Below are 57671 nucleotides of genomic sequence, written 5' to 3'. Positions count from 1 at the left end.
CTGTTTATCCAACCGGAGCAGGTTTACCGGGAGGGGCTTACATCCACTACCATAGTTATCGCTATGTCTGGCCGCTGGTCACCTTTGCCCACTATCTGAATTAGACTCACTCCTGCAAAAATTAATTGCCGCTCTTGCTGCAATTGACGATGGTAGAGCCATCCCTGTTTTTTCCCCACAACCGGTGTGTCTTAATTAATTGCCAATATGTACAATGAACCAAGGGGTTCTGTAGGTCCGATGCCTACAGAACCCTAATTATATGCAGAGATTTGAGGATGGTGGCGTTAATAGATGAGTTAATCGATCGATATGTCTGAAATAGTTTTATGTTAGAGTATCAGGCCTGATATTTGACGCGGAGATATTTAAAAATTATGACTCGATTAATTTAGCTATTTAGCTTTTATATTATTTAACCGTCCAGGCGCTGTTCCGGCCTTCTATGTGGGAGAAAACCCTTTTTAAATTAATTAACCTGCCTACAGCCCGGAACGGCAAATAACCAAGGGTAATTTATTACTTCGGGTGCCCCCTACCCAGCGGCAGCATTATTCCCAGACTATCCTCCATTATGCCTGCCGGCGCACCCAATTGTACAGCACCCCGGACCAATTCCTCCCGGCCGCTGCATTCGCCCGGCAACAGCGCTTTTTCATTTTGCTGATAAAATTTAACCAAGCTCTCCCCGGAGTACTCTTCATCATAAATATAATTCTTATAATATCCCATATCATAAGCACCTCCTGTGTTTTTTAACACGACCATCAATGAGCGGCGCCGAAGGTAGCGTGTTTTAGGTTCTATACTAGCACACACAGGCAAATGCCTTATTTTACCATTTTAAGCTGTTTATTTAATCTATCTCGTTAAAACTCTAATTTACTTTAGCTAAATCAATTTGTTGTTAATATTATCCAACCGGACAAACCTGCTGCTAATGATTACATCCGCTGCATGTGCTTAGTCCCAGGCCGTTAATGACATCTTGAAGCCTTTCTCTGTCTACAGCTGGTTCCTGAAAGGGACGTCGCCGCATTCTATGCTGCAGGGCCAAGTTAACTGAATTTAGAACATCATCCGCATTAACTTCTTTCCTGCCATTTAAAGCCGCCATAGTTTTAGCCGTCTTGATCATGGTAATGTCCGCCCTGTGACCGTCAACACCCACTTCAATAGCAATTTTGGCAATGATAAAAAGGAATACGTCGGAAATAGCCACATCGGGCAGGATATTTTTAGCCCCGACAATGTCGCGGCGGATTTTTTCTTCTTCATCTTCCCACTTGCCGGCAAATGCCTGTGGGTCTGCTTCGTACCTTAACCTGCGCTTAATCACTTCAACCCTTAGTCCGGGGTCTGTAATCCCGGTAATACCAACACATAAACCAAACCGGTCTAAAAGTTGGGGCCTTAATTCTCCTTCTTCCGGATTCATGGTTCCAACAAGTATAAAATTTGCCGGATGCTCAAAAGAAACTCCTTCCCTTTCCACAATGTTGTAACCCATGGCGGCGGAGTCCAATAATATGTCAACTATATGGTCATCCAGTAAATTAACCTCATCAATGTAAAGTACGCCTCTGTTGGCGCAGGCCAAAATCCCCGGTTCGAAATGTTTTTCTCCTGTTTTAATGGCCTTTTCCAAGTCTATGGTTCCGACAACCCTGTCCTCCGTTACGGATAACGGCAGCTCCACAACTTTCATTTTCCGGCTTTCCACAGGCAAATGCTCTTTACCGGCCACCCGTTCCCGGCAATTAATACACATAGTTGTTTCGTCTTCCGGGTCGCAGCCGAACGGACAGTCTTGCACTACATTAATTTCCGGTAAAAGTGCTGCCAGGGATCTTACAGCGGTAGATTTAGCAGTCCCCTTTTCTCCTTTGATTAAAATCCCGGACAATCTGGGGTTTATAGCATTTAGCAATAACCCTTTTTTCATTTCCTCCTGGCCTACGATAGCAGTAAAGGGGTAACATCCTTTCGCGGCAGGCATAATTAAGCCCCCTTTTATCTATTTAAGTATTCATCAACTCCGCGCGAACTTTACGGCCCGGACTAATTCCTGAGATTTAAGCTCATCTATTTTAAAATAATACGCGCCCATGATATTCGCCATCACCTGCGCCACTCCGAAAGAAACCCGGTTTACTCTTTCAACATCTATAACCATAGTCTTAATCCTGTTCTCACCGGCAATTAATTGAGCCACGTTGAGCGCTTCTACCAGGGGTTTTTCTTTGTCCATGCTGACATTGCCCTTACCGTCGGTAATAATAATCAACAACGGGGATAAATAAGAGTTTTTTCTTAAACTGGCTTTAGCGACTTCATAGGCTTTCAGCAGGCCTGCCGAAAGGGGTGTCATGCCCCCCACCGGCAGTTCACCAAGAAGCTTTTGTCCCAGCTCCACACTGTTGGTGGGAGGAAGCAAAATATCAGCCGTGTTGTCCCGAAAAGCCACCATGCCAATCTTATCTCTTTTTTGATATGCGTCATGCAGCAGCGATAAAACAGCTGTTTTAGTCTCCACCATGCGCCGCTGCGCCCCCATGGAGCCGCTGGCGTCCACAACAAACAGCAGCAGGTTGTTGACCCGCTTTTCCCTAATTTTTTCACGAATATCAATTGGCTCTATGGCAATAGCCTTTTTTTCCCGTAACCGGTACTTTTGGCAAGGTGCCGCCGCCCTCACGGTAGCATCCAAAGCCAGGTCGTTGTTTCTGCGCTGCATGGTGCTGCGCACATAACGGCCCGACTTGGACAGCGTTATGGTGGTTAACCGCCGCCCTGACCCATTACGCATCATACGGTCACGCACTGGAGTGATTTTTCTTACTGCAAAGGGTTGAATTAAGTTTTGTACCATTCTGTGCAGCCTTGGAGCCCGGGCATTTTCAAGCCCGTTTAACTGTGAGCTCCGGCCGGTAAGGTCACCGGCCGGACAGCTTAAATTTGCCCCCGGGGGAGGGGAAAAGCCAGGCGGCCTGCGGTCTTGCCGACCCTGCGCGGCTGCCTTGTATCCATGTTCCGCGTTTCCCGTACCGCTTTGGGAATTTAAATTCGTTGCTTCCCGGCCACGATGCCTGAGAACTAATTCCGCCGCTTCAAATACATCCTGCCCAATTACTTCCGTTCGCCCGTTCCAGGCCGCCACGGCGCCGGCTGCCGCCGCCATTAAAATATCGGCGCGGTGCCCGGCAGTCATGCTGTTTAGGCTTAACTTGACGATCAAGTCAGTTAACTGAACGGAAATGCTTACTTCGGGCAGCAATTCCCTGGCAATTAAAATACGTTTCCTGATGCTCTCCTCCGCCGCCGCCCAGCTCCGGAGAAAACCCCGGGGATCGGCCTCAAAGCTTTCTCTGCGTTTAATTATTTGCACCCGCAAGGCAGGATCCTTAACTCCCTCAGTTTTTACACACAGGCCAAAACGATCCGTTAATTGCGGGCGCAATTCGCCTTCTTCCTGGTTCATGGTTCCGACAATGACGAGCTGCGCCCAATGGGTGTAGGAGATACCCTCCCGCTCAACGACATTAATCCCCGTTGCCGCCACATCCAATAGAGTATTTACCAGATGGTAATCTAACAGGTTTACTTCATCAATATAAATAATTCCACGGTTGGCCCTGGCCAGAAGACCGGGTTCAAATTTGCGCCTGCCCAGACTGACAGCCTGCTCCAGATCCAGACTTCCCACCAACCGGTCTTCTGTAACCGCTAAAGGCAACTCGACAACCCGCACTTGTCGAAGCATCTTCGGCAGGCGGTCTCCCTTTAAAACAGCTTCCCGGCAATCATGGCAAAGTCTGTTGTGTTCACCCGGATCACAGCTAAAACGGCAGTACCGGACCACCTCTATCCCGGGAAGCAACGCAGCCAGTCCGCGCACTGCAGTGGACTTGGCCGTACCCCTTTCCCCCTGGATTAAAATACCGCCCAGTTTGGGGTTTATTGCAAGCAAAATAAGCCCGGTCATCATTTTTTCCTGCCCGACAATTGCTGAAAAAGGATAAATAACCCGTTCCTTGCATGCCATGAACAACCTCCGGTTAGGCGTCTCGCCAACGCTATCCTTAATTTGGTTATTATTTTACGATAGTTTAAAACTATTATGAAATAATGTCAATTAATTTTACTCCTTACTTTGCGCCCTACGTAGAATTTCTTGCAGCGTTTCTTCAGCCAACCGGTCAAATTGAGTTCTTGTGCTTATCTGACCTTCTTGTGCCAAACGCTTGTTTAACAAATAGTCGTAAATTGCTTGCTGCATTGCCTTGATAGCCAGTAATGAACAATGCTTTTTCCCTTCCGGCAGCCCGCCAAGGTAATCCACAACATCATCATCGTTCAATTGTAACGCCAAATCCATGCTTTTCCCTTTGGCTATTTCGGTAACCACACTGGAGGTTGCTATGGCGCCGGCACACCCGTAAACTCTAAATTTTATATCTTCGATGATGTTATTTTCAATGCGCACGGTGATTTCACATATATCGCCACACCCTGGCTCACCAATCTTACCATACCCGTTTCCATCCTTAACCACCCCGACATTACGAGGGTTTTCAAAATGCTCCATGGTTAACTCGTTATACTCCAATGTGCTCATCAACATCTTCTCCTCTGCAATAATTATTAATTTATCATCATAAATTTTGTAATCTAATCATTATTTATCATTGGTTTAGGTTTTGCAGATAAAATGCAACATTAAACAAGCCGCCGTTTTTATTGGGCGACTTGTTTAATGAATATTGGTTTTTTATAAGCTGCTAAGCCGTATTCATTCCTTACTGTTGACTACCTTCTTCCCCATTGCTTCCAGGCGTTTTTCAATTTCACCCAGCTGTTTTTTTAAAAATTGAGCCTGGGCTTGCAATAATTCATTTTCTGAGGTAATTCCGGCAAATTGCGGTGGATATAAAGTATTTTGCGGCCCCTGGTATTCGCCGGTTGCCCACCAGCGGCGAGGCAGAGATGGATACATACGGCAATTGGGTCCGAAATTACCTCCGGGTCCGCAGCCATAACCATAGCCATAGCTATTGGCATAACCATAGCCATTACTCCACATACCTGCTCCTCTGAAACCATTTCCTCTTGGCATAGGATTCACCTCCCCCCATATTTAACGATTAGCAGTGTCCGTCACAACCATCATGCTGGCCGTCGGGATGAGTACATAGACTTACTCCCGATTCAATCTTGCCCTGCACAAAATCATCGATAACCTGGTTAACCTGCCCGGATACCCCTAAGATAGGCGTGATATTGTTCTCCGCAAACAAGGTCAGGGCTTTTTGACCCATACCGCCTGCAATTATGCAATCCACATTTAAACCCTTTAGGTATGGTGGTAAAAAACCAGGCTTGTGCCCCGGGTTGGCAACATATTTAAGGTTTGCAATCCGTCCTTCTAAAACGTCAAAGATAGCATATTCCTGACATTTACCAAAATGTTGGGCCACAGAGCCTTCATCAACAGCGATGGCAACTTTCATCTTTTATTCCTCCCAATTTCCTCTTTTTCGACCTCTTCGTCCTTTCCCGCCGCACCTGGGACAATTGTACTGATTCCCCGGGTCAAGCCGGCTGTCATTCAGCCAACCAAATCCGCAATCATTACATTCCACTTGGTGTGGGACAAGATGGTAATCTCCGCCTTCAATATGAATAGCCTTACCTTCCAAAATAGCGCGACTTAATTTCCGTCTGGCTGAGGTTAAGATCCTTTGAAATGTACTCTGCGCAACGCCCATTTCTACAGCACAGGCATCCTGGTCCAATCCATCAAGGTCTTTTAGCCGCAAGGCTTCGATTTCATCAAAAGTAATTAACTCTACTTGCGCCTGTTCACCAAGGCCAACCGGCTGAAAATTAGTTACCCTTGGCAATAAGCCTACTCGCCTTCTTTTACGTGGACGTGGCACAGTCCAACTATCCCCCTTCCAATGTTTTAAATATATACCCATAACTTAATTTAACATTATTCTATGGTTATTTTGAACATATGTCAAGTAACTTTAAATAATTTTTTAAATTTATTAGCGTATGGTAAAGAAGACTTGGTTCAGGTGGGGTTTTACACCTGAACCTTAGTCGCACTTATTTCGAGTTTATCGCCGCTTAACTCCCGCCTACAGAGGCGGGAGTCTTAGCGGCGGTTAACGAGATAAAACTTTTTTTGAATTGACAGTAAAAATTTATCGGGTGTACAATGTGGGCAACTGTTCGAAAAAACTTTAGAAATAAATTATCAATACGAAAGGAATTGTAATGGGAAAAGTTCTTGCTATAAATGTAAGTAAGGTTAAAGGAATTGCCAAAACCAGTGTTGAACAAGTTGAAATTGTTGAAGGGTGGGGTCTGAAGGGGGACGCCCATGGTGGCGACTGGGACAGACAGGTGAGCATTTTTCCGGTTGAGTGCCTGGAAAAAGTGCCTCCGGAAAAAAAAGAAGAGGTATTAAGCGGTGGCTATACTGAAAATTTAACTATTGCCGGCGTTGAATTGTCTGAACTGGCCGTTGGGAATTTTGTCAGCATTGGTGAGGCTGTAATTAAAATTTTACATCTGGGCAAGGACGAATTTAAGGAGCACGGGCGCCCTTACATCGTCAGCCGCGAAGGCCGCTTTGGGCGGGTGGTTCAAGGTGGCCTGGTAAATATGGGAGATACTGTTCTGACATATAAATTTAATAAAGAAGATTTTTTGAAGTGCTGCCAGGAAGGGATCAACACCATGGTACAGGTATTTCTAAATGAAAAAATGGACCCCAATGCCACAGACATGTATGGAGCAACGGCCCTAATGCTGGCAGCCAGGAACGGCCATGCGGATGTAGTACGGATGCTGCTGGACAAAGGCGCCGGCTTAAATGCCAGCAGCCATGATGGTATAACGGCGCTGATGATCGCCGCATACATGGGACACGCACTGACTGTCAAGATGCTGCTCGCTGCCGGCAGCGATCCCGATATGCGGAGCGAAAGCGGGCTGACAGCGTTATCCCTGGCCCGGGAAGGAAACCATGAAGCCGTCATACAGATTTTGGAAAAGAAACGCCAAGAAAATAGTTGAGTTAATCGCCTTACCCAAAGTAAGGCCCTGTTTTTATCTAATTCCAAGACTCCCACTTCTATAAGTAGGAGTTCCTATTTTTACTTCAGGCGGGGTAGAATCCCCATCTGAAGCCCCGATGTTTAGCTTTAGCTAAACGAGTTCACTGCTCAAGATTAAACAGCCTAAACCCCTTATAACAAAGGTTTAGGCTGTGGCAATTGATCTAATTGATCACTGGATTAATTTAACAGCATGCGGTCATTGCCAAGTACTTTGCCGCTGGCTTTTTCAAACATAGCCAGCAAATCGGACACTGTGGTCTTTTTCCTCCGGCTTCCGCCCAGATCCAGCAAAATTTTACCGTCATGCAGCATTAACGTCCGGTCACCAAAGGAAAGCGCCTGTTCCATATTGTGGGTTACCATCATCGTTGTGAGCTTGTTTTCTTCCACAATTGTCCTCGAAAGCTGCAGCACTTTTTCAGCTGTTTTGGGGTCCAGGGCGGCTGTATGCTCGTCAAGCAACAGCAGGCGCGGCATGGCAATAGTGGCCATAAGCAGCGTCAGAGCCTGACGCTGTCCTCCTGATAATAATCCCACCTTGGTTGTCAACCTGTCTTCCAGCCCGAGGTCCAATAGTTCCAAACGATCTTTAAAATGCTGACGCTCTTTACGGGTGACCCCCCGCCGCAGTTTTTTGGGTTTTCCCCTGCGCATGGCCAGAGAAAGATTTTCTTCTATGGTCATAGACGCGGCAGTTCCCATCATCGGGTCCTGAAATACACGGCCTATACATCCCGCCCGGATGTGTTCCCTTTGGCAGTGGATCTCTTGGCCGTCCAGGATAATCCGGCCCCGGTCGACAGGCACCACTCCGGCTACAGCGTTAAGCAGTGTAGATTTGCCGGCCCCGTTGCCCCCAATGATGGTTACGACTTCACCGGGCTTCAAATGCAGGGATATCTCCTGTAAAGCTATCCGCTCGTTTACCCCTCCCGGGTTGAATGTTTTACTAATGGATTCAACAACCAGCATTTTTTTCACCTTTTCCCCGTGCGACACCGGTACTGCCGGCAATTAATGATTTCAATACGGGTGACGATAACGCTAACGCCACCAGCACTGCTGTAAAGAGCTTAAGATCTGTCGGGGCCAATCCCAACTGCAGAACTACGGCAATAACCAACCTGTAAACAATGGAACCTATAACCACGGCTGTCAGGCACTTGAGCAAAGTATTGTTCCCAATTAATACTTCACCGATAATTACCGAAGCCAAACCTACAATAATCATTCCTATACCCATACCTACATCTGCAAATCCTTGTTTTTGCGCAATCATGGCCCCGGAAAAGGCAATCAGGGCGTTGCTTAAACTAAGTCCGATAACTTTCATGGTATTGGTGTTCACACCAAGGCTGCGAATCATCTGCTCGTTATCCCCGGTGGCACGCAAGGCCAGTCCCAATTCCGTTTCCAAAAACAGATACAACAAAAAAATTACAACTATCACGGCCGCCAAACCTAAAATCAGCACGCTTAATTGCTTGCTTACCCCCAAATCAACAATATTGGTGAAAATGGTATCCATTCTTAGCAGGGAAATCATGGATTTGCCCATAATCCTCAGATTCACGGAGTACAGGGCAATCATGGAGAGTATTCCCGCCAGCAAAGGTGTAATTTTAAGCTGGGTATGCAAAAAGCCGGTAACTGAGCCTGCTATCGCACCGCATAATATAGCCAGCAGGGTACCCAGCCAGGGATCGTAACCGGTAATGATCATATGAGCAGCCACCGCCGCCCCCAGGGTAAAGCTGCCATCAACGGTCAGATCCGGAAAATCCAGTATGCGAAAGGTCAGGTATACCCCTAAAACCATAACGCCCCACAGCAAGCCTAATTCAAGAGGCCCTACTAAAAATGCCGCCATACTATCCTCCGAATAAAACTTTTATTCTATAACGCGAGAAGCTTTTGCTTTGAAATCTTCTGAAACAGTAACTCCCATTCTTTCAGCAGCCTTTAAATTAATTACTATATTTTTGTCCTTTTGTGATTCCACCGCCATATCCTGAGGTTTTTCACCCTGTAAAACTCTTAAAGCAATTTCTCCGGTTTGTTCGCCCAGCTTGTAGTAATCTATACCAACTGTAGCCAACGCTCCCTCTTCAACTGAATTACTTTCACCGGCGATAACCGGAATTTTATTTTCTTCCGCCACCTGAAGCACAGCGGGTAAAGACGAAATAACCATATTATCTGTGGGCAGGTAAATAGCGTCCACTTTTCCAACCAACGATTGGGCCGCCTGCATCACCTCGTTGCTGGCGGTAACAGTTGCCTCCTGCAAGGCCAGGCCTAATTCAGGCGCCACCTCGCGGGCGATGTTTACCTGCACCTGAGAATTTATTTCACTGGAATTGTAAATAATACCAACATTTTTGGCATCCGGCACTAAATCTTTAACCAGTTCAAGCTGTTTGTCCACCGGATTCATGTCGGTAGTTCCGGTAACATTGGTCTCCGGTTTATCCAGACTGTTTACAAGCTTGGCCTCCACCGGGTCGGTAACGGCCGTAATCAATATGGGTATATCCTTGGTTTCTTGTGCCATGGCCATGGCTGAAGGTGTGGCTATGGCCAGCACCAGATCTTTTTTATCCTGGACAAACTTGCCGGCGATAGATTGCAGGGTAGGCTGATCGCCCTGGGCATTTTGATAATCAACTACAATATTGTTACCTTCCTCATAACCGTTCTTGGCCAGTGTATCCAAAAAACCCTGCCTGGCTGCGTCCAACGCCGGATGCTCAACTATTTGAATAATTCCCAGCTGCACCTGCTTGCTTTCACCCTGACTCTGTTCCGTACTCTCATTGCTTTGCCCGCTTCCGCAGCCCGCAAGGGCTAAAAACATACACAGAATCAACAGGCCGCCCCAAAACTTTTTCAAAAACCGCACCTCCTATAAATTTAAAAATATTTATAGACGGCACAGCACTTTTTATGATGAGTTAATTAAACACCTAATATGGTCAAATATCGTAATTATTGCCAAATCCGTGCCGTTCTGCCGTCCTACTTACTTTATGCTACCTTACTAGCAATAGTATGTCAATTATATTAGGAAACTCCATAACAACACAATTTTAGGTAAAATTTTCGTTACAGCCCCTTTTCGGCAACCACCAGGGTCAAATCCAGTACGCAATTGGAATAACCCCACTCGTTATCATACCAGACACCACTTTAACGGAGTTATTGGGGACATTCCTCCGACCCCAAAGCTATTCCCTAAAGAGGAGGTACAACATTTTCTTGTGACCTGTTACAAAACAGAACAATGTACTAAAATGGACCACCCCGGCTTGAGACCTAGCTGCGAATAAATAAGCGAAAACTTCAGGCAATGGCAGTTCTGTGCCGGAATGAAAGAAGGAGTTTTAATGTCGGGCAAGAATATTGCAAAATATAAATTTCCAAAACGGAAATAGGAAAATTAAACCTATTACAAGGTGGTATATATGATTACAGTTGGGATCGTGGGTGGCGGCAAAGGCGGCGCCTCCATATTGAGAGTGTTTCAGAGTATACAAGATGTCCGGTTGGTGGGAATCGCAGATGTGAATATAAACGCTATGGGTATGCAGTTCGCCAGTGAGATAGGAGTACCTGTTTATACTGATTTCACTGAGTTGCTGAAGCAGCCCGGCCTGGAAGTCATTATCGATGTTACCGGCTCAGAGATAGTCCGGGACAAAATCATCGAAGACAAGCCCAAGGAATGCCTTTTGGTTGAGCCCAAGGTTGCACGATTAATGTGGTTTCTGGCCGAGCAAAAAGACCGGATGTTGAGTGAAATCAACGACCAGGCACAGGAACTGGCCGGCATCGGAAGACAATTAAGTACGGCGGTTGAGCAGGTGCCGGATATTATCAACGAAGTATCGGATTTCATTAAAAGATACGGAGAGACTCTTTATACTTCGGTTACGGAAGTTAAAAAGCATTTAAATGATACCGGTGAAGTATTGGATTTTACGCGCAAGGTGGCGGATCAAACCAAGCTGCTTGGGATTAACGCAGCGATTGAAGCGGCCCGGGCAGGAGAGTTCGGCAGGGGTTTCGGCGTGGTGTCGGAAGAAGTCAGAAAACTGGCGGAGCACAGCGCCACATCCGTGAAGAATATTGCCACCATTATGAAGAACCTGGAGCATTCTGTTGGAAGTATCATTTATAGCATTGAAGAAAACAATAAATTAACGGAAAAACAAGTTTCCGCCGCGCAGCAGGTGGCTTACGCGGTTTCCCAATTAGGCCGGCTGGCAGATGACATGAATGAGTTTTCCAGAAAACTGGCAGCTATGCAGTAACGGGTGAAGAAAACACTTCCGGAGCAAGTTACTAAGGGGAGGCCCCGCGGGGAACCTCCCCTTTAAATCAGTTAGATAAATACCAGGCACAATGACACCACAATGCCGCTAAAAAGGAGTGCCACCATACAATAGCCCATGATGTCCCTGGATCCCAGCCCCGCAATACCCAGGGCGGGCAAGAGCCCAGAATGGCTGAATCATATTCGTCCAGGCGTCGCCCCAGGCCACCGCCATAGCGGTTTTGGCCACCGGCACCCCCAACTGGAGGCTGGCGGGAATCATTACCGGCGCCTGTACCGCCCACTGGCCTCCGCCGGAGGGGACGAAAAGGTGGATAATGCCCCCCGCTCCCTTCACCGCCTCACCCAGAGCATTTAAGAAATTCCTGGGCTTACCGTGGAAAAGGATGGCCAGGAACAGGAAAATAAAGTTGACAATATCCAGATTAAGAGCAAAGCCCTTGGTGGCAAAATACCAGATGATAAACACCAGTCCCATGATACCTGCCAGCAGGGATAGCGCCATGTCTTGGTAATATATCATAATGCTACCTCCCGTTATTGTTCATCCTCATCAGAACCATCCGGGGTAAGTTTCCTTTCCGTTCGTGGAGTTGATTCTACCTTTATATCTTTATATGGAACTTCTGAAATTAATTGTTGAGGAATTGCCCTTGTTATTGCTTTGAACTTATGCCCGTCGGGGGTGTGCCCTTGAAGCATGTAATGCGGAATAACATATTTTTGATTATATCCTAAAGATCTGTTGAGATATATTAACTCTATATTTTCTATCTCACCAGTTGCTTCGGGAACATTTTCCAGGTAGACAGTGGCGTTACCCTTGGTTATTTGCTCCATTGCCTGTTGGGGTGAAATTAAAGGATAATCCTCAAACTCTTCTATATCGCGCCAAACAGAGGCGGCTCCAATAATTTTGCCATTATCACCAAAGTAAACAGACATTTTGGGACCAACGCCAGTCCACGGGATTTCATTTAAGTCTCTAGTAAAAACGGCTTCAACAAGGCATACCTGCTCGGGTTGGTTTGTTTTTCCGATAGTATGACGAAGGGTTTTTCTATAATACGCTCCTTCTTTCATCAACCCTTTTTCTTTAAGGAACTTCTCGGCAATATCTTTATATTCTTCATCAGTAAGAAGGTTGTTTATAGGCTTGATAGCATCAGCGAGTTCTTTAGTATAATAATTAAAAGAGCCTGTTTTTTTATCTAAAGTAAAACTTGTTGTTCCATAAACAGCATCAATTACTGCATATTTTCCATCATTTTCTTTAATATCACCGTTTATACCCAAATTAGACGTATACTTTTTCATATCATCTTTAGATAATTTTGCATCCTTTACTATATACACCTTCATTTCAGAAGGCGTTTGGGGAATGGAGCAATTTATATTTAGCTCTTTGAAACAACCGTTTGAGCCTGTTTTAGGTAAAGGATTCATTTCTAGCTTACCTAAGTTATCTTCAGTATTATTTGCAATGGAAAATGATGTAATTGCGAACACTAGGACAAGACATGTAATTAAAGCGACAAACAGTGTTTTTTTAGTCTTAAGCATTATCAAAACTCCTCTCAGTATATTTTTAATCCCAATTCAGCTTGTAATAATCTCCTGGATTATCTGAGTAAGGGTCTGGGTCAGAAGCAACATCTCCATAACCCCCAAATATAATCATCCGCACGACTATCGCATACCGTATTGCATCTCGTTTTCATCATATCCTTCTTCAGTTGATAAGCCAGTACCTCCCCAAAATTCTCTCGTTCCGGCTGAAGAGACCAAGGGACCAATTATCGCCAGGTAAAATGCTGCCGGGTCGTGAAATTCCAAGACGTACAACCAGGGAATGAACTCTGGCTATACATTTGACAATATTAGAATAGCCGGATCAAGTACACCCGGAACAATGCTCCGGCGGATAATCCCATGGGAGAACTCACAATCGCGCGGCCACCTCCCCGGAAAGCCGGTCTCCTTGGATAGGTTGCCCGAAGATTGGCAATCACCTGGCGCACATGCTACTCCTCACCTATGTTAGCGAGCAGCTTGATATAGTAGCAGACCTTCTGGTACCCGCTGCTCCTGTTATTTAACCTTTGTGCTTGATTGAGGATATGCAGAATGAAGATATGATAGACTTCGTGCCGAACCGGTGGACTCGGAGGTACGAGTTTATGTTCATATAAAAACATAGACCAGTTCAACCGGGTTATACTTATACCAGTTGATTTGGCCTATGTTTTTTAGGTAAATTTAATAAGCTCAAAATAATTCTCCGTTTATTGCATTAACATATACTTCAGTAGTTCCATCAATTTTAAATTCCCAGGCAGGAATCCATTTATTATGAGATTTAACAATAAGAGGAGTATGATAAACTAGTCGCCCTCCTGACAATGTATATATAGTATTACTATTAAGTCTACAAACATTCCCATAAATATTATCTAAAAAAATGTCAATGGCTTTCTCGAAAGATATAGGCTGATGCTCTTCTGTATTATCAACATTTATCGGTTCGCGCCAACCATAGAAATATTCCCTCACACCTTGACTATCAAGGACTACTTCAATTTTTTCCACCCCGGTAACTGGCAATCCATTTATAGGTTTATGCTTGAGAGTAACCACATATAATGGACTAATCCCTTGAGTGCTCGACACTCTGGTTTCGTACTGATCGGGAAGGCCGCCATGATTTTTAATATAGTCGACGGCTTTGTTTAAAGCCTCTTCCTTGGAATATGTTATAGGTGGTTCGGATTCTTCGTCTGGAAGTACGTTTGGTTTTAAACTATACCTTAAAGCCCCACTAGGATAAACCCTAAGCTTAGCTTTGTCATCTTCTATCGATTCATACCTGTTATTTTGGTAATGTACATCGCCAGGTGGGGTTTGAGAAAAAAACATGTTTATAAGTTGTTGTGTATCGATTTTTTTTTCCTCCACATTAACAGGAGTTACTACTTCCGGTATATCATCGGGCTTAGTTGCAATTATTTTAAATTTTAATTTGCCCGACTTGTCTATTGTTATATCATCACTTTGTTCTTGACTGGAACAGCCAGAAATACTTATAGCAAATAATATTAAAGAGAGATAAACAAGCAATCTCCTCATAACCCACACCCGGCCTTTCGTTAATTAATCAATCAATAATCTTACCGGTAAAAGCATCAACGTAAATTTTATATCCTCTGTCGAATTCAATTTCCCAGGCGGGATACAGTGTTGTCTGTTTTTTATTACGATACTGGCTATAGTACACTAATTGCATATTAGTTATATCTACACTTTGATCCAGTTTAACATACTTGTGAACATTTTTCTCAATTTCCTCTAAAATGGTTTCAGGTGGTACAATTGATTGAGATTTTTTTGCTAAACCAATAGGTTCGCTCCAATGTTTAAAAAATGAATCTACTCCATTATTATTTATAGATACCCTTATATAATCTCCTTGTCCCCGTATAGGTAAGTCATAGTCATGCCTGAATACAATACCGTATTCTACTATTCGCTCATTTTCTTGGCCGCCGTCAAAGTTTAGTTCCACCTCTTTTTCTACAAATATTTCTGGTTCTGCCAAGGCATCTGATGGCATTCCTCCAATACTTGAAATAAACTCCCTAGCCTGAGCAATTGCTTCTTCTTTATCAAATGATATTTCCTCATCATCGTAAACTTGGCTACTAACTGATTCATTATCATTACAATTTTCACTAATTGACCCATCATCACCAGCTTCACTAATTTGCTCATCATCAGGATCTTTACTAAGTTCTCCATAAACAGCTTCACTAACTGTGTGATAACGTATCGCGCCGGAATCGTATATTTCAAAGAGCTTTGAACCATCACGGTAAGATCTGGCACCATCGTGTCTAATTTTAAAATCTGCTTTGGCTACATTCATTTTTGCATAATCTTTAGCCAATTGATTATCAGGCAATTTCTCATTTTTAACAAGCAAGGGCTTTAATTCCTCTGGGTACTCGGGTATAGCTGTTTTGACGTTTATTTCGGAATATTGGTTTTTTAATACTTTACTGCTAGTTTGGACAGAAGCAGGATAAACATTATTAAATCCTCCATACCATCGATAATTAATATTTACCTCATCATTTTTATCGGTATCGGGTTCTACATCCCCAAAGCCCCATAAACAATCCCACTTATTAGCAGTATGATAAACACCAGCCCATTCGTACCATTCATTATCAATATTGGCATTCTCCCATGATTTGTAAATAGATTCACCGTCTTGCAAATCAAGCACAAAATCAAGCATAACATCATAATCTTTGCTTCCAGACGGTGCTGTATTAGGATAGCCCCAAATAGAATGCATCCGAGCTTCTCCACACATTGCTAATGCCCAATCCTTATAATTACCATAATCATAACTTAATTGACTGCAAGCAGCTAAAACAGCCCACTCAAGATCTTCAACACTATTCCCATCTTCTTCATCATTCCCCCAACGTGTGTTAGTTTCATAAAGATATCTTTCCCACTCGTCATCGTAAACTATAAAATTATTTTCATTACCGTCATCATGTTCAGCATCATCTTCAAGTACATATAAAGGTTCATCATAATCAAAACCCCAGAAGTTATTTTCGTATATCGGTATTCTACACGGGTCTTTCCAGCCATGGCCTGAGATGTACACAAAATCATTGAAGTCTGCTTCATAAAGATCAGATGCTGTAATATCATCAACATGTGATGTCATATAATCAACGTCCCACCCCCAATAAATATCGAAGTAGTGGTTAACTAATTCGGCATCCTGATCATCATGTTCACCCGTATAATATACCCCAGCTTCATAAGCAGAGGCAAATGAAGCATTTCCGAATAGAGCGCTAGTAAAAAATACAAATGTCAATAAAAAAGTTAAGTATTTATTACGGAACAAAAAACACCCCCCCCTTTTAAATAAAATTTAGTATGTCAGCCTATGTTTTACATATTTTACATTATCCTGTGTCTTAAATAATTCATTGTTTGAAAAGTTGCTTATTGCTAGCATCTGTAATCCTATAAACAGGATATACTCAGAGTAGCTAATTAACTGATATTTTTTTCATATTCACCTCCCACATTTTTTTAACCATCATCAGCACCTCCTTTGTCATTTTTTATTTAAATATTATTTTTAAAAAATATTTAAATATTCTATTCCATTAACAGAAATAAATAGTTGAAATTAAAGAAGGCTAAGATATACTTCTCCGTATATCTTAGCCTCCGTTTAGCGGTCAGCTAAAAGTCTCTCTTTTTTTCTAAAATATCGCACCCGACTATCTTACCTTTTTGAAAAACCAGGCTGATAATGCCGTATTTTTCGTTGTTTAGAAAGTTGACTATTGTTTTTAAGTATTCTGCAGGTATGATGCCTTCAGCGTCGGGATTATCGTTATTTGTATCCGTCATATCCACCTCCCGCATTCTTCCGAGGTTGTCCGATTAAAGCGGGATTTTTTTATGAATATAACTTTCGGCAACCTGATCAATCTTGGTTATAAAACTTTAGGCAGATGGTTTTTTTTCCTTACCTTTCGGCAGGTTTCCCTTTTTCTCGTGACGATTATAACATATGTCAATAAAAAATGATATAAGTATTTCCTTATTTTAGGTAAAAACAATGTCTTATTTTGGTTTTTTTTGTAGTATCGTCCTGTATTATAATCATCCATAAACCTATATGTCCTTAATTACAGCCACTTCCTCGCATTTGGGGAAGTCGTGGCAGTTGATGCATTCCTTACAGACCTTCTGGGGCATGTTTTCCTTAGGTACAATGGTAAAGCCGCACTTTCCAGGGCGTGCTATGGCCTGGTTACTAGTTTTGAGATACTTTTGCATTTGCAGCGCCGCCCAAGTCAGCTGCCCAGCCGGACTCCGGCTCAGCAAAAGGGCCTGAGAGCAGAATAGGAGCAGACCGGTAAGGCCAAGGATGGGCTGTATATTGGGGGAAAAGAATATCCGTTGGGCTCCCTGGCTAATTTGCCGGTAAATGTCCTCCAGAGTCTCGTTGGCCCAAGTGTAGCCAACCACTTCCCCACCGCGCACCATGGGGTGCACACAATTCATTATTTCCCCCCGCACCATGGAGCCCTCGCCCACAATTTCCCTCCCCTGCTGCATGGACTTGCGGCCAATGTGGTCTTCATCAATGGCAACCCCCCCCCTTTCACGCTTTTGTTATCAATACTTCCCCGCCACGGAAACTCTCCTTCCCCATTGCCTCCTTTTGCTTCCTTACTTATTCTACTTTGGAGTGGTAAAAAATTAAAAAGTGCGCAAAATACCCAGTGAACACAAGTGCAACGCATCCGCAGGCGCATCCAAGATTAACCCCGCGCCCCGGGTATGAGTTGGCGCATTATGGCATCCCAATTATACAGATGGAAAGGGGAATCCAAGATGACGAACCTGCGCATCCCGTCATCCACCTACCGTCTCCAGTTTAACAGTGAATTCAGCCTGCATGAGGCCCGGGACCTGGTGCCGTATCTGCACGATCTGGGCGTGACCGACCTTTATGCCTCGCCTCTGCTGCAGGCCAGACAGGGAAGCGGCTACGGATACGATGTGGTGGACCCCACCCGGCTGAACCGGGAGCTGGGCGGGGAGGAAGCCTTCGCCGGGCTGACCGAAGCCCTGCGGCAGCGGGATATGGGACTACTGCTGGACATCGTGCCCAACCATATGGCTGCAAGTGCCGAAAACCGTTGGTGGGCGGATGTGCTCCGGCATGGGCCTGATTCCCCCTATGCCGGCTATTTTGATATCGACTGGCAGCCGGGCCGGCCGGGTCTGGCCGGCAAGGTGCTGCTCCCCATAATTGCTTCACCTTACGGCGAAGCGCTGGAAAACGGGGAACTCGTCCTGGCGCTGGCGGAAGATGGTTTCCGGGTGCATTACCGCGGGAATCCGGTGCCTGTCAGACCCGACTCCTACCGCGACATCCTGGGCCTTGGGCCTGCAGGAACCGGCGGGCAGCCTGATCCGGACCCCGTACCGCAACAGCTTGAAGAACTGCTGGCTGCCCTGGACAAACTGCCGCCCCGCCATGACACCGGTTACCCGGCGGCATTCCGGGAGATTACGGGCCGGCTGTGGCAGCTTTACCAAACCAATTCTGCAACAAGGCTTTTAATTGATAAATCCTTACAGGCAATTAACGGAATAAAGGGGGAACCGGGCAGCTTTACTCGCCTGGACAAGCTGCTGGCCGGGCAGCATTACCTGCTGGCCTTCTGGCGGCCGGCGAACCGGGAGATCAATTATCGGCGGTTCTTCAGCATCAGCGAGCTGGTGTCGGTGCATGCAGAGGATCAGCATGTCTTTGAGGCAACTCATGATCTGGTGCTGCGTCTGTGCAAAGCCGGCCTGGTGACCGGACTGCGCATTGACCACATCGACGGCCTGTACGACCCGGAGGCATACCTGGGCCGGCTCCAGGAACGCCTGACCGAAACGGGAGAGCACCCCGGTTTTTACGTGGTCGCGGAAAAAATACTGGGGCATAAGAAAAGGGGACATACTTCAGATTTGGGGTCAGAACTTGGGGGTCGAGGAATGTCCCCAACTAATGAAGCACTTCCCGTAAGCTGGCCGGTATACGGCACCAGCGGGTACGACTTCCTCAACCTGGTTAACGGGCTGTTTGTGCATGGTGCAGGTCTCACCGAATTGGGCAGCATCTACCGCCGCCACGGTGCTCCGGAGGACAGTTTTCAAAAGATGGTTTACCAACTGAAAAAGCGGGCCATAGCAAGGCTGTTCAACAGCGAAACGCGTACTCTGGCTGAACAGCTGGGCCGCCTGGCGGAACAGGACCGGCACGGACGGGACCTCGCCCTGGACCAGTTGGAGGAAGCCGTGGTGGAAGTAATAGCCTGTTTCCCCGTCTACCGGACCTACCTACGGGACTTGACGCTGACGGACCGGGATCGTGAGTACATAGAAAAAGCCGTCGCCCTGGTTCACCGGCGGAACCCCGGCGCAGAGCGGGCCTGCGAATTTCTGCGCCGGGTGCTGCTGCTGGAATTCACGCCCGACCAAACTCAGGACCAGCAACAGGACTGGCTGCATTTTGTGATGCGCTGGCAGCAGTTTACCGGCCCGGTTATGGCCAAAGGGGTGGAGGACAGCGCCATGTACGTCTATAACCGGCTGGTTTCCCTGAATGAAGTGGGGGGCAAGCCCGACGCCCCGCCGGTATCCGTGGCGGCATTCCACCGCCGCAACCGGGCCGGCCTGCAGCGCCTGCCCCATTCCATGAACGCCACCTCCACCCACGACACCAAACGCAGCGAGGATGTGCGGGCGCGTATCAACGTGCTGTCGGAAATCCCCACCCTGTGGGCCGGGCGCCTGGAACAATGGCGCCAATGGAACAACAGGCACAAATCGGTGTGGAACAGCCGGCCGGTACCCGGCGGCAACATGGAGCAGCTTATTTACCAAACCCTGGTGGGCGCCTGGCCCCTCCGGGAAAATGAAGTCCCCGGTTTTAAAAAGCGACTGGCGGATTATCTGGTCAAAGCGGCCAGGGAAGCCGGGAGGTACACTAACTGGCAGCAGCCGGACGAGGACTACGAAAAAGCGTTGGTGCAGTTCGCCATGTCCATCCTGGACCCCGGCGGAGACAATCCGTTCCGGCAGGATTTTATCCGGTTCCAGGCGACCACTGCCTATTACGGCGCCCTGGGCTCGCTGGCCCAGGTGCTGCTTAAGATAACTTCCCCCGGAGTGCCCGACTTTTACCGGGGCACCGAGCTGTGGGACTTCAGCCTGGTGGACCCCGACAACCGGCGCCCGGTGGACTTTAGTGCCCGGGCGGCTATGCTGGCCCAACTCCGGGAGCGGGAAGCCGGCGGCAGAGCAGCCCTGACCGCCCTGGCCCGGGAACTGCTGGAATCCTGGCGAGAGGGGCGGGTCAAGCTGTTCCTGACTTACCGGGCCCTGCATTATCGCAGAAACCACCCCGGGCTATTTACCGGTGGTGAGTACATCCCGGTGGAGGCAGCCGGTCCCGGGGCCGGACACATCTGCGCCTTCGCCAGGCGCACCGGTGAAAGCTGGGCCCTGGTGGTGGTACCCAGACTGCTGGCGTTGTTCCGAACGGGCAACGGCGGCCGGGGTGGTACAGGCAAGCCGGCGGGCGCACCGCCCCCCCTGGACCCGCCGCTGGGAGAGCAAGTTTGGGGAGGCCACTTGCTTCTGCTGCCTGACGAAGCTCCCGGCATGTGGCGGAACATCCTGACCGGGGAAAACCTGACCGCCGAGCCCGCCGGCCCGGAAGCGGACGCACCGCCGGGCAGCAAGGTGCTGCCGCTGGCGGCGGTATGGCAAAGTTTCCCGGTTGCACTGCTGGCCGGAGCCTAGCACTACGGAGCTACCTCTGATTATTGTTCGCCTTCGTCAGAACCTTCCGGGGTAGGTTTCCTTTCCGTTCGTGGAGTTGATTCTATCTGTTTATCTTTATATGGAACTTCTGAAACTAATTGTTGGAATAATTACAAAAATAACCCTGGCGTTCATTATACCGGGGTTATTCTTGTTCATTACTTATGTTTTCTAGTTTTTAGCCGGTGGAATTATAAATCAGTCTAATATTTAATACTATTGAAGAATGAGCATTCAAAGAAACTAATTATAATTAAACACTTTCTTTTAAACTGGTAGTTGCCTTAAGGTCATTATTCGCATATTTCCTGTTCCAACCAGTTATCGCCGAGAATAACAAAACCCCAAGCAGCATCCATGAATATGGATTATAAAACGCTGAAGTTATAGAAGGAGCAAATATACCATATGCATCCGCCGCTGTAGTTAAAGTGGTATACCAAACTACCACAGCAATATGCCAGGGCATTGTAAAGAACAAACTGCACACGGCACAATCCATAAGGTTTGCCCTTCTAGCCGAAGCAAGGTTAAATTTTTCACCCAGCGGCTTAACAATTGAGGGGCCAACCAATAGTTCCGCAGGAGCATTTGCCGCAATGGGGATGGAAAATAAGATAGTAATTCCTATAATTGTTAATTCTGCTTGTCTTACTGTTCTAGCTATCGTTTTTTGTGCCCAATTTAAAACCCTATTCATAACGCCGCTTTCAACAAGCACTTGCGTAACCGCAAGAACCAGTAGGGCAAAAATTATAGCTCCTACCACTCCTGATATACCGTCTTGAATTAACCCGGTGGACTGACCGCTTTCGGTAGGAATGTGAAATATTTTCTGTAACGTTAAATGTCCGTTAATCAATCCAAGTATAACAGCTGCCAAGTTACCGTACACTAATGATTCAATTATGTGCTTGCCAAGTAAAGCGCTGATAACAACAACAGCAAAACTTATTAACATCAATAACCCCGCAGCATCCATTTGAGCCTGTATTTCCGGCAGCGATTTGGTCTCTCCACCGCCTCCGGCAATTAAAAGAACAACTACCGTAAGGAAAGCGGCTGTAATTGAAAGCGGGAAACGGCTTCTAACGACATCCCTCATTTCAGCACCTTGTGTATATGCAGAAACAATAGTGGTATCAGAAATTGGAGCCAAGTTATCCCCGAATGCTGCGCCGGATAAAATAGCCAACCCCAACATGGTAGGATCAGCCCCTAAAAACACCCCTGCGGGATATAGCACCGGTACAAGGGATATTACCGTACCTGTACTTGTTCCCGTACCCAAGGCAAAAAGCATGGCTGACAAAAACGATATTACAGTAAATATCACGCCTTGCGTGCCGGCTTCTATGCCAAACCATAATAATCCGTCAACAAGCCCGCCCGCTACCATTAATTTACCGAAAACGCCCGCTAAAATCCAGCACGCAATAATAACAGAACCATTCTTATCACCTAATCCACGAATGATACATTTTGAATACTCACTTTTATTTTTTGCCATAAACAGACCAACGACAATGGCCAACCAGCCCGCAGCCCAAAAAGGCATTGTTCCGCCCCTACCCGCTACCGAGAGCCAAATTAAAATACCTACAAGTATAATGAGCGGTAGTAAACCACCAAGAAAGCCTCCAAACATTTCTACAACAGGTTTTTGTGGAATATTTAGATTTTTGTTATCCACAACAGCAATCTCCCCCTTGGCTAAATTAGTCAAAAGTGGTAAAATACCTTAGATAATTTAAATTGTTTTGCACCTCTGGATTCAGCCCATAGGTGTATTTTTTTATCTTTGGACAACTAATCAAGAATATGCGGGATGTATGCATAAAGGGCCGGCGAACCGCCTGTATGCACAAAAAGAATATTATCCTCTTTCTTAAAGCGACCTTTGCGAACAAGGTCTATCAAACCCGCCATCGCTTTACCCGAATATACCGGATCAAGAGGAATTCCTTCCGTTCGCGCCAACAATCTAACTGCTTCGGCCATTTCCGGAGTTGGAATCGAATAACCAGGTCCAACATACCCATCAAAGCAGACAATTTCTTCTCGTGGAACTTCACCTTTAATTCCAACATGTCTTGCCACTCTTTTTACAAGATCGTAAACAATCTCTTCCTGAACATCTTTTTTGCGGCTGACATTTATACCCAGTACCGGGATATTACTGTTCTCTCCATAAAACCCTGTAACCAAACCGGCTTGCGTTCCGGCGCTGCCACTTGGACAGATAACATATTGAAAATCAATTCCTTTATCAAAGGTTTGGGATAAAATTTCTTGAGCGCACGCGACGTATCCGGTAGAACCAATTTCATTGGAACCACCGCCGGGAATAATATAGCCCTTTCTGCCCTCAGCAGTTAACTCGTCAGCTACTTTTTGCATTTCAGCCATCATGTTGGAACCCCCCGGGGCAACATATGTCTTTTCCACTCCAAGCAAGCGAAAAAGGAAGTTGTTGCCGCTCGCATCAGGGTTATAACTGCCTTTAACCCGTTCTTCCAGAACAAGCCTGCATTTTAAACCTTCTTTTACAGCTGCAGACAGGGTCAACCGGCAATGGTTTGACTGCACAGCCCCACAGGTTATAAGTGTATCCGCTCCCTTTGCTAAAGCGTCAGCAACGAGGAATTCAAGTTTTCTTGCCTTGTTGCCACCCGAGGTTAAACCTAAAAGGTCATCTCTTTTTACATAAATTTGGGGACCGCCGAGTTGTTTTGTAAAGTTCGGTAAAAACTCAATTGGAGTTTGTCCTTCAGTATAGCGTCTACGAGGAAATTTTGCTAAATTCACGTGTTATACCCCTTTTCTTAATACTTTTTTACAACGAACAAAACCGCCTTACCACGTACTCTCATTGAACACCGTGGTCCAAATAAGCTATTGCTTCAATTTCCACCTCCGCATCTTTTGGTAATTTTGCAACCTCCACTGTAGATCTAGCTGGAAATTGGGTTGAAAAATACGTTTGGTAAACTTCATTAAACTCGTTGAACTTACTAATATCTTTAATAAAAACCGTGGTTTTGAGCACCTTTTCCAAGCTGCTACCGGCACTTTCCAAAACATTTTTAAGATTTTTAAGCACCTGATGCGTTTGCGCTTTTAAATCACCAACCGTAATCTCACCATTAACCGGACTTGCGGGTAACTGGCCCGAAATAAATAAAAATGGACCCAAACTGTTTGCATGTGAATAAGGACCTATTGCTTTTGGCGCCAATTCAGAATTAATGCATTTTTTCATAGTAATCTCCTTCTTTAGATATAAGATTATATATTCTTCCTATTGGAACGATCCTGATCTATATAGTTATAAATCGTATACCTGGAAACGCCCAATACAGATGCTACCTTATCTACCGCACCTTTAATTAAAAAAACACCTTTAAGATCCAAAGCACTGACAATTTTTATCTTATCTTCCCTTTGCATTGACAAAACTGGTAATCCAATGGATTTTATTTCCTGTTCAATTAAAGTATCCAATATTTCCGTAACGTCTGAAACAAATAATTCATTATTTTCACATAGTGCATCCTGGTTATTAAAAGATATGAATTGTTCCATGAGCATGTTAAAGTTCAAAAATAAGGTAATATCGATATTAATACATAGAGCGCCAATAATCACATTCTTATTCCGTATATAAATAGTCGACGACTTCATAATAATGCCGTCTTTAGTAACAGTCTTATACCCGATTAAATCAGGACAACGATTGCCATACTTTCTTAAATTTTCAAGAACAATATTTGTTACCGGAGCTCCAACGGAACGGCGAGTGATATCACCGGCAATATGTAGTATTGAAGCCTCCGGTTTACGCAAATCGTGAATCACTACTTCGCAAAATTTTCCAAATGATTCAGCGATACTATCCGCTATTGGAAACAAAGTCTTTAATATTTCATCATTTAATTTTTCATTGTGATTATTAACCAAACTGTTATCTGACATTCTTTAACAATTTACCCCCCTTGTGTCATTAAATTCAACACCTTAAAACAAATTCCTCCTTTCTCTTAAAATTTTTTAATAATAATACAAAAAATTTTAAGAGAAAGGAGGAATTATGAGAAAAGGAATTACCGGTACCGCGCGGCTACGAATGTCTTCTGCCGGAAATTGATGAAAAACGCGCGCTTAATCAGCTACAATTAAGCGCGCGTTACAGCATAAAATCGTAAAGCTATATTTTCGCTTTGATCAGTTCAATAATTTGTGCCGGGCTGTCAACAAGATAATCAGGATTGGCTTTTTCCAGCAATTCCTTGGAATCATAGCCCCATGAAACAGCAATTATCCGGACACTGCTCTTTTTACAGGCGATGATATCCCTAATTTCATCACCAATGTAAATGACTTCTCGGCTATTTAAATTGTATTTTCTCATCAGGTGTGCTATGGCCCTGTCTTTATTAAAAAAACTACCCGACGAATAAACGTTGTCAAAGACATTGATCTCACTATTTTTTAAGAATTCATTTATGTTTTCAATAGAATTTGAAGACACTATACTGATTTTTAAACCGGCCTTTTTAAGTTCCCCCAGTACAGTCTTTAACCCCTCATATATCCGCAAAGAAATAATTGATTTACCATACAGTTGATTTAATTCAAATAAAATAAACGGAATTTTGAAAATAGGAAGATTTATTTTTTTGCATCTGCCTATTAATGATAATGTGCGCAGGTCTTCTAATTCCTCTTCTTTGATGGATTGAAAATTATATTTTTTAGCTAATTTATTAATTGCTTCAATGGCCAGGTATCTTGAATCAACAATAGTTCCGTCAAAATCAAAAATAACATGTTTAATTATTTTATCACCTTCTTTACTATAAGTGGTTTATGGATGAGCGGTATCAAATAATATTATATTATGCCCCAAAATGAAATTACGTTCGGTTTAGCCGGCAAATTCACAAATTTTTGCCAAAAATCATATCATATGGCTATAGAAGCTAAAAGACTTGGCTCTAACTAACAATAATTTAGTGATGGGGCAAAAAAAATGAAAAACCAATTTAACCTCCTTAATGAAGATAATAAAACTATATCATATGAGCATGAAGAGCAGAAATTACAAAAAATGCTTAACCAACAAACGCTGCCCAAACATATTGCCATTATCATGGACGGAAATGGCCGCTGGGCGATTAATAAGGGCTTGCCCCGTTTTTTTGGCCACCATGCAGGAGTTAAATCTCTTAAAGAAATTATAAACGCTTGTTGCGATTTAGAAATCAAGGTATTGACGGCATTTTGTTTTTCCACGGAAAATTGGAAAAGGCCCCAGGAGGAAATTGACAACATTATGCAGCTCTTAGTTGAATATTTGACCAACGAATTAATAAATCTATGTGCAAAAGGCGTGCGGATTAACCCTATCGGTGTTTTGCAGGAGTTGCCCCAACCGGTCCGTGAGGTCTTGGACAGAGCTGTCCGGCATAGCCGGGATAATGACCGGCTTATTTTAAACCTGGCCTTAAATTACGGGGGACGCTTAGAACTAATTAAGGCTATCCGCGGCATCAGCTCGGCCGTGGAAAAAGGAACATTAAAAGCAGACCAAATTGATGCCACAACAGTTGAAGAATATTTATTTACAGCGGGTCAGCCGGAGCCGGATTTATTAATCAGGACCTCGGGTGATTCGAGAATAAGTAATTTTATGCTTTGGCAGATCGCTTATTCAGAAATTTGGTTTACTGATATCTTATGGCCGGACTTCAGACGCATGCATTTACTGCGCGCCTTAGTTGATTACCAGGAGCGGGACCGGCGTTACGGTGGGGTAAAGGATGGTAAAATGTAGGAGTCAGGAGTCAGGAGTCAGGAGTCAGGAGTCAGGAGTCAGGAGTCAGGAGTCAGGAGTCAGGAGTCAGGAGTCAGGAGTCAGATTAATTTTCGGATATTCTTCAAAAATTTAAAACCAAAAAGGAATGCCCCAAATTACTATTCTGACTCCTGACTCCTCTATTTGCACGATTTAAGTTCCTGCAGCATCATTCCAAGAAATTGCTCAACTTTTTCCTGTGGCGTGCCGGGTTTGTAATAACTGACGGTCAAGGTCAACCGGTTATTGTAGGCACAAACCCCCAACATAAATCCGGGGGCGTAAATGGCAGGACTGACCTGATAAGCATCGACAACAGGTATTTTACCGAACCAAATGGTTGACGGGCTGATATTCCCGACATTGGACAGTATTGGTGAACTCTTGCCGGTTTGCATCATCCATTTTTTTATGCCGGTTACGACATTTAGAGATTGTGCGTAGCCAAGCAGCGATAACAATCCAAAAACGGCAGCCACGTGCATACCGGGCTGTTTTCTTTTTATTTCTGCCATTATGGCAGAAACCCTGGCCAGGGTTTTTTCAAAAGGCTCTCCAATCACCCTGGGAATCCTGGCAGCCACCGCGCTGGATAAATTATTGACGGCAGTGGCCTGAACCTTTTGTAAATAACGGCGCAAATCCACCGTGATTAAAATCTCCCTCGGTTTTCCAGGTGGTGAATTGGTTAATTCAAACAAGGCCCTGTAAAAAGCTGTCAGCAGCAAATCGTTCATAGATGCCCCTCTTTTTTGGGCATAGGCAGAGAGTTCCTCAACATTTTTGCCGGACAGCCTGCGGATGGCAATTTGCAGTTCCTCTGGTTCACCGGGGCAAAAAGAAAAGGACCAGGTGGGTTGCAGTGTACCCATCCCGGGTACCCAGGCTTTTATTAAATTAATTACTCCCCAATTTTGAAGAAGCGCGTTTTGATCATACCTTTTTCCTCCGTTTGCTTCCAGTACATTTTTTTCATAATGATCAAGCTGAGTGTAAATTTTAGCCAGAATTTGCTGATAGGCCTTGAGGCCGCCGCCATCGCAGCAAGCATGGCTTATTTTGACACACAGCGTATCATTTTCCCTGGAGCGAATTAATCTTATCTTAATTTGCCGCTCATTTTTGTTCAACGGAGTCGTTAAAAACCGGTAAACTGCTTTTTGCTTATCCACTGTTTTTTCCAGTGCCAGCCATTCCACACTGTCCGGATCACCAAACCGCTGCCAGTAAGAACGGTTTATTTTTTCTATAAAACGGCTGCCCAGTATTGGTTCGGCATCAATTGAAAGCCTCACCGCCCTTGCCAGCCTTTTTTCATTTAATCTCCCTTTTAACTCCAAAACCGCCTGGTTTTGCAGGTTTAAAAGTCTATTGCCGGCCGCATAAATAAGCCGGTCCTGCACATTGGCCGCCAGTATAACCGGACTACCCTTATGGGCCATGTCTAATCACTCCCCTTTAAGCGCCGGGATACAATGTTTAAATTATTGTATGCGGCGGGGAAAGATACTGACTCCTGTATAGTTACCTAAACTTTGCATAAAGTAACCGATGAAGCAAAAAATAACTCATATCTTGATTTTTTAGGAGGCTTAAAGTTTATGCGCCATAAGGCAAGGATTCATTATGACAACCAGAACGGCTTTTTAGACCCGGTTATGTGGGTATGGGTAAGCGACGGGGCAACTTTGGAAAGAGAAGTTGAACCCGGCGGCAAAGATGATTTCGGTGTTTACTACGACCTATCCTTTAACCGCAGCGGCTTCAATTTTATTTTTAAGGACGGCAAAGGGGAAGATGTCCCCTGGGAAGATCAAAAATTCAACAGATCTTATCACCTGCACCTGGGAAATGAAATCTGGTCTATGGCGGACAGACATAATATCTATAATGTCCTGCCGGCCCGCCCCAAAGGCAATATTAAGGACTATTACCGGCAAATCAGCCATCTTGTGCCCCAAGAAAATTTTTATTTTCCCACCACCGATGTTTCCGGCCTGGGTATTCCGTCTATGCTGGGCGCCAACCTTTTAACCGACGGCTCCGTCTTATTCGGCTTTTTTCATCCTTATGCGGCCAGAGTATATCTTGCGGGCAGTTTCAACGACTGGCAGTCCCCCGGGCATCCCTCACCCCGGGAAGATCTGTTTATCCCCATGGAACTGCATCAGGGCTATTATTACCAGCCCAATATCTGGCTGGTCAGGATCACACCGGATACAAGCCAACCCATAGAATATAAGTTTTACCTTCAGGGCGGCGCGGTGGAAAACGAGCGCTATGTGGTGGACCCCTACACCAGGCTTTACAGCGATGATTATAAAAACCGCAACGCCGTTATCGTCGACCCCACAGCATTTAAGTGGAGCGACCGGGATTGGCAAACTCCCGATGTCAAAGATCTGATACTCTACGAACTAAACATTTATGGTTTTACCGACAATGACCCCGAAATCCCCGACCACATTCAGGGCACCTTTAAAGGAGTGACCCATAGAATTAAAAAAGGCTACTTTAATAAATTGGGTGTAACCGCTCTGGCGCTGATGCCCACGGCAGAGGTGCCAATAAAGAAGGGACTGGGCTATGAACCCTGCACCTTTATGGCCGTGGAAAAAGACTTTGGAACGCCTGACGACTTCAGGGAAATGGTCGATGAAGCCCACAAACACGGGCTAGCCGTGCTGATGGATCAAGTATTCAACCACACCTCAAATATTTTCAACCCCCTGTGGGATCTCATCGACGACGGGTCCGGTGACGGAGGTTTCTTTTTTGCCGGCAAAACCATGTGGGGCAACAAGGTAGCCACGGGCAAAGACGAAGTTGATAATATGCTGATCGACTCCTGCAAACTGTTTATCAGGGAGTATCATATTGACGGGTTTCGCTTTGACGCCACCCACAGTTATTTTTTGAACCATAAGCTTTTGCACCGCCTGGCCCATGAACTGAAAGACAAGGGCTTCAAGCCCGACGTGATCCTTATTGCCGAAAATTTGCCCAACGAACAGGACCTGAACCTGGAGGGATATAACGGTTTTGCCCAGTGGTCCAATATATTTCACGACAAAGTAAAGGCCCTGCTGCGCGAGGGGACCTTTGAAGGGGCGGACAACAGCACCAGGAACATGGAAACCATGATTTATTTCAGCAAAGACAGCTTTGCCGCCCATACCAACAATGTGGTGAACTTTTGTGAAAGCCACGACGAAAACAGCGTGCAGTTTGAGGTGGCTACCGGCGGCCAACATTTGCAGGACCCCAAAATCAAGGACAGAAAAGCCCGCCTCGGGTTAATGACCACCATGCTGTCCCTGGGGCAGCCAATGATTTATATGGGGCAGGAATATGGCATTGAAAGGGAAAGGAACCGGATCAATGTCAACTGGGCCAAGTATTCCGGGCAAACCAGCGATTTTTATTGGTGGGCCAGGGGACTGATCAATTTGCGCAAAAGGTACGATGCGCTCAGGCTCAGCGGCTACAACCCGGCCGACGAAGGAAAATTTAGCTGGCTCCTGGGACCCTGGATGAGCGAAATTAAGGGCGGGCGGCAACGAGTTGTCGGTTGGAAGATAAACAGCGGCCGGCCTTCGGAACAACTGCTGGTGATGTTGAACTTTGAAGGACACGATGTCCCCGTGGATGTTGATTTTGACCCGGGGCAATGGGTTAAGCTGGGCGACATCCAAAACATTAACGACCTGCCGCCCGCCGGAAATAAGGATCCGCTTGATCCCGACAGCATAACCACGGACGGCGGTGCCTTTAAATTCACACTGCCGCCTTATAGCGGATTCGTTTACAAATACCAGCCGGCGTGATGGATACCCAACAGCCCGGCGCTTTATTTACCGCCGGGCTGTTCGAAAATAATCATCTGCCCTTTGCGCAGCACCCCTGCTGCCGCATTTTCACTCCCGCCATAGGGTTCCCGCAGGGAATTAAATATCTCACTGCCTGCCATATTGTTTATAGCCACATCTTCTGTTCCAAGGTTAAACAAACCAGTCAGCGTTATAGCTTTATTCCAGCGGGTCACCCTGGCCACCCTGTTTTCTTGATCCACTTCCACTTCCAGCTTATCCTTATCCGGTTTTTTTAGAACAGGGTGGGAACGTCTGAGGTGGATCAGATCCCGGTAAAAGTTGAACAGTTCCTGGTTCTGCCTGTCCCATGCGTTGCGCGGAGTTAATTTGGAAGCGTAGAATGTTTCAGGGTCCTGGGGGTCGGGGACATTCTCCCAGGTAAATTGGGCAAACTCCTCTTTCCTGCCCCGGGATACGGCTTGCTGCAGTTCCGGGTCGCCGTAATCCGTAAAAAAGAGAAACGGTCTCTTTTCTCCATATTCTTCCCCCATAAAAATCAGGGGCAGGTAGGCGGAAAATAGCATTAACCCGGCGGCGGCCTTTAAGTAAGGAAATTCCACCAGGATAGACAGCCTGTCCCCACCGGCCCTGTTGCCTACCTGATCGTGATTTTGCACAGCCACCACAAACTGCTTGCCGGGATTGCGGGAACCATCGGTCCCCCGCTCCCTTTGCCAGTATTTTGAATATTCCCCGGTGTACAAATAGTTTTTGTATACCTTTTCCAGGTCCTTAACGCGCCCGTAATCCATATAGTACCCTTCCCGCTCCCCGGTTAACGCCGTGTGGACAACATGGTGAAAATCGTCCATCCACTGGGCGTCCATCCCGTAACCGCCCCGGTCCAGAGGATTGATAATGCGGGTATTGTTTTGATCGGTCTCCGCGATTAAAAACAGCTTGCGGTTTTGTTGCAGGGATAAATTTCTAACGGTTAAGCTGATTTCCTGGAGAATATGAATGGGGCTGTTATCTTTAATGGCATGGACGGCATCAAGCCTCAGACCGTCAAAATGGTAAACCTCCAGCCAGTACCGGACATTGTCCAGAACCATTTTTCTGGTATACCCGCTGTACAGATCGTCGTAATTTACGGCTTTACCCCAGGGAGTTTTATGTTTAGCGGTGAAATAGGGCCCGTAAACCGGCAGGTAATTACCTTCCGGTCCAAAGTGGTTATAAACCACGTCCAAAATTACAGCTATATTTTTTTGGTGACAGCAGTCCACCAGATACTTTAAATCATCAGGACCGCCGTAATTGTGGTTGACACTGAACAGGTTGACCCCGTCATAACCCCAGTTCCACCTTCCGGGGGTCTGGGCTACGGGCATCAGTTCAACAGCGTTAACTCCCAATTCCACCAAATAGTCCAGTCTTTCGGCGACAGCTTTAAAGGTGCCGGCACCGGAAAAGGCGCCGGTGTGAATTTCCATAATTAGCAAATCCTCAATATCTTTTCCCTGCCAGTTGGCATCCCGCCACCGGTAATCCTCGTGGTCGATTAGCCGGGAAAAGCCGTGCACTCCGAAAGGCTGAAAGCAAGAGTACGGATCGGGGTATGCTTGGTCACCGTCAATTTTAAATTTATACAACAGGTCTAAACTCACGCCGGCAGTCACGGCACTGTAAACGTTGGGCGTTTCTTCAGTCATGGGAAGCTCTTTTATTGCGCCGCCGCTCTTAACAACAACGGCAACCTCTCGCTTGTCATATGCAAAAACCCTGAATAAAACCTCTCTTTTTTCCCGGTCGATAATATTTGCGCCCATTTTGAACATAGTAAATATAGCCCCTTCGGCAATCTTTTAATGTTCAGTATCTCCACAAAAAAAAATAATAAAGAGGTTATGACATGGAACTTGTAAAAACCGATTTAAAGAGCTATCAAGATTACCAGGAAATAATTGATACCAATACCAAAGCACAGCTGGATTACTTCGCCAATAAGCTGCAGGGAAAAAAAATCGCCATGGTTAACGCCACGTCATTTGGCGGCGGAGTGGCCGAGATACTCCATTCATTCGTGCCTTTGGCCCGGGATATGGGGTTAAATATAGACTGGTGGGTAATCAAGGGCACCGACGAATTTTACAACGTGACCAAGTCCTTTCATAACTGCCTGCAGGGAGAGGAAGGACAGCTTAGTGCAGAAGCTAAAGAAATTTACCTTAAATACAATCAAATGAACGCCGCCCGGGTTGATGAATGGAATTATGATTTTATTGTCATCCACGACCCCCAGCCGGCCGCACTGATTGAATACCTTAAAGCAAAGGAAGGCGCCAAATGGATCTGGCGCTGCCATATTGACACTTCCACCCCCAATCCGGAATACTGGAATTTTTTGTATCAATATATCAAACAATATGATGCGTGTGTTTTTACTATGGAGGAATTTGTCAAGGAGCACGAACTCCTGCGCAATCTTACTTTCATCACTCCATCCATCGATCCTTTAAGCCCCAAAAACATTAAGCTGGAGGAAGAAGAAGCCCAAAGGATCATCGTCCGGTTTGGCGTGGATATTCACAGGCCGCTGATTTCCCAGATTTCGCGTTTTGACCCGTGGAAGGACCCTCTGGGTGTAATTGACGTGTATAAAATTGTCAAAAAGGAGTTGCCCAGCGTTCAACTGACCCTGGTGGGCTCTATGGCCTCGGACGACCCGGAAGGCTGGGATTATCTTTACCGGACTTTAAGAAGGGCCGGGGAGGACTATGATATTAAGGTTATTACCAATTTTAACGGTGTGTCCAATAAAGAAGTTAACGCCTTTCAAACCGTCTCTGATGTGCTGCTGCAGAAATCCATCCGGGAAGGCTTCGGGCTGACAGTTTCCGAGGGGCTTTGGAAGGGAACGCCCGTGATCGGCGGTAATGTTGGAGGAATTAAATACCAGATTAAAGACGGGGTTACGGGATATTTAGTCGAAACCGTAGAGGAATGCGCCGAAAAGGTGCTCAGGCTTTTGAGAAATCCCAACCTGGCCCAGGAGATGATGGAGGCGGGGCAGGAAAGGGTTCGCCGGCATTTTCTAATTACCACAAACATTTTAAACTACCTGAAACTTTTCGATAAGCTCGAAAACCCGGACGAATATCAATACCACTAACGCGGCACCAGCCGCAGAAGGAGAAAGTTTATCTCGTTAACAGCCTGGCAACGGCAAAGGGGTCGGAGCTGATTACACTGGCCGCAAATAGTTCCATAGCACCGAAATCAGCGGTCCGGTTAAACACGCTGCCACGGTCCACCAGACGGGCAATAAGGGGGAAATTGTCCCAATTGCCCGTTTCCCCACTCAGGGGTGACAGGTAAACTGCCACATTAAAGCTGTTTAAGCCAGCTTTACTTTTAAGACGGTTCAGCACCCCACCTACTGCTCTGCCCGCCAGGCCAAGTCTATGCGGGGTTACCGGGCCCGGGGGCAGAATGATGAAAACTTCCTTCTCCTTAATTGGGGTGAGGGATACCAGAAGGCGGGTTTCGCCTGTCTCCCACCCCAATCCCAGAGCCTGGTGCAGGGCAAACAAATCCCCAAAATAATCGCTGCCATAATTTTGTACATACTGAAGGCTGCATCGGCGCAGCTGCTCCACTTTGGGATAGTGGCCACCCCTGGCAACAGTCATCTGCAGATGTCCGTGAACCACAGAAGAACCCGCGGGCCACAGGCAGTTCCACATAAGGAAGGGATACAGCGGGGAATAATCGTGATTTCTCTGTGCATCGTATACTTGGACCTCCTGAAACCAGCGTGCGGCTACCTTAAAATAATCTTCCACCATATCCCGGCTGAACAAAAGCGGGTGATGCTCTCGGGGTATGATCAACCCGTGGTATTCGTCATACTTGGCCAAATTAGCCGCCGTAAGGCAGTACTTACCCCGAACACGTCCGAAAGGATCCAGGGGTGTGTGTTCCTCTGGTGAGCAAAACGGGCACCCCTGCCGGTGCTCTTCCACCACAGAATCCAGGTCTTGCTCCTGCCTGTGAGACAGGGAGCGCATACCTCTGAGGTGGTTAAACAGCGACCCCTCACCCGTAACCAGGTTAGTCACTCGCATTATTCGCTGTTTTTCAACTTCAGATTCGCCCCCGAACATCTTCTGCGCCAAACTGCGAATTTCCGGAACCAATTCCAGCCTGCCATAAAGGGCACTGCATTGATATATCCTTTTCCACAAAGTCTGTTTACAAGCCGGCATGTTATCCACCAGTGATGGCAGATTGAATATCGACATATATATGTACCCTCCTGTTTTCGGTCCGCTTCTGCCGCAGGTATTTATAATCAAGTATTAGGTATCAGGAATTTACGTGATTTACCCTCAATATATTTATTATATTAAAACACCGTTACTATTCAGGTATTCAGAATTCAGCAGCCGGAATGCCTCGCGAATATACTTCCAGTATCCTACTAACCTCTTGCAAAAAAAGTGTTTTCTTCGGTTCTCTCATTCTGACTCCTGGCTTCTGACTTCTGACTGCTTACCAACTAACTACTAACCAACTAAACTACTAATTGGGGTGATAAGCATGGATTTATATAAAAATTTCCCGGTACTGGTCATAGATAATCAGCTTAAAACGGGCAACATCGAAGGAATGGCTTTAAGAAAAATTATTAACAGCTTGATCAATAAGGGCCTGGCAGTCATCGAACTGGAAATGGATATTTTTGATCACCGTCTTGCCCTATCCGCCGATTCAGAAATCAGCTGCATTTTGCTGGGTTGGAATAAGGTCAGCGCTTATAGGTCAATGTCTCAACTGGGCAAATTAATCAATCAGTTCAGAGAAAGAAATGAAGCCCTTCCTATTTTTTTAATGACCGATAAATTGGACATAAAAAACATACCGATAGATACTATTAAAAGAATCAACGGCTACATCTGGAAAACCGAGGATACTCCCGATTTTATTGCCGGCAGGATAGAAAACGCAGTTAAAAAATATCTGGATGGCCTTTTGCCGCCGTTTTTCAGGGCTTTATTGAAATACACCAGAGAATACAAGTATGCCTGGCACACGCCCGGACATATGGGGGGTATAGCGTTTTTAAAATCACCGGCAGGCAGAATTTTTCATAGTTTTTTTGGGGAAAACGCTTTTCGCGCAGACGTTTCAGTGTCCGTGCCTGAATTGGGGTCACTGCTTGACCATTCCAGGGCCATACATGAAGCGGAAGTCAATGCGGCCCAAATATTCGGCGCCGATATAACCTATTTTGTAACCAACGGCACATCCACATCCAATCGAACAGTATTGCAGGCAACGGTAAAACCAGGTGATATCGTACTGGTAGACAGGAATTGCCACAAGTCTGTGATGCAGGCAATCATCATTACCGGGGCAATCCCTATATATCTGCGTTCCTACAGGAATAATTACGGAATTATCGGGCCTGTTCTCGCCGATGAATTAAGCGCGGGATCTATCAACAAAAAGATAAAGGACTGCCCCTTGCTCAAGGGCCGGCCCGGCCAAGTTAAACTAACCGTCATTACCAATTCCACCTACGACGGGATTTGTTATCACGTGGGCATGATTAAAGAGAAACTGCAGCAAAACGGAACCGGCCTGACTGAAAATATACTTTTTGACGAAGCCTGGTACGCTTACGCCAGGTTCAATCCCATTTATACCGACAGGTATGCCACTTGCTGCCGGCAAAAAGACCCGGCTTATAAATTGATTTTTGCCACCCAATCAACGCATAAACTGCTGGCTGCTTTTTCGCAGGCGTCCATGATCCACATCATGGATCAAACGGGCGATTTTTCCCGTGACAGGTTTAACGAAGCCTATATGATGAATGCCTCAACTTCGCCCCAATATGGAATTATCGCCTCACTGGACATAGCAGCCCAAATGATGGAAGGCAGCTTCGGCAGGTTAATGACCCAGTCCGCTATAGAGGAAGCTAATATTTTTCGCAAAAAAATGGCTCAAATAGGCAAAGACTTGAACTTATATGGCAAGTGGTGGTTCAAAGTATGGCAGCCGTCCGCTATCGGGGGGCAGGATTATGATCAGGTTGATGATTATGTTTTAAGTACAGATCCGGCATGCTGGGTACTAAGACCTGATGACAACTGGCACGGCTTTGAAAAGATTGCCGACAACTATGCCATGCTGGATCCCATAAAAGTAACCGTTCTCACTCCGGGTCTGGAAGAATCGGACCAAACAGCCGGACGTGGGCTGCCCGCTCCCATAGTTACTAAATTTTTAAATGGCCGGGGAATCGTTACCGAAAAAACCGGCTTTTACTCATTCCTGATTTTGTTTTCCATAGGGATAACCAATGGAAAATCAGGCACACTGCTGGCCGAGCTGTTTGCATTAAAAAAAGTCTACGATACTAATCCACCTTTAGGGGAGGTTTTTCCCGAACTGGCCGGCCTTTATCCCAGCGGCATGACCATCCGCGCCCTCTGCCAGGAAATGCATTCATTTTTAAATGCCATAAAATATGATAAGCTGTTTAAATCCGTTTATGCCTATTTGCCGGAGCAGTGCCTGACACCGGCCGGCGCGTACCGGGAACTGCTGGCCGCCAATGTAAAGCCTATAAAAATTACTGAACTGGCCAATAAGACCGCTGCCGTCATGGTGGTGCCATACCCGCCCGGGATACCGGTAATAATGCCGGGAGAAAAGTTTAACCCGCTGCTGGTAAAATACCTGCAATTTTACGAGGATTTTAACAAACACTTTCCCGGGTTTGAAAATGAACTGCACGGGGTTAATATAAACGGCGGAGAATATACCACCTATTGTATTGCACCCCCAAAACCACCGTTATAAAACCCTGTCGAAAGCTGTTACACACTTTTTAAAAACTCATACCTTTACCTTATTTTTAAATTTAATTCTTATTTCATACTCGCGGCTAATACAATTTTAAAACCTGGCGTGTTAATATTCGGATCAAAGGTAAGTAAGCGGAGAATTATAGTGAAAAAAGAGTTGCACAGATCAGTACATTACAACGATAAATTTTCTCTTAGTAAAGCTATCGTTTCCCTGGAAGCAATTCTGCCGCCTCCTGGAAGAGATATACTATATTTATGTATTGGTTCGGATTTGAGCACCGGTGATAGTTTTGGACCGCTTACCGGTACGCTTTTAAAAAGAACCGGGATCTCTAATGTAATTGGATCTTTAGACGACACGGTACATGCTAAAAACCTGGAGGAAAAAATAAAGCTGCTCAACAATAAAGATTACGTAGTGGCTATTGACGCAACCATGGGACATTATAAGGACATCGGCAACTTGTTTTTTGCCAAGGAGCCCATCCGGCCCGGCGCGGCATTTCGAAGAAATTTAGCACCTGTGGGAGATGCCTCAGTAGTTTTCAATGTAGCGGCTAACAGTATAGCGAACTTCCTGGTGCTGGGCTGCACCAGCCTGAATAAGGTGTGGCTGGCCTCTAACCTTTTGACAAGAGCTATTTGTGTTTTAACTTACAAAAGAAAAAAAGAACTTTATGCGGCCAACCGTTGAATCCAACAGCAACACAATTGCCGGCAATGCCTCTTGTTTGTGGAGCACATTGACCCTTACCAGTCTCAACAGGCAGTTTTATATTTATCCAAACATCGTTCCATCCAGATCTTTTAGTTTTCTCCATAAAGTAGTGCGACTTGTGCCGGTAATCTGAGAAATTTCCTTGATGCTGGCGCCGGTAGAAAGAAAGTATTCTAAAATCTCCCGTTCCATGTTTTCCATTTTGCCAATTTTTACACTTATTCTATTTTCATCTCCCGTGGGAACCGTAAATGATTTTCTAATTTTTTCATTAATCAGCAGGGTAATTAATTCCTCCACATTTTGCTTCTCTTCAATTAAAAGAACGTACTTTTGTATTATGTTCTGCAATTCTCTAACGTTTCCGGGCCAATCGTACATTTGCAGTTTCTCTATAGCCGCTCTGGTTAAAGGTGGTACACTTTTTTTCTCTTCGAAACTAAATTTCTTTACAAAAAATTCAGCCAGCAGTTCTATATCCTCTTTTCTTTGGTACAAAGGCGGGATATCCAGGTTGAGTACTTCAAGGCGGTGGAACAGGTCGCTGCGGAAATTGCCCTCTTTAACAGCCAAAGTCAGTTCATGATTGGTGGCCGCAATTATCCTAACGTCCACGGGCAGCACCCTGTCGCTGCCCAGCCTCATAATCTCCCGTTCCTGCAAAACTCGCAACAGGCGGGCCTGGACGGGCAAAGTCATTTCACCAATCTCATCCAGGAAAATAGTCCCCCCATGAGCCATTTCAAATAACCCGGTCTTGCCGCCTTTTTTCGCTCCCGTGAAAGCACCTTCCTCATAGCCAAATAATTCGCTTTCCAGTAAGTTTTCGGGTAAGGCGGCACAATTAATGGCCACAAAAGGGCCTTCACACCTTTTGCTTTCATGATGAATACTCTGGGCAAATAATTCCTTTCCCGTGCCGCTTTCACCGCAAATCAACACAGTAGCACCCGCTGCGGCATATTTCTTAGCCCTGGCGATAGTGTCCAAAAGCAAATCGCTGCCGCCAATAAGATCGTTAAAGGTATGCTTGGCGAAAAGACCTTTTTTAAACAGCTGGCGCCGCAGGTTTTGCTCCAATACCTGAATTCTGTCCACACTCTGGAACATGGTAACAATACCGTTTCTTTTATGACCCAAAAGGATGGGCATGGTGTTTATCCAGAATTGCTTGCGCCCCACCTCTTTAAAAGTTTCCGTGCCTACTCCGCCAGCATTAATTAAAGCTCCTAAAACAGCGGATTCCCGTACGTTATCAATATGCCGCCCCACCAGGGTGCGAGCTTCCATTCCCAAAAGATTTTCCGCTGCTTTATTCATAAAAGTAATCCGTTGGTGCTCATCGGTCGTCAGGATCCCATCATTAGATGATTCCAATACAGCCTTATATTTATTAAAGCGATCCTGGTCTCTGCGGATCCCCTGTACCAATTCCACGGCCTGTTTGATGGAACCATAAATGGCATCATTCCCCGATTGCACCAGCACGGCATTGGCACCTGAACTTTTCGCCATTTGATAAACACACAAACCCGTACTTACAATAACTTCCCAGTCCGATCTGATAATTCTGGCCACCTGTTCATCCATCTCATAGATATTGGTGTACGGGTAGCATTCAACTTCTATACCCAATATGTCAATGATAGTCTGAAATTCCGAGCTAAAATCTTTAGTCTTATGACCCAGAAAAGCAATTTTACGCCCCATGCCCCTTGCTGTATGCAGGGCTTTTAATATATCAAAGGAGGTTATTTCAATTAGCACAACGGGAAGGGCAACAGCTTTCTTTATTTTTTTACCGGTTACCCCGCGGCTGATAATTACGTCTACTCCCTCATGTTCCAACTGATAAGCAAGCGATACCCCTTCTTCCAGTACCCCTTCTCTTACCTCCAAATCGAGCTTCATCTCACCGGCAATTTCCTTCACCAGCGCAGTCATCTCCGGGTATGTGGAGACAACCCCTATTTTAATGTTTTCCATGTTAACAAGATACCCCCTCTATCACAACCAAAATAGGGTAATAATGCCTTCAAAACATTGGAAAGTTTAAATTCAATTTACTTTTTTATATTTTCAAAACATACTTGCTGTTTAGTTTATCATTGCCAAAGTATTTAAACAATAACAGAAAAATCTGCTAGAATGGCTTTATTCACACCCATTAGCACTAATGTATTTCCACCCGCAGGCAGGCTGTTAATATGCGGTCTTTAATCTACAGCATTCTTCAAGCTATAAAAATTAATCCATATTTAAAGGATAACCCATAATGTTGTCGAAAAGAAAAAAGTCCCAATGATATTAAAGCTTAAAGGAGAGGTTGCGTATTGTTCAACAAAAAATCTTTAGCGGTATTGTTTATAATTTTAATGCTGACAACTATTTTTACGAATTCGGCAATAGCCCAAGAAACACCGGTCGTTCATTCCCAACCAATTGTTATACAAGGTGCCATGGACATTGAAATGCAAGACATGGTAGCCGCTTTGAAAAACCCAAAAGAAATAACCTATGGCGGTTGGACTTTCTGGCAAGGAACCATAGATAAGCAGCCTGTTGTTATCTCCAGAACGGAGGTAGGGGTAACCAACGCCGCAGCAGCTACTTTATTAGCGATTGAAAAATTCAACCCTAAGGCGATTATAAATCAGGGAACCTCTGGTGGTCACGACCCTGAATTACACCGCTTTGACATAGTTTTAGGTCAAAAATCCATTAACTTTGGAAAATTCAAATCAGAACATGCAGACTTAGGTGCGGGGATCAATCCTGAGGCCTGGATTCCTGAAGATGTATCTTTGCGTGTAGGTGGTAAGAGCGAATATTTTAACGGTTTTGCAGGAGACCCGGAGCTGATTAAAGTTGCACAGTCTGTAATTGACAGTTACAAACAAGGCAACGTAGTAACCGGTGTAATCGGTACGGCTGATGAGTGGAATAGGGAATTAGACCGCATTGCCTGGGTACACGAGAATTTTAGCACTTCAGTGGAAGAAATGGAAACTGCTTCTGCTGCCCAGGTAGCTGCTGCGTACAATGTACCGTTCCTGGGCATCCGAATCTTGTCAAACAGCGAGCCTCAGGGTGAAGATTGGGATCCTAAAGCCGGTACATACTGCCAAGAATATGTATTAGAAGTCGTTAAAGCATTGGACCAAACGTACCTTAATTAATCATGTCCGGGACAATGCTTTCCTATTTTAATCTATTTGCAACGATTTTCACCTATTCCGGCGGCTAAATAGCGACCGGCGTCGGCTCCCCCGTCGGCTTGACCCCAGAACCTACTGTAAAAATAACAAGGGCCTCCCACCGTAACTCGTGAGAAGCCCTTGTCTTTCATTATATCTGGCGGAGAGAGTGGGATTCGAACCCTGGAGACCGCTACTAACTACCGCCAATGCCTTGGTTGTGGGCCGGCATTGGTCCTCCCTTTGGGCCGCCCCTGCCGGGCCCGCCCATTGTGGTGATCTGGGCGCCAGTGTCTGAAATACTGGTGGCAGCTCCGGAAAGGGTGACGCTCACAACCTCAGTGCCGGCGGAATAACTTCCGTCCGTGTATAGCCCATCAGTATTTTTCCCGCCTGCGTTGCCGCCGGAGTAAAGGGTGTAGGTCTTGCCCTGCTCCAGTTTTAGTGTGCTGATGACGATTGACTGATAGTCCTTGGCAGGAGCAAAGCTCAAGATAGTTTTGCCGCTCTCATCCAGCAGGGTCACCAGAGTACCGGCTTTTTGACCAGAGGAATAAGCTACCAGTAATGAGTTCTGGCTGGAAGAGTCGGAAAAGTTCTGGGCCATACCGGAGCTGCCTGCTGCCACTATAGTTCCCCCAGTAATCTCTGCGACACCGTCATAGTCCAACGAGCCGTTGCCATTGTTGGTGGGACCATTAACCAGCACCATACCGCCGTCCACATACAACGAGCCGTTGGCATCGATGCCGTCTCCATTTGCATTAACAACTACATAGCCGCCGGTGATGCGGATAAAGGTGCTGTCGCCATCAGAGCCGTTTTCTACAGTGTCGTTGTTCTCTCCGGGTCTGCCGCCTGGAGCAGAACCATCATTGCCGCCCGCAGCGTTGATGCCATCATCCTTGGCGGTTATATGGATGTTGCCGCCGTTTACCGTGATGTTGGTCCCCTCCAGACCTTCATAGCTCTGCGAGATGTCAATGGCGCCACCGTCCACCACCAAAGAGGAATCGGCATGGATACCGTCATCACCGGATGCCAGGGTCACTGTGCCCGCACTAATGATAACGTCTCCACTGGAATGTACCGAATCGTCCGAGGAATCAATATTGATATTTCCGCCGGTTACATAGACAGCGGTTCCGGCTTTAACACCTTTAGCACTAGCGGTACTGTCTGAGCTATCTGCACTGTCCTCTGCAGCGGCAGGAGCAGTTTGATTATCCCATCCACCCCGGCCCGGCCGCTCATTGCCCTTGCTATCGGTACTGGCGTTGGCACTGCCGCCCCCTGTTTTGGTGGTCACTTCACCGTCAGTGATTTGGAGTACCGTTTCAGCCTGGATGCCGTCATTACCCGAGGTAATATCAAATGTGCCACCGTCAATGGAGACCCAGCCCTTTTCAGTGTCCTCGTCATTGTTGGACTGGATGCCGTCTCCCTGGGCCGCGTTAATTACAAAGGCGCCGTCATGGATAGCGACCGAATCGCGACCACGCAGACCGTCATTGACCGCGGTAACTGTAATGGTACCATCGGTGATAACCAGATCATCCTTAGAGGCAATGCCGTTGTTATAGTTGGCGGTGACGGTCAGCGCACCGGCACCGTTGATGGTCAGGTCGCTCTTACTAAAAATCGCCGCATTAGGCTCATCCTCGCCATCAGGTATGGTATAGGCCGCGCCGTCAGTCACTGTGTTTTTACTGCCGCCGGCCAGTGTCAGAAAGACCTTGTCGGCTTGCTTAACATAGACGGGGGCACTGTCCGGGCAGGTAATGGACACGCCATCCAGCACAAGCTGTACTTTATCGGAGTCAGCGGCATCCACAACAATTTGTCCGTGCGTCAACGTACCGGACAACACATAAACGCCGGCGGCGGTGATAGTCAGCGTGCCGCCTGAAGCGGTTGCTCCCGAACCGGAGACAGCCATAGACGAGCCATTTAGGGAAATTTTAGTGGCAGCCTCCGCATCCCAGGTTCCTGCCAGGTCGCGGTCACTGTAGCCGGGGTCGACGAGGGCCACCTTAGCAGCAGTAGTTGTGCCGGTGGATAAAGCAGCTGACGAACTGGTCGTCTGGCAACCGGTAAGCAGCGAGGTGATCAACATAGTGGTAGTCAGCATCAACGGGATAAATTTGCCGGATCTAAAGCGCATAATCATTTTCCTCCTTATAATTCCACCTTACTGGTGGGCACCCGCCCACAGGTGATATTTAAATTGCCGTTACGGCAGCGAATTTCATCAATAAATTCCTTTTCCCTAGACTGATTGGCCAATACAATGTGATATTGTAATTGATAAAGACTTCCCATATTGGTGGTCTTTACTTTGACCAATTCGGCGCTCTTGGTGTACTTTTGAAACAAGTCACTGAAAATGTCGAAATAGTCCAGGCTCTCCGGAATGGTAATTTTCAGTTCCTTTTCTGTTTTCTTCTGCTCACCAAAGCTGGTGCAGGTTAGCAAAACTGTCATAGAGCCGATGATAACCAGGAACAGCACAGCAATACCCAGATAACCCATGCCGGTGGCAAGACCCACAGCCATCGCCAGGAAAATACTGCTGATCTCCCGGGCGCTGCCGGGTACCGAGCGGAACCGTACCAAACTAAAGGCACCCATCACAGCAACACCGGTACCGATGTTGCCGTTAACCAGCATAATAACAAGTTGTACCATGGCCGGCAGCAGCGCCAGCGTCACCACAAAGTTTTTGGTATAAATGCTGCGGTACATATAAATACAGGCTATTCCAACGCCAAGTACCAGAGAGGCCAGCGTACAAATCAGCAGACCCTGTAATGTGATGGAGCTGGCTAAGTTGGTGGACAAAATATTTTCAAGCACTTTGAATTCCTCTTTTCTCAGCAGAATAAATCAGATAATTTTTATAGCAGTTTCCGTATTTGGAATAGGACGCAGGAAATATCCCAATTTCTGTTAGACCCTTGCTTAGCCAGATAGGCATGGACCCCAGAATTTTTATCTCCATCAGGTGCTGTCCTTCTTCCAGCAACGTGTTCCCCCATACTCCCCTGGCAAGATCCAAAATACTCTCCCGCCAGCGAATGTTAGTATCGAAGGTAATGCGCAGTTCTGTATTTTCGCTGCTACACATTGCAATACGATCATAAGCAATATATACCTTGGGGATAATAGGTTGGTAAAAATCTAAAAACCAGCCAATTTCCTTTAAAATTTGACCAGATTTGTTCGGTTGTTTTCCCCGCAGCAGATACTGCTCGGTTTCCTGCAGTGTCATCGGCACCCGCCGTTTGTAAACGATGCCTTTGTATTTCTTTTTTAATTCCACAAATACGGTGTCTTCTTTCTTGGGCACGCCGTAGCTGCGCAGCCGGAGTTTTTCTTTGTAGACCGGCTTTTCTATTGATGCCCGGATCAGCCGGTAATCCGGGGTATCGAAGTAAATATTGCAGATGGTATTGCTCCCAAACTGATTTACAGTCATCCTGCCTTGCAAAAATTTTTTTAATGCTTGATACTGCTGTTCATCCATCAGATACTTTTTCTCATACCGTTTAAATACTTTTTGATATTGTGCCATATCTGATACCTCCAATCGGTGTAATTATCCTGATGGCCCTTATCTTACAGCTTTAAACTGAAATTAGTCTGAAAAAGTGGTTTCAGACTAATTTCAGCTTCCTTCATTAAAATAATTGCAATGAAAATATACCGCATTTATAATAAAAATCGACAAGGCGGGGATATCTATGCGTGTGTTAATAGTGGAAGATGAAGTGCGGCTGGCAGATGCTCTGGGACAGATTTTAGCTGAACAGAAGTACGCGACGGATATTGTTCATAACGGTGAAGACGGCTTGGCTTACGCACTAAACGGACAATATGATGTAATTGTGCTGGATGTGATGCTGCCAAAGCGCAGCGGCTTCGAGGTGGTGCGGAAGTTAAGAAAGCAAAAGAACGCCACTCCGGTGCTATTGCTGACCGCAAAAGACGAAATCACCGACAAGGTCACGGGGCTGGACTGCGGCGCTGACGATTATATGACGAAACCCTTTGCGCCGGAGGAGCTGCTGGCCCGCATCCGAGCCCTTTCCAGAAGACAGGGAGAAGTGCTACTGGAGGAATTGACCTTTGCGGATCTGAGGCTGAACCTGTCCACATATGATTTATACCGGGGAGAAAAATCACTGCATCTGGGCTTTAAAGAGTTTGAAGTGCTGAAGATATTAATGACAAACCCGAAAATGGTGGTTCCAAAAGAAGATTTGCTCACTAAGGTTTGGGGTGTGGAATCCCACGCGGAGGATAACAATGTGGAAGCTTATATCTCTTTTCTGCGTAAAAAATTCTTTTTTCTCGGCTCCAAAGTGAGTATCGGCACCATTCGCAAAGTAGGCTACCGGCTTGAGGCGGATTAGCTATGATCAAAAAGCTGCAAAGAAAATTCATCCTTATCAATATGGCGCTGGTCAGTCTGGTGCTGCTGATCGTCTTTGCCACCATCTTTATGTCAAACTATCAGCGGCTGCAGTCAGAAAGCCACGAAGCCTTATACCGGGCGATGGAACAAAGAATGGATACGCCACCGCCAAAACGGGAAATAGGCAGATTGTCACCTGGGCAAAAGCCATTTCCGATTACGCCGGTTTTCACTGTCGTGCTTGATGAAAAAAATAACATTGTTCACACAACACAGCAAAATGTCTCCGTATCCGATGATGTTCTGGTAAAGGCTGTAGAAAAAGCTCTGGCTTCCGAGTACCCTGAAGGTATTCTCAAGGACCTGAATTTACGTTTTCTCCGTAGAGACATCCCAGATGGGACAAAAATTGCATTTGCTGATAGAAGTAATGAAATTAACTATATGCAAAGCCTTTTCCTCATATCCTTGGTGGTAGGTGCAGGCGCCCTGATAGCCTTCTTTTTCATCAGCCTGTACCTAGCCCGTTGGGCACTGCGCCCGGCGGAAAAGGCCTGGGATCAGCAGCGACAGTTTGTGGCAGATGCTTCCCATGAACTAAAAATGCCCCTGACAGTGATTCTGGCCAATATCGGTATCCTGCTGGCTCACCGGCAAGATACCATCGCGCGGCAATTCAAATGGGTGGAAAACACTCGGGTGGAAGCCATTCGAATGAAAAAGCTGGTGGATGATCTGTTGTTTTTAGCCAAATCCGACGCCTCCAGTGTTCCCCTGGTGCATTCTGAATTTAATTTTAGTGATACGATATGGAGTTGTCTACTGCCCTTTGAACCAGTGGCATTCGAGCAGGGTGTTACCATCAACGCCGACATCGAACCGGATATTACCGTGACAGGTAACGGGAGCCAACTCAAACAGTTGATAACAATTCTGCTGGATAACGCCTGTAAATACGCCGGTGAAAAAGGTATCATTACGGTAAAACTGGTACGGGAGCAAAAAAAGGTGTGCCTAAAAGTAAACAATACTGGTACCCCTATCCCAGCGATAGATTTGCCTCATGTTTTTGAACGTTTCTATCGTGCGGATAAGTCAAGGGCGCGTGAGCAGGGCGGCTACGGTTTGGGTCTGGCAATTGCAAAAAGAATCGTAGAAAATCACCATGCCAAAATCACTGCAGAAAGCACAGAAGATCAAGGAACGACTTTTACAGTGAAATTTTCCGAGTTATAATTAAAGCCTTACAAAATTGACTCGGGGATCTTTCAGAAACTCAACAGCCAAGAGGGTTACAACTAGTTCTCAGCAATTTCAATAATTTTCGACTTTCGTGGGGCCAATTGCTGGCTCCGTCGGCTAAGCCATAGACTGCAGCCCGCTTTTGGTACAAAAATATTCAAGGAGTTATCGTGCCAAAACGACGATAACTCCTTGGTTTATATGATATTTGGCGGAGAGACAGGGATTCGAACCCTGGAGACCGCTACTAACGGTCTACTCGATTTCGAGTCGAGCGCCTTCGACCATCTCGGCCATCTCTCCGATTTTATTAAGTTCAGCGGCTCAATTACCTTTCTTTTTATCCCGCAGCTCCCGAAAAAAGCGTTGAATAATTTCCCGGCATTCTTCTTCCAGCACGCCCGAAACCACCGCAACCTGGTGGTTAAATCTTGGTTCACGCAGCACATCAATTATTGAATCAACAGCCCCTGCCTTTAGATCCTGCGTACCGTAAATCAGTGTCTTGACCCTAAACTGAATCATTGCCCCGGCACACATGGGACATGGTTCAACGGTACAGTACACTGTCGAACCGTCCAAACGCCAATCCCCAATTTGCTGAGCCGCTTCCCGCATGGCAACTATTTCAGCATGAGCAGTGCTGTCCTTTAACGTTTCTCTAAGGTTGTGGCCCCGTCCAATGATTTGATCATTAAGCACCACCACCGCCCCTATGGGCACTTCGCCAATGGTATATGCCTTTTCGGCCTCAGCAATGGCCTCCTTCATATATCCGGTATGATTCACCGGAACTGTTCCCCCTTACCGCAAAGCTCAGTATAACACATTGTATCTACACTTGACAACCTGTTTATTATTATTGGCTAAAATAACCTAATTGAACCTAAAATGTCACACAAAAAATATTGTCAGTATATACCTATTGTTTAAGCTTTTTGAGCGTAATTTCTAATTCCTTGACTAATTTTTCAATCATTTCATGAGTATGATATGTTGTCTTGAAATCATCTGTAGATAAAGCAGTTACATTGTTTAGCTCGGGAAATAACTGATTAAGGTATTTCACTCTCAAAATAGCATTGTTAAGTTCAACACTTAGATTAATATCAGCAAAAATTAAAAACTCATTGTTTGCTTTCAATTGCTCAGTTTCTTCATGCTTAAAGATTGGCGGTTCCAACGCAATTGGCAAGGGCTTTCTTTCAACTTGGTTTTCTATAAACGGTTTCGGAGCAGTAGATACCTCTTTAGGTTTTAAAACCGTTAAAATTACTTTCAAAACCTCTTTATTCTGGTTTAATTCCAAAAGCGATTTAGTAACCAAGCCAATTAATACTGATTTCTTCTTTTGTTTTTCGCTAATTGAAAAAAATATAAAAGCTGTTATACACACTATTCCTATTGTGGCAGTAATTAATGCTGTTTCCATACCCTTCCCACCTATATGCACCGATATCTCATCATTCTATTTAAAAAAACCATTTCTCTTCACTCATCATTTTTTCCTGCTTTTTTAAAACAATCCCAGCCATCTCGACAAAATATTTTTATCTTAGCCATATTTTTTCTTAGAAACTTTTAGCTCTTTATCCTTATTTTCTAATAGGATATTTACCTTACCCTTACAGATAATAAGCTGTTATCACTCACTCTCCCTTTGTGGCCGGGCATATGAAATCTAATTACACCCCAGCATATCATGCCTAAAAAAGCATAAAGAAGACTTGGTTCAGGTGGGGTTTTGACCCCACCTGAACCTTAGTCGCACTTATTTCGAGTTTATCGCCGCTTAACTCCCGCCTGTAGAGGCGGGAGTTTTAGCGGCGGTTAACGAGATAAAAGATCTACTTGGAAAAAAATATAAAGCCCCGCAAAAGCAATGCGGGGCTTCGTTTTTCTGGTGCGCCCGAAAGGACTCGAACCTCCGACACGCGGTTTAGGAAACCGCTGCTCTATCCTCTGAGCTACGGGCGCATATATAATGCAGCGACACGGTTTTTAAATGTGTCGCTGCATTTTTTTTGGCGTGCCTGGAGGGACTCGAACCCCCAACCTTCTGATCCGTAGTCAGATGCTCTATCCAATTGAGCCACAGGCACATAGCTGTTCATTAACGCTGCAAGGTTTATTGTAACAAAAACACTCTTTAAAGTCAATACACCAATTTATGGAGCGTTTATTGCCGAACATAGTATGAGCTTCGTTAAGAAAGCCACGGTTATTGCTCCGTGGCTTTCTTATTTGGCGGAGAGAAAGGGATTCGAACCCTTGATACGAGTTTTAGCCCGTATAATCGCTTAGCAGGCGACCGCCTTCGACCTACTCGGCCATCTCTCCGTAACAAATCAGTGGCGGAGGAGGTGGGATTCGAACCCACGGAACCCGTAAAGGTTCAACGGTTTTCAAGACCGCCTCCTTAAACCGCTCGGACACCCCTCCAGCTAAATCCCTTAACCAGAGACAATTAAAAGTATAGCATAGCGGAAAAGGCATGTCAATAAACCCTTTCCGCCAAAAGCATGTTAATTTATTTCTGTTTTTCCACCCATATACGGCTGGAGAGGTCCGGGTATTTTAACCGTTCCGTTTTCCGTCTGGCAATTTTCCAGAATTGCAGCCACAGTACGGCCCACGGCCAGACCCGAGCCGTTTAAGGTATGAACAAACCGGGGCTTACCCTTGCCTTCACGGAACCTTATATTGGCACGTCTGGCCTGGAAGTCAACAAAATTACTGCACGAAGAAATCTCCTTGTAAGCATTATAGCTTGGCAGCCACACTTCTAGATCATACGTCTTAGCCGAGCTAAAGCCCAGGTCGCCGGTGCTGAGTGTTACTACCCGGTAGGGCAGTCCCAGCAGCTGCAGTATTTTTTCCGCGTTGGCGGTCAACTTTTCCAATTCTTGGTATGATTCCTCAGGCCGGGTAAATTTAACCAGTTCAACTTTGTTAAACTGGTGCTGCCGAATCAACCCGCGGGTATCACGTCCTGCCGCACCCGCCTCGGCACGGAAACAAGCACTGTAAGCACAGTGGTAAATGGGCAGTTTTTCCCCCTTCAGGATTTCACCATTATAAAAATTGGTTACCGGCACTTCAGCCGTGGGAATAAGGTAATAATCCGTGTTTTCGATCTTAAACATGTCTTCTGCAAATTTAGGCAACTGGCCTGTTCCAGTCATACTGTTGCTGTTCACCATGAACGGCGGGAACAACTCCACATAACCATGCTCCCTGGTGTGGGTATCCAGCATAAAGTTGATCACGGCACGTTCCAGCGCCGCCCCGGCGCCCTTGTAAAAAGTAAACCTGGCCCCGGTAACCTTGCCGCCGCGCTCGAAATCAAAAATATCCAGTGCCTCACCAATTTCCCAGTGGGGTTTGGGTTCAAAACCAAATTGCCTGGGCTCACCCCAGCGACGTACTTCAATGTTGTCGTTTTCGTCCAGACCTACGGGTACGCTCTGGTCCGGTATATTAGGAATTCCCAGCAAGGTTAATTGAATTTTTTGTTCCAGTGAACGGATTGCTTCATCCATTTCCTTAATGGCGGCAGATACGTCGCGCATTTCCAGCACTAAATCCTCCGCCAGCTGGCCGGCTTTTTTCAAACGCCCTATTTCCTCTGACACCACGTTACGCTTGTTCTTCAATTTTTCAGCCTCGGCAAGCTTTTGTCGCCACTGCTCATCAAGCTCAAGAAAAGGGTCCAAAGATACATTGGCGTTTCTTTTTTTCAACGCCTCTTTGACAACATCCGGATTGTTACGGACAAATTTTAAATCTAGCATGCCTAATACCCCCGGCAAAAAAATTAAAATTTAGTATAATTATTGCCAATAAATGAACATAAAAACAAAAATGCCGGCTTGCGCCGACATAATTGTACCATATTTATGCAATCAAGTAAAACTAGAGACTTACAAACTTAACCTCCTGTACCCCGTCGATTTCCGCAATTGCTTTCAGGGTTTCTTCGGACACCGGAGCATCCACCGACAGCATCATGATAGCTTTGCCGCCTACCTCCTTACGGCCCACCTGCATGCCGGCAATATTGATATTATGCTCACCAAACAACATGCCAACCGGGCCGATAATCCTCGGTTTATCAATATGAGGAACATAAAGCATGTACCCCTCAGGCACTGCATCAATCCTGTACCCGTCAATCATAACTATTCTGGGATCGTTATCCCTGAATAATGTGCCTGATACCGTCTTTTCTCCCTTATCCGATATAACCTTTAAGGTGATCAGGCTGGCATAGCCGTTGGCCCTGCCGTTGACAGTCTGGGCAATGGAAATGCCCCTGTTTTTAGCCAGCAGTGTAGCATTGATAAAGTTAACCGTCTCCTGTAGGATGGGGTCCAAAAAACCTTTAACCAGAGCCGTAGTAATTGGCTTAACCTCTTCCCCGGCCAAATCACCACTAAAGGTAATCTCCAATTTGGTTACCCTGCCCTCAACCAGTTGGGCCTGGAATTTACCCAGCTTTTCAGCCAGTTTTAAGTAAGGTTTAACCTTTACCATCACTTCCGGACTAATTGACGGGATATTGACGGTATTACGCACCACCTTACCCTGTAGAGCTTCAACGATTTCCTCCGCCACGTCAACGGCTACGTTTAACTGAGCCTCAGCGGTGGATGCTCCCAGGTGCGGGGTAGCGATAAAATTATTAAGTTCAAGCAGCGGGCTATCTGTATTGGGTTCTTTTTCAAAAACGTCCAGGGCCGCACCAGCCACTTTACCCTCTTTCATATACTTATAAAGTGCTTCCTCTTCGATAATACCGCCCCGGGCGCAGTTGATTACCCTTACGCCTTCCTTCATCATGGCAAAAGCCCGCTCATCCAGCATATGATACGTTTCTTTGGTTTTGGGCATGTGTACGGTTATAAAGTCCGCTACCGGAAACAATTCCTCCAGGGTAGCCAGTTTAATGCCCATAGATTCCGCTTTTTCCTCTGTAATATAGGGGTCATAAGCAACAATATCCATCTCCAGAGCCTGGGCCCTTCTCGCCACCGCCGAGCCTATCCTACCCAAGCCGATAATGCCCAGGGTTTTTCCCCTCAGTTCAACGCCCAGAAATGCTTTTTTATCCCAAACGCCATTTTTCATTTTGGCTACAGCCTGAGGGATGTTCCTAGCCAGTGCCAGCATCATGGCTATGGTATGCTCCGTAGCGGCTATGGTATTTCCATCAGGTGCGTTGACCACCAGTACACCGTGTTGAGTGGCCGCATTAAGGTCGATATTATCCACACCAACACCCGCCCGGCCGACTACCTTGAGCCTGGACGCATGGTCAAACACCCGGGGTGTAACCTTAGTGGCGCTGCGCACTACCATGGCATCGTATTCACCTATAACGGCAACAAGCTCATCCTCAGTCATCTTATTGCCAATTATTACCTCTATTTCGGACTCGTTCCGCAGGGGTTCCAGTCCCTTTTCAGAAACGCCGTCCATTACTAAAACTTTATACATGGCCATTATTTTTGCACCCCCAGGAATACTTGCTGGGCCGCCTTAACACCGGCACCCAGTTCCACCGGGTAACCAACCCGGGTCAATGCCATTTCTAATCCGCTTATAGCAATCAGCACATCCATTTTATCGGCAAAACCCATGTGGGCCACCCGAAAAATTTTATTTTTTAACTGGGCCTGGCCGCCGGCAAAAGTAATGCCGAATTCATTGGTCAGCACTTTACGAATATCATCGGCCCCAATACCTTCCGGCGCGCAAACGGAAGTAATAACAGGAGAGGCGCAATTGTCATCAGTCATCAATTTAAGGCCAAGCGCCTTGATCGCGGCACGGGCAGCGTCTCTCAAAAGCTTATGGCGGGCATATACATTATCCAGCCCTTCTTCAAGCATCATATCCAATGAAGTGTTCAGCCCCACAAACAAGGACACCGCAGGTGTATAGGCAGTATTCCATTTACCCAGAGATTTCCTGGCTTTTACCAAATCAAAATAATAACGAGGCGACTTGTTGTTTTCAATTACCTGCCAGGCCTTGTCGCTAACACTCTGGACAGCAAGACCCGGTGGCAGCATCAGCGACTTCTGTGAACCGGTGGTAAGGATATCGACATGCCATTCATCCACTTTAATTTCAATGCCCCCCACACCGCTGACCCCATCTACAACTAATAAGGCCGGTGTATCAGCCACTATTTTACCGATACTTTCAATATCATTAGTTACACCGGTGGATGTTTCGTTCTGAGTGGCAAAAACAACCTTGATATCCGGATTTGCCGCCAGCCTGTCTTTAACTATCTGCGGGTTAACGGGTGTTCCCCACTCAAAGTTTTCCTCTATTAATTCGGCACCGTATGCTTTGGCCAGTTCCGACCAGCGCTCGCCAAACTTACCTCCCACCAGGGTCAGAACCTTATCCCCGGGGCTGACTGTATTTGCTACAGCTGTTTCCATGCCACCGGTACCGGAACTGGTTAAAACAAAAATATCATTTTTGGTTTGAAACACCTTTTGCAGCTTGGTGACAATATCTTTGTGTAAATTCTGAAACTCCTGGGTTCTGTGTCCAAACATCGGCGTTGTCATGGCCGCCACAACCTTCGGCGGCACGGGAGTTGGTCCCGGAATCATGAGATAACGTTTATCTTGCATCTTTACTCCTCCATTACTATGATTTAACCCAAATTTAATAAAAAAATAAACCTCTCATCCCTATCAACACAGGGACGAGAGGTATTTCTCCCGCGGTACCACCCAAATTGACCCGCAATATAATAAGAACGAGTCCTCTTCATTCAAATAACGGATCTGACATCCGTGCCCGCCTACTGTTTCTTTCAGCGGACCCCCTTCGGGGAGCCTTTCACCCAAAACAACCGCCGGTTTTCACCCTCCACCGGCTCTCTGCTGATTGTTTTATTGGTTACTTTACCCCTGCATCGGGTTTGTAACATATGATAATTTACTAATAAATATTACTACAACCGTCTTTTTTTTGCAACAGTTTTTTTAACTCGATAAATTAGCAACTTCTTCCACGAAGTACTTATGCAGTCTTAAATCATCAGTTAACTCAGGGTGAAACGCTGCCGCCAAAAACCTACCCTGCCTGGCACAGACAATCTTTTCACCATAATGAGCCAGCACTTCAACTCCGGCAGCAACCTCAGTTATATAAGGAGCCCTAATAAAAACTGCATTATAAAGTTTTTCACCTAAGGCAAAAATATCCAGATTAGATTCAAAACTTTCCACCTGACGGCCAAAGGCATTCCGCTCAACCTCAATATCCATCAAAGCCAGAGTCGGCTGCTGTGATTCTCTGATTCTTTTGGCCAGCATGATTAACCCGGCACAGGTTCCAAAGACAGGTAATCCCTGCCCGGCTATTTTTTTTATCGGTTCCATCAAATCGAAATCATTTAGTAATTTGCCCATAGTAGTACTTTCGCCACCGGGAATAACCAGGGCATCAATACCGTCCAATTCACCCGGCTTTCTTATTTGCCGTGTGCTGGCTCCGCATTTTTCAAGCGACCACTGGTGTTCTCTAAAAGCACCCTGTAAGGCCAATACACCAATTAACATTTTTATACCCCTTTTACCAGCTTTACCAGCCTCTGTCCTGCATACGCTGTTCCGGTTGTATTGACGATATTTCCAGGCCGGGCATAGCCTCACCCAAATCTCTGGAAATTTCAGCCAACACTTGCGGATCCTGATAATGAGTTGTTGCGGCAACAATTGCTTTAGCCCTTGACTGTGGATCATTAGATTTAAATATACCCGAACCCACAAATATACCATCACAGCCAAGCTGCATCATTAAAGCTGCATCAGCAGGCGTCGCAATACCACCGGCGGCAAAATTAACAACAGGTAATTTACCGGTTTCGGCAACATCCAGTAAAAGATGATAAGGGGCACCTAATTCCTTGGCTAAACTCATCAGCTCTTCTTTAGGCATATTTTGCACCCTGCGTATTTCACCCATAACCATGCGCATATGGCGTACTGCTTCCACCACATTGCCGGTTCCCGGCTCACCCTTTGTCCTAATCATGGCCGCACCTTCAGCTATACGGCGAAGCGCTTCACCAAGGTTACGGGCGCCACATACAAAGGGCACTTTAAACTCATATTTATTGATATGATGTTGCTCATCAGCCGGAGTAAGAACTTCACTCTCATCTATATAATCAACACCAAGTGCTTCAAGGATTTGGGCCTCGACAAAGTGACCGATGCGGGCCTTGGCCATCACAGGTATAGTAACTGCTTCCATAATCCTTAATATCACGGTTGGATCGGCCATGCGGGCAACACCGCCGGCGGCACGGATATCTGCAGGCACTCTTTCAAGCGCCATTACTGCACACGCTCCTGCATCTTCTGCTATTTTAGCCTGCTCCGGAGTTGTTACATCCATAATAACCCCGCCTTTAAGCATTTCGGCCAAGCCTTTCTTAACCGTCCAGGTCCCTTTTTCAGCCACGTTTTCAGACATAATGATTCTCCTCCATTCAAATCAATCACTAAAATATTTTACAGTATTCCCATTTTAAAAACAAGTGAGTTTTCCTTAAGGGCTTGCTGTCCCGTAATTTAAAAATTAATCATTTTTACATCCAATATGGCCTCGGCTTGTTTAATTTGGGCCAGCACTTCATCCGGCACTGCCAGGTCAACAGATATTACCATCATCGATGTCGCCCCGGCTTCTTTCCTGCTGTTTTGCATCCCCGATATGTTAATGTTATTCTCTCCCAAAACCGTTCCCACAAGTCCTATCATGCCCGGTTTATCAACATGGGGAATAATTAGTAGATGTCCTTCCGGAACGGAGTCAATACGGTAGCCGTTAACTCCAACAATACGAGGTTTCCCTTGGAATAAACTGCCGGACACAGAACTTTCACAGCCGTCTTCAAAAACCCTTACTGTTATTAAATTTGAATATCCTTCTTCCATCGAAACCGAGGTTTGTTCAATTACAATACCTCTTTCCTTAGCTAAAACAATAGCATTAATATAATTAACATTCTCTTGCAAAATTGGGTCTAAAAAACCTTTTACCAATGCCGCTGTCAATGTATCAGTTTGTTTAAAAAAGTCACCGCTGTAACGGATCTGTATTTTTTTTACTCTGGCTGTTACCATTTGAGATTGAAATGTGCCCATTCTTTCAACCAGTTTTAAATAGGGCTTTAATTCAGGTATCAAATCATGTTTTATAACTGGAACATTAACTGTATTTTTTACCAATTTGCCCTTAAGGGTCGCCAGTATTTCATTAGCAACATCCGCTGCAACTTTAATCTGAGCCTCCCTGGTTGAAGCACCAATATGCGGTGAAACAACCACGTTATTTAGTTCAAAAAGCGGGCTATTAGTTAGCGGCTCCTCTTCAAACACATCTAATGCTGCCCCGGCAGCCTTTCCGGATCGCAACGCATCATATAAGGCCGTTTCATCTACGATACCACCACGGGCACAATTAATAATTCTTACCCCGTCCTTCATTTTAGAAAAAGCCTCTGTATTCAGCAAATGTCTGGTACTTTTGGTCTTTGGAGTATGTATGGTTATAAAGTCGGATCTTTCTAAAAGTTCATCCAGGTCCACCAGTTCAATGTCCGTTGATATAACGCTTTTTTCCGCAATATAGGGATCATAAGCCACAACCTGCATTTCCATAGCCTGTGCTCTTTTGGCAATGGCCGAACCAATTCTTCCTAGCCCAATGATGCCTAAAGTTTTGGTGCAAAGTTCAGTGCCCATAAACGCTTTTTTATCCCATTCCCCATTTTTAAGCTTGGTATTGGCCTGGGGAATATTTCTGGCTAACGCCAGCATCATAGCTATAGTGTACTCCGTAGCTGAAATGGTATTGCCACCCGGGGCGTTAACTACAAGAATACCCTGTCTGGTAGCCTCATCGAGGTCGATATTGTCAACACCAACTCCGGCCCGCCCAATAACTTTAAGCTTGTGAGCATAACTCATTACCTTTTTATTAATTTTAGTAGCACTGCGAACAATAACAGCATCGTATTCACTGATAATAGCTATTAATTGGTCTTCAGGCACTGTTTTTGTTATATCTAAAACGATACCTGGCTCGTTTTCCAATTTTTGAAGCCCTTCACGGGCTACCCCGTCAAGTACTAGTACCTTCATATATTTTCCTTTCTTTATATAGCTTTTTTTTAATTCTTTCCGCCATTATTTTTATTTTCCTGCTTTATCTACAAAATAATACTCTAAAATAAGAGCCCTTGGATATAACTCCAAGAGCTCTTTAAAATCAAGTCCGGCAACGACCTACTCTCCCAGGGACAAGCCCAAGTACCATCGGCCCTGAAGAGCTTAACTTCCGTGTTCGGGATGGGAACGGGTGTATCCTCTTCGGTATGGTCACCGGAAAACTTATATATACACTTTTTAAGGTGTTCCTTCAAAAATGCACAGCGATTTTAAAGCATTAGGTAGTCTACCTGTCGCCTTTTTTAAGGTCAAGCCCTCGACCTATTAGTACCGGTCCGCTAAACACATTGCTGTGCTTACACGCCCGGCCTATCTACCTGGTAGTCTGCCAGGGGTCTTACTGGATTAACTCCATGGGAAACCTTATCT

General features: G+C 45.7%; 49 protein-coding genes, 5 tRNA genes, 2 rRNA genes, 1 pseudogene, 1 riboswitch and 1 other annotated feature (1 of these 59 running past the window's edge). Of the genes and pseudogenes, 12 read left to right on the top strand and 45 right to left on the bottom strand.

Annotated elements, in window-relative coordinates:
- Positions 1 to 104: the end of a squalene--hopene cyclase gene (gene shc / locus BM056_RS16650; protein ID WP_092472543.1), read on the top strand. Its footprint begins 1765 nt before the window's first position; the window shows 104 of its 1869 coding nt (coding positions 1766-1869); its start codon lies off the left edge, out of view; it ends in the stop codon at positions 102 to 104.
- Positions 105 to 519: 415 nt separating this feature from the next.
- Here the strand turns inward: shc and BM056_RS16645 are convergent, their stop codons facing one another.
- The 7 genes from BM056_RS16645 to BM056_RS16615 form a co-directional block, all read right to left on the bottom strand.
- On the bottom strand, positions 520 to 732 hold the full coding sequence (locus BM056_RS16645; protein WP_092472542.1) for a hypothetical protein: 213 nt from the start codon (positions 730 to 732) through the stop codon (positions 520 to 522).
- Positions 733 to 937: 205 nt separating this feature from the next.
- Positions 938 to 1999, bottom strand: a complete 1062-nt coding sequence (locus BM056_RS16640; protein WP_092472541.1) for a magnesium chelatase ATPase subunit I — start codon at positions 1997 to 1999, stop codon at positions 938 to 940.
- Positions 2000 to 2032: 33 nt separating this feature from the next.
- Positions 2033 to 4045 carry a magnesium chelatase subunit D family protein gene (locus BM056_RS16635; protein ID WP_092472540.1) on the bottom strand — a complete coding sequence of 671 codons (2013 nt, stop codon included), beginning with the start codon at positions 4043 to 4045 and terminating at the stop codon, positions 2033 to 2035.
- Positions 4046 to 4141: 96 nt separating this feature from the next.
- Positions 4142 to 4618, bottom strand: a complete 477-nt coding sequence (locus BM056_RS16630; protein WP_092472539.1) for an iron-sulfur cluster assembly scaffold protein — start codon at positions 4616 to 4618, stop codon at positions 4142 to 4144.
- 174 nt (positions 4619 to 4792) lie between these two features.
- Positions 4793 to 5116, bottom strand: a complete 324-nt coding sequence (locus tag BM056_RS16625) for a DUF5320 domain-containing protein (protein ID WP_092472538.1) — start codon at positions 5114 to 5116, stop codon at positions 4793 to 4795.
- 28 nt (positions 5117 to 5144) lie between these two features.
- On the bottom strand, positions 5145 to 5510 hold the full coding sequence (locus tag BM056_RS16620) for a NifB/NifX family molybdenum-iron cluster-binding protein (RefSeq protein WP_092472537.1): 366 nt from the start codon (positions 5508 to 5510) through the stop codon (positions 5145 to 5147).
- Positions 5511 to 5513: 3 nt separating this feature from the next.
- Positions 5514 to 5939 carry a DUF134 domain-containing protein gene (locus BM056_RS16615; RefSeq protein WP_165613571.1) on the bottom strand — a complete coding sequence of 142 codons (426 nt, stop codon included), beginning with the start codon at positions 5937 to 5939 and terminating at the stop codon, positions 5514 to 5516.
- A gap of 346 nt (positions 5940 to 6285) precedes the next feature.
- On the opposite strand from BM056_RS16615, the gene BM056_RS16610 reads away from it, so the two are divergent.
- Positions 6286 to 7089, top strand: a complete 804-nt coding sequence (locus BM056_RS16610) for an ankyrin repeat domain-containing protein (protein WP_092472535.1) — start codon at positions 6286 to 6288, stop codon at positions 7087 to 7089.
- A gap of 221 nt (positions 7090 to 7310) precedes the next feature.
- Here BM056_RS16610 and BM056_RS16605 read toward each other — a convergent pair whose 3' ends face one another.
- Genes BM056_RS16605 through BM056_RS16595 form a run of 3 tightly spaced genes read right to left on the bottom strand, consistent with a single transcriptional unit; the run spans position 7311 to position 10026 of the window.
- Entirely contained in the window at positions 7311 to 8105 is a 795-nt protein-coding gene (locus tag BM056_RS16605; protein ID WP_092472534.1) for an ABC transporter ATP-binding protein, read from the bottom strand.
- Positions 8092 to 9003: an ABC transporter permease gene (locus BM056_RS16600; protein ID WP_092472533.1), complete on the bottom strand. Its 912-nt coding sequence runs from the start codon at positions 9001 to 9003 to the stop codon at positions 8092 to 8094. Before BM056_RS16600 ends, BM056_RS16605 begins: the two co-directional genes overlap by 14 nt.
- Positions 9004 to 9024: 21 nt before the next feature.
- The gene (locus BM056_RS16595) at positions 9025 to 10026 is read right to left on the bottom strand and encodes an ABC transporter substrate-binding protein (protein WP_435050975.1); all 1002 of its coding nucleotides are present in this window, start codon (positions 10024 to 10026) and stop codon (positions 9025 to 9027) included.
- 571 nt (positions 10027 to 10597) lie between these two features.
- Between BM056_RS16595 and BM056_RS16590 the strand changes: the two genes are divergently transcribed.
- Complete coding sequence (locus BM056_RS16590) at positions 10598 to 11446, top strand: methyl-accepting chemotaxis protein (RefSeq protein ID WP_092472532.1); 849 nt, start codon at positions 10598 to 10600, stop codon at positions 11444 to 11446.
- A 71-nt stretch (positions 11447 to 11517) separates the two neighbouring features.
- Here BM056_RS16590 and BM056_RS27515 read toward each other — a convergent pair whose 3' ends face one another.
- The 8 genes and pseudogenes from BM056_RS27515 to BM056_RS26550 all read right to left on the bottom strand — a co-directional run.
- Complete coding sequence (locus tag BM056_RS27515; protein ID WP_337833520.1) at positions 11518 to 11586, bottom strand: hypothetical protein; 69 nt, start codon at positions 11584 to 11586, stop codon at positions 11518 to 11520.
- Complete coding sequence (locus BM056_RS16585) at positions 11555 to 11992, bottom strand: TIGR00366 family protein (protein ID WP_337833517.1); 438 nt, start codon at positions 11990 to 11992, stop codon at positions 11555 to 11557. Before BM056_RS16585 ends, BM056_RS27515 begins: the two co-directional genes overlap by 32 nt.
- A gap of 14 nt (positions 11993 to 12006) precedes the next feature.
- Positions 12007 to 13032: a hypothetical protein gene (locus BM056_RS16580; RefSeq protein WP_092472531.1), complete on the bottom strand. Its 1026-nt coding sequence runs from the start codon at positions 13030 to 13032 to the stop codon at positions 12007 to 12009.
- A gap of 126 nt (positions 13033 to 13158) precedes the next feature.
- Positions 13159 to 13305 carry a hypothetical protein gene (locus BM056_RS26305; protein ID WP_165613570.1) on the bottom strand — a complete coding sequence of 49 codons (147 nt, stop codon included), beginning with the start codon at positions 13303 to 13305 and terminating at the stop codon, positions 13159 to 13161.
- A gap of 432 nt (positions 13306 to 13737) precedes the next feature.
- A complete protein-coding gene (locus BM056_RS16575; RefSeq protein WP_092472530.1) occupies positions 13738 to 14595 on the bottom strand; it encodes a two-component system regulatory protein YycI in 858 nt (285 codons plus the stop codon).
- A gap of 28 nt (positions 14596 to 14623) precedes the next feature.
- Positions 14624 to 16399, bottom strand: a complete 1776-nt coding sequence (locus tag BM056_RS16570) for a hypothetical protein (RefSeq protein WP_092472529.1) — start codon at positions 16397 to 16399, stop codon at positions 14624 to 14626.
- Between the two features lie 347 nt (positions 16400 to 16746).
- Complete coding sequence (locus tag BM056_RS25675) at positions 16747 to 16917, bottom strand: DUF2292 domain-containing protein (protein WP_165613569.1); 171 nt, start codon at positions 16915 to 16917, stop codon at positions 16747 to 16749.
- Positions 16918 to 16980: 63 nt separating this feature from the next.
- Positions 16981 to 17066: riboswitch (cyclic di-GMP riboswitch) on the bottom strand.
- Positions 17067 to 17184: 118 nt separating this feature from the next.
- Positions 17185 to 17667: pseudogene (locus tag BM056_RS26550) on the bottom strand (hypothetical protein); the annotation flags it as partial.
- Positions 17668 to 17910: 243 nt separating this feature from the next.
- Here BM056_RS26550 and treY point away from each other — a divergent pair.
- On the top strand, positions 17911 to 20880 hold the full coding sequence (gene treY, locus BM056_RS16560) for a malto-oligosyltrehalose synthase (RefSeq protein WP_092472528.1): 2970 nt from the start codon (positions 17911 to 17913) through the stop codon (positions 20878 to 20880).
- 274 nt (positions 20881 to 21154) lie between these two features.
- Here treY and BM056_RS16555 read toward each other — a convergent pair whose 3' ends face one another.
- From BM056_RS16555 to BM056_RS16535, 5 genes are all read right to left on the bottom strand, one after another.
- Positions 21155 to 22594: a Na+/H+ antiporter NhaC family protein gene (locus BM056_RS16555; RefSeq protein ID WP_238456505.1), complete on the bottom strand. Its 1440-nt coding sequence runs from the start codon at positions 22592 to 22594 to the stop codon at positions 21155 to 21157.
- Between the two features lie 116 nt (positions 22595 to 22710).
- A complete protein-coding gene (gene cuyA, locus BM056_RS16550; protein ID WP_092472527.1) occupies positions 22711 to 23709 on the bottom strand; it encodes a D-cysteate sulfo-lyase in 999 nt (332 codons plus the stop codon).
- A gap of 61 nt (positions 23710 to 23770) precedes the next feature.
- The gene (locus tag BM056_RS16545; protein ID WP_092472526.1) at positions 23771 to 24163 is read right to left on the bottom strand and encodes a RidA family protein; all 393 of its coding nucleotides are present in this window, start codon (positions 24161 to 24163) and stop codon (positions 23771 to 23773) included.
- A 26-nt stretch (positions 24164 to 24189) separates the two neighbouring features.
- Positions 24190 to 24876, bottom strand: coding sequence for a helix-turn-helix transcriptional regulator (locus BM056_RS16540; RefSeq protein ID WP_092472525.1), 687 nt, complete (start codon positions 24874 to 24876; stop codon positions 24190 to 24192).
- A gap of 232 nt (positions 24877 to 25108) precedes the next feature.
- Complete coding sequence (locus BM056_RS16535) at positions 25109 to 25726, bottom strand: HAD hydrolase-like protein (protein ID WP_274377564.1); 618 nt, start codon at positions 25724 to 25726, stop codon at positions 25109 to 25111.
- A gap of 207 nt (positions 25727 to 25933) precedes the next feature.
- On the opposite strand from BM056_RS16535, the gene uppS reads away from it, so the two are divergent.
- Positions 25934 to 26737, top strand: a complete 804-nt coding sequence (gene uppS, locus BM056_RS16530) for an undecaprenyl pyrophosphate synthase (RefSeq protein ID WP_092472523.1) — start codon at positions 25934 to 25936, stop codon at positions 26735 to 26737.
- Between the two features lie 161 nt (positions 26738 to 26898).
- Here the strand turns inward: uppS and BM056_RS16525 are convergent, their stop codons facing one another.
- On the bottom strand, positions 26899 to 28200 hold the full coding sequence (locus BM056_RS16525; RefSeq protein WP_092472522.1) for a condensation domain-containing protein: 1302 nt from the start codon (positions 28198 to 28200) through the stop codon (positions 26899 to 26901).
- A gap of 159 nt (positions 28201 to 28359) precedes the next feature.
- Here BM056_RS16525 and BM056_RS16520 point away from each other — a divergent pair, with 159 nt between their 5' ends.
- On the top strand, positions 28360 to 30585 hold the full coding sequence (locus BM056_RS16520) for an alpha-amylase family glycosyl hydrolase (RefSeq protein ID WP_092472521.1): 2226 nt from the start codon (positions 28360 to 28362) through the stop codon (positions 30583 to 30585).
- Positions 30586 to 30608: 23 nt separating this feature from the next.
- On the opposite strand, the gene treZ is transcribed toward BM056_RS16520, so the two are convergent.
- Positions 30609 to 32402, bottom strand: a complete 1794-nt coding sequence (gene treZ, locus BM056_RS16515; RefSeq protein WP_238456504.1) for a malto-oligosyltrehalose trehalohydrolase — start codon at positions 32400 to 32402, stop codon at positions 30609 to 30611.
- A gap of 83 nt (positions 32403 to 32485) precedes the next feature.
- On the opposite strand from treZ, the gene BM056_RS16510 reads away from it, so the two are divergent.
- Positions 32486 to 33745, top strand: coding sequence for a glycosyltransferase (locus BM056_RS16510; RefSeq protein ID WP_092472519.1), 1260 nt, complete (start codon positions 32486 to 32488; stop codon positions 33743 to 33745).
- A gap of 28 nt (positions 33746 to 33773) precedes the next feature.
- Here BM056_RS16510 and BM056_RS16505 read toward each other — a convergent pair whose 3' ends face one another.
- The gene (locus tag BM056_RS16505; protein WP_092472518.1) at positions 33774 to 34877 is read right to left on the bottom strand and encodes an HIT family protein; all 1104 of its coding nucleotides are present in this window, start codon (positions 34875 to 34877) and stop codon (positions 33774 to 33776) included.
- 298 nt (positions 34878 to 35175) lie between these two features.
- On the opposite strand from BM056_RS16505, the gene BM056_RS16500 reads away from it, so the two are divergent.
- Both BM056_RS16500 and yyaC read left to right on the top strand, forming a co-directional pair.
- A complete protein-coding gene (locus BM056_RS16500; RefSeq protein WP_092472517.1) occupies positions 35176 to 37449 on the top strand; it encodes an Orn/Lys/Arg family decarboxylase in 2274 nt (757 codons plus the stop codon).
- Positions 37450 to 37599: 150 nt separating this feature from the next.
- Entirely contained in the window at positions 37600 to 38151 is a 552-nt protein-coding gene (gene yyaC, locus BM056_RS16495) for a spore protease YyaC (RefSeq protein ID WP_165613568.1), read from the top strand.
- Positions 38152 to 38235: 84 nt separating this feature from the next.
- Here yyaC and BM056_RS16490 read toward each other — a convergent pair whose 3' ends face one another.
- Positions 38236 to 40161 (bottom strand): sigma 54-interacting transcriptional regulator, encoded by a 1926-nt coding sequence (locus tag BM056_RS16490; RefSeq protein ID WP_092472515.1) that lies wholly within the window; start codon positions 40159 to 40161, stop codon positions 38236 to 38238.
- Between the two features lie 347 nt (positions 40162 to 40508).
- Here BM056_RS16490 and BM056_RS16485 point away from each other — a divergent pair, with 347 nt between their 5' ends.
- On the top strand, positions 40509 to 41354 hold the full coding sequence (locus BM056_RS16485; protein ID WP_207648209.1) for a 5'-methylthioadenosine/S-adenosylhomocysteine nucleosidase: 846 nt from the start codon (positions 40509 to 40511) through the stop codon (positions 41352 to 41354).
- Positions 41355 to 41568: 214 nt separating this feature from the next.
- Here BM056_RS16485 and BM056_RS16480 read toward each other — a convergent pair whose 3' ends face one another.
- Genes BM056_RS16480 through BM056_RS16470 form a run of 3 tightly spaced genes read right to left on the bottom strand, consistent with a single transcriptional unit; the run spans position 41569 to position 44946 of the window.
- Complete coding sequence (locus BM056_RS16480; protein WP_092472514.1) at positions 41569 to 43536, bottom strand: carbohydrate-binding domain-containing protein; 1968 nt, start codon at positions 43534 to 43536, stop codon at positions 41569 to 41571.
- A 14-nt stretch (positions 43537 to 43550) separates the two neighbouring features.
- Complete coding sequence (locus BM056_RS16475; RefSeq protein ID WP_092472513.1) at positions 43551 to 44228, bottom strand: DUF4956 domain-containing protein; 678 nt, start codon at positions 44226 to 44228, stop codon at positions 43551 to 43553.
- Positions 44221 to 44946 (bottom strand): polyphosphate polymerase domain-containing protein, encoded by a 726-nt coding sequence (locus BM056_RS16470; RefSeq protein WP_092472512.1) that lies wholly within the window; start codon positions 44944 to 44946, stop codon positions 44221 to 44223. The genes BM056_RS16475 and BM056_RS16470 overlap by 8 nt, the downstream gene beginning before the upstream one ends.
- A 169-nt stretch (positions 44947 to 45115) precedes the next feature.
- Between BM056_RS16470 and BM056_RS16465 the strand changes: the two genes are divergently transcribed.
- Positions 45116 to 45787: a response regulator transcription factor gene (locus tag BM056_RS16465; RefSeq protein WP_092472511.1), complete on the top strand. Its 672-nt coding sequence runs from the start codon at positions 45116 to 45118 to the stop codon at positions 45785 to 45787.
- A 2-nt stretch (positions 45788 to 45789) separates the two neighbouring features.
- Positions 45790 to 47025: a sensor histidine kinase gene (locus BM056_RS16460; RefSeq protein WP_092472510.1), complete on the top strand. Its 1236-nt coding sequence runs from the start codon at positions 45790 to 45792 to the stop codon at positions 47023 to 47025.
- A gap of 215 nt (positions 47026 to 47240) precedes the next feature.
- Here the strand turns inward: BM056_RS16460 and BM056_RS16455 are convergent.
- The 15 genes from BM056_RS16455 to BM056_RS16385 form a co-directional block, all read right to left on the bottom strand.
- Positions 47241 to 47334 (bottom strand) — tRNA-Ser (locus BM056_RS16455).
- Between the two features lie 21 nt (positions 47335 to 47355).
- On the bottom strand, positions 47356 to 47820 hold the full coding sequence (gene tadA, locus BM056_RS16450) for a tRNA adenosine(34) deaminase TadA (RefSeq protein ID WP_207648208.1): 465 nt from the start codon (positions 47818 to 47820) through the stop codon (positions 47356 to 47358).
- 133 nt (positions 47821 to 47953) lie between these two features.
- On the bottom strand, positions 47954 to 48463 hold the full coding sequence (locus BM056_RS16445; protein WP_092472509.1) for a hypothetical protein: 510 nt from the start codon (positions 48461 to 48463) through the stop codon (positions 47954 to 47956).
- 469 nt (positions 48464 to 48932) lie between these two features.
- Positions 48933 to 49008 (bottom strand) — tRNA-Arg (locus BM056_RS16440).
- Positions 49009 to 49056: 48 nt separating this feature from the next.
- A tRNA-Arg gene (locus tag BM056_RS16435) sits at positions 49057 to 49133 on the bottom strand.
- Between the two features lie 143 nt (positions 49134 to 49276).
- A tRNA-Ser gene (locus BM056_RS16430) sits at positions 49277 to 49371 on the bottom strand.
- Positions 49372 to 49383: 12 nt separating this feature from the next.
- Positions 49384 to 49473: transfer RNA gene (locus BM056_RS16425), tRNA-Ser, on the bottom strand.
- Positions 49474 to 49556: 83 nt separating this feature from the next.
- Positions 49557 to 50825 (bottom strand): serine--tRNA ligase, encoded by a 1269-nt coding sequence (gene serS, locus BM056_RS16420; protein ID WP_092472508.1) that lies wholly within the window; start codon positions 50823 to 50825, stop codon positions 49557 to 49559.
- Positions 50826 to 50946: 121 nt separating this feature from the next.
- Positions 50947 to 52530 (bottom strand): phosphoglycerate dehydrogenase, encoded by a 1584-nt coding sequence (gene serA, locus BM056_RS16415; RefSeq protein WP_092472716.1) that lies wholly within the window; start codon positions 52528 to 52530, stop codon positions 50947 to 50949.
- Between the two features lie 5 nt (positions 52531 to 52535).
- Entirely contained in the window at positions 52536 to 53687 is a 1152-nt protein-coding gene (locus tag BM056_RS16410) for a pyridoxal-phosphate-dependent aminotransferase family protein (protein ID WP_092472507.1), read from the bottom strand.
- Positions 53688 to 53754: 67 nt separating this feature from the next.
- Positions 53755 to 53984, bottom strand: a binding site (T-box leader).
- 60 nt (positions 53985 to 54044) lie between these two features.
- A complete protein-coding gene (gene pdxT / locus BM056_RS16405; RefSeq protein WP_092472506.1) occupies positions 54045 to 54623 on the bottom strand; it encodes a pyridoxal 5'-phosphate synthase glutaminase subunit PdxT in 579 nt (192 codons plus the stop codon).
- A 22-nt stretch (positions 54624 to 54645) separates the two neighbouring features.
- Positions 54646 to 55530, bottom strand: a complete 885-nt coding sequence (gene pdxS / locus BM056_RS16400; RefSeq protein WP_092472714.1) for a pyridoxal 5'-phosphate synthase lyase subunit PdxS — start codon at positions 55528 to 55530, stop codon at positions 54646 to 54648.
- Between the two features lie 110 nt (positions 55531 to 55640).
- On the bottom strand, positions 55641 to 57215 hold the full coding sequence (gene serA, locus BM056_RS16395; protein ID WP_092472505.1) for a phosphoglycerate dehydrogenase: 1575 nt from the start codon (positions 57213 to 57215) through the stop codon (positions 55641 to 55643).
- Positions 57216 to 57346: 131 nt separating this feature from the next.
- Positions 57347 to 57460 (bottom strand): 5S ribosomal RNA (gene rrf, locus BM056_RS16390).
- Positions 57461 to 57546: 86 nt separating this feature from the next.
- Positions 57547 to 57671 (bottom strand): 23S ribosomal RNA (locus BM056_RS16385); the annotation flags it as partial.

Source organism: Desulfotruncus arcticus DSM 17038, from assembly GCF_900113335.1.
Lineage (GTDB): Bacteria > Bacillota > Desulfotomaculia > Desulfotomaculales > Desulfallaceae > Desulfotruncus > Desulfotruncus arcticus.
This window is presented reverse-complemented; position numbering and strand designations above follow the sequence as displayed.

What these genes read in the sequence shown, in the direction of transcription:
- BM056_RS16645 (WP_092472542.1), bottom strand. Translation starts at nt 732, where the DNA reads ATGGGATATTATAAGAATTATATTTATGATGAAGAGTACTCCGGGGAG.
- BM056_RS16640 (WP_092472541.1), bottom strand. Translation starts at nt 1,999, where the DNA reads ATGCCTGCCGCGAAAGGATGTTACCCCTTTACTGCTATCGTAGGCCAG.
- BM056_RS16635 (WP_092472540.1), bottom strand. Translation starts at nt 4,045, where the DNA reads ATGGCATGCAAGGAACGGGTTATTTATCCTTTTTCAGCAATTGTCGGG.
- BM056_RS16630 (WP_092472539.1), bottom strand. Translation starts at nt 4,618, where the DNA reads ATGAGCACATTGGAGTATAACGAGTTAACCATGGAGCATTTTGAAAAC.
- BM056_RS16625 (WP_092472538.1), bottom strand. Translation starts at nt 5,116, where the DNA reads ATGCCAAGAGGAAATGGTTTCAGAGGAGCAGGTATGTGGAGTAATGGC.
- BM056_RS16620 (WP_092472537.1), bottom strand. Translation starts at nt 5,510, where the DNA reads ATGAAAGTTGCCATCGCTGTTGATGAAGGCTCTGTGGCCCAACATTTT.
- BM056_RS16610 (WP_092472535.1), top strand. Translation starts at nt 6,286, where the DNA reads ATGGGAAAAGTTCTTGCTATAAATGTAAGTAAGGTTAAAGGAATTGCC.
- BM056_RS16605 (WP_092472534.1), bottom strand. Translation starts at nt 8,105, where the DNA reads ATGCTGGTTGTTGAATCCATTAGTAAAACATTCAACCCGGGAGGGGTA.
- BM056_RS16600 (WP_092472533.1), bottom strand. Translation starts at nt 9,003, where the DNA reads ATGGCGGCATTTTTAGTAGGGCCTCTTGAATTAGGCTTGCTGTGGGGC.
- BM056_RS16590 (WP_092472532.1), top strand. Translation starts at nt 10,598, where the DNA reads ATGATTACAGTTGGGATCGTGGGTGGCGGCAAAGGCGGCGCCTCCATA.
- BM056_RS16585 (WP_337833517.1), bottom strand. Translation starts at nt 11,992, where the DNA reads ATGATATATTACCAAGACATGGCGCTATCCCTGCTGGCAGGTATCATG.
- BM056_RS16580 (WP_092472531.1), bottom strand. Translation starts at nt 13,032, where the DNA reads ATGCTTAAGACTAAAAAAACACTGTTTGTCGCTTTAATTACATGTCTT.
- BM056_RS16575 (WP_092472530.1), bottom strand. Translation starts at nt 14,595, where the DNA reads ATGAGGAGATTGCTTGTTTATCTCTCTTTAATATTATTTGCTATAAGT.
- BM056_RS25675 (WP_165613569.1), bottom strand. Translation starts at nt 16,917, where the DNA reads ATGACGGATACAAATAACGATAATCCCGACGCTGAAGGCATCATACCT.
- treY (WP_092472528.1), top strand. Translation starts at nt 17,911, where the DNA reads ATGACGAACCTGCGCATCCCGTCATCCACCTACCGTCTCCAGTTTAAC.
- BM056_RS16545 (WP_092472526.1), bottom strand. Translation starts at nt 24,163, where the DNA reads ATGAAAAAATGCATTAATTCTGAATTGGCGCCAAAAGCAATAGGTCCT.
- BM056_RS16540 (WP_092472525.1), bottom strand. Translation starts at nt 24,876, where the DNA reads ATGTCAGATAACAGTTTGGTTAATAATCACAATGAAAAATTAAATGAT.
- uppS (WP_092472523.1), top strand. Translation starts at nt 25,934, where the DNA reads ATGAAAAACCAATTTAACCTCCTTAATGAAGATAATAAAACTATATCA.
- BM056_RS16525 (WP_092472522.1), bottom strand. Translation starts at nt 28,200, where the DNA reads ATGGCCCATAAGGGTAGTCCGGTTATACTGGCGGCCAATGTGCAGGAC.
- BM056_RS16520 (WP_092472521.1), top strand. Translation starts at nt 28,360, where the DNA reads ATGCGCCATAAGGCAAGGATTCATTATGACAACCAGAACGGCTTTTTA.
- treZ (WP_238456504.1), bottom strand. Translation starts at nt 32,402, where the DNA reads ATGGGCGCAAATATTATCGACCGGGAAAAAAGAGAGGTTTTATTCAGG.
- BM056_RS16510 (WP_092472519.1), top strand. Translation starts at nt 32,486, where the DNA reads ATGGAACTTGTAAAAACCGATTTAAAGAGCTATCAAGATTACCAGGAA.
- BM056_RS16505 (WP_092472518.1), bottom strand. Translation starts at nt 34,877, where the DNA reads ATGTCGATATTCAATCTGCCATCACTGGTGGATAACATGCCGGCTTGT.
- BM056_RS16500 (WP_092472517.1), top strand. Translation starts at nt 35,176, where the DNA reads ATGGATTTATATAAAAATTTCCCGGTACTGGTCATAGATAATCAGCTT.
- BM056_RS16490 (WP_092472515.1), bottom strand. Translation starts at nt 40,161, where the DNA reads ATGGAAAACATTAAAATAGGGGTTGTCTCCACATACCCGGAGATGACT.
- BM056_RS16480 (WP_092472514.1), bottom strand. Translation starts at nt 43,536, where the DNA reads ATGCGCTTTAGATCCGGCAAATTTATCCCGTTGATGCTGACTACCACT.
- BM056_RS16470 (WP_092472512.1), bottom strand. Translation starts at nt 44,946, where the DNA reads ATGGCACAATATCAAAAAGTATTTAAACGGTATGAGAAAAAGTATCTG.
- BM056_RS16465 (WP_092472511.1), top strand. Translation starts at nt 45,116, where the DNA reads ATGCGTGTGTTAATAGTGGAAGATGAAGTGCGGCTGGCAGATGCTCTG.
- BM056_RS16460 (WP_092472510.1), top strand. Translation starts at nt 45,790, where the DNA reads ATGATCAAAAAGCTGCAAAGAAAATTCATCCTTATCAATATGGCGCTG.
- BM056_RS16445 (WP_092472509.1), bottom strand. Translation starts at nt 48,463, where the DNA reads ATGGAAACAGCATTAATTACTGCCACAATAGGAATAGTGTGTATAACA.
- serS (WP_092472508.1), bottom strand. Translation starts at nt 50,825, where the DNA reads ATGCTAGATTTAAAATTTGTCCGTAACAATCCGGATGTTGTCAAAGAG.
- serA (WP_092472716.1), bottom strand. Translation starts at nt 52,530, where the DNA reads ATGTATAAAGTTTTAGTAATGGACGGCGTTTCTGAAAAGGGACTGGAA.
- BM056_RS16410 (WP_092472507.1), bottom strand. Translation starts at nt 53,687, where the DNA reads ATGCAAGATAAACGTTATCTCATGATTCCGGGACCAACTCCCGTGCCG.
- pdxT (WP_092472506.1), bottom strand. Translation starts at nt 54,623, where the DNA reads ATGTTAATTGGTGTATTGGCCTTACAGGGTGCTTTTAGAGAACACCAG.
- serA (WP_092472505.1), bottom strand. Translation starts at nt 57,215, where the DNA reads ATGAAGGTACTAGTACTTGACGGGGTAGCCCGTGAAGGGCTTCAAAAA.